Origin of the sequence: Caballeronia eucalypticola, assembly GCF_047608185.1 — a bacterium.
Taxonomy (GTDB): Bacteria; Pseudomonadota; Gammaproteobacteria; order Burkholderiales; family Burkholderiaceae; genus Caballeronia.
The window spans coordinates 113,532-167,161 of record NZ_JBLKRU010000017.1; the positions used below are offsets into that span (position 1 = coordinate 113,532).

Annotated in this window: 46 protein-coding genes; 21 read left to right on the plus strand and 25 right to left on the minus strand. The window is 60.2% G+C overall.

What is annotated here, in order from left to right:
- The first annotated feature begins 80 nt into the window (after positions 1–80).
- From ACMX25_RS20615 to ACMX25_RS20630, 4 genes are all read left to right on the plus strand, one after another.
- Entirely contained in the window at positions 81–1,139 is a 1,059-nt protein-coding gene (locus ACMX25_RS20615) for an aromatic ring-hydroxylating dioxygenase subunit alpha (protein ID WP_414951919.1), read from the plus strand.
- Positions 1,140–1,141: 2 nt separating this feature from the next.
- Complete coding sequence (locus ACMX25_RS20620; protein ID WP_414951920.1) at positions 1,142–2,245, plus strand: 2Fe-2S iron-sulfur cluster-binding protein; 1,104 nt, start codon at positions 1,142–1,144, stop codon at positions 2,243–2,245.
- 49 nt (positions 2,246–2,294) lie between these two features.
- Positions 2,295–3,398: a DUF2817 domain-containing protein gene (locus ACMX25_RS20625; RefSeq protein ID WP_414951921.1), complete on the plus strand. Its 1,104-nt coding sequence runs from the start codon at positions 2,295–2,297 to the stop codon at positions 3,396–3,398.
- Between the two features lie 124 nt (positions 3,399–3,522).
- On the plus strand, positions 3,523–4,308 hold the full coding sequence (locus tag ACMX25_RS20630; RefSeq protein ID WP_414951922.1) for an ABC transporter substrate-binding protein: 786 nt from the start codon (positions 3,523–3,525) through the stop codon (positions 4,306–4,308).
- Between the two features lie 73 nt (positions 4,309–4,381).
- Here the strand turns inward: ACMX25_RS20630 and ACMX25_RS20635 are convergent, their stop codons facing one another.
- Complete coding sequence (locus tag ACMX25_RS20635) at positions 4,382–5,527, minus strand: alpha-hydroxy acid oxidase (RefSeq protein ID WP_414951923.1); 1,146 nt, start codon at positions 5,525–5,527, stop codon at positions 4,382–4,384.
- Between the two features lie 55 nt (positions 5,528–5,582).
- Positions 5,583–6,953: a protein kinase gene (locus ACMX25_RS20640; RefSeq protein ID WP_414951924.1), complete on the minus strand. Its 1,371-nt coding sequence runs from the start codon at positions 6,951–6,953 to the stop codon at positions 5,583–5,585.
- Positions 6,954–7,175: 222 nt separating this feature from the next.
- Between ACMX25_RS20640 and ACMX25_RS20645 the strand changes: the two genes are divergently transcribed.
- The 4 genes from ACMX25_RS20645 to ACMX25_RS20660 all read left to right on the plus strand — a co-directional run bounded on the left by ACMX25_RS20645 (position 7,176) and on the right by ACMX25_RS20660 (position 11,984).
- Complete coding sequence (locus tag ACMX25_RS20645) at positions 7,176–8,597, plus strand: coniferyl aldehyde dehydrogenase (protein WP_414951925.1); 1,422 nt, start codon at positions 7,176–7,178, stop codon at positions 8,595–8,597.
- 49 nt (positions 8,598–8,646) lie between these two features.
- Entirely contained in the window at positions 8,647–10,293 is a 1,647-nt protein-coding gene (locus ACMX25_RS20650; protein WP_414951926.1) for a GMC family oxidoreductase, read from the plus strand.
- 117 nt (positions 10,294–10,410) lie between these two features.
- The gene (locus ACMX25_RS20655) at positions 10,411–11,601 is read left to right on the plus strand and encodes a pyridoxal-phosphate-dependent aminotransferase family protein (protein ID WP_414951927.1); all 1,191 of its coding nucleotides are present in this window, start codon (positions 10,411–10,413) and stop codon (positions 11,599–11,601) included.
- Between the two features lie 116 nt (positions 11,602–11,717).
- On the plus strand, positions 11,718–11,984 hold the full coding sequence (locus tag ACMX25_RS20660) for a hypothetical protein (RefSeq protein ID WP_414951928.1): 267 nt from the start codon (positions 11,718–11,720) through the stop codon (positions 11,982–11,984).
- Between the two features lie 114 nt (positions 11,985–12,098).
- On the opposite strand, the gene ACMX25_RS20665 is transcribed toward ACMX25_RS20660, so the two are convergent.
- A complete protein-coding gene (locus ACMX25_RS20665; RefSeq protein ID WP_414951929.1) occupies positions 12,099–13,040 on the minus strand; it encodes a GlxA family transcriptional regulator in 942 nt (313 codons plus the stop codon).
- Positions 13,041–13,186: 146 nt separating this feature from the next.
- Between ACMX25_RS20665 and ACMX25_RS20670 the strand changes: the two genes are divergently transcribed.
- The 3 genes from ACMX25_RS20670 to ACMX25_RS20680 all read left to right on the plus strand — a co-directional run bounded on the left by ACMX25_RS20670 (position 13,187) and on the right by ACMX25_RS20680 (position 17,194).
- Positions 13,187–14,002, plus strand: a complete 816-nt coding sequence (locus ACMX25_RS20670; RefSeq protein WP_414951930.1) for an SDR family NAD(P)-dependent oxidoreductase — start codon at positions 13,187–13,189, stop codon at positions 14,000–14,002.
- A 284-nt stretch (positions 14,003–14,286) separates the two neighbouring features.
- Positions 14,287–16,428, plus strand: coding sequence for a tetratricopeptide repeat protein (locus ACMX25_RS20675; protein WP_414951931.1), 2,142 nt, complete (start codon positions 14,287–14,289; stop codon positions 16,426–16,428).
- A gap of 103 nt (positions 16,429–16,531) precedes the next feature.
- Positions 16,532–17,194 (plus strand): glutathione S-transferase family protein, encoded by a 663-nt coding sequence (locus tag ACMX25_RS20680; protein ID WP_414951932.1) that lies wholly within the window; start codon positions 16,532–16,534, stop codon positions 17,192–17,194.
- A gap of 70 nt (positions 17,195–17,264) precedes the next feature.
- On the opposite strand, the gene ACMX25_RS20685 is transcribed toward ACMX25_RS20680, so the two are convergent.
- Both ACMX25_RS20685 and ACMX25_RS20690 read right to left on the minus strand, forming a co-directional pair.
- Positions 17,265–17,510, minus strand: coding sequence for a DUF4148 domain-containing protein (locus ACMX25_RS20685; RefSeq protein WP_414951933.1), 246 nt, complete (start codon positions 17,508–17,510; stop codon positions 17,265–17,267).
- A gap of 129 nt (positions 17,511–17,639) precedes the next feature.
- Positions 17,640–18,314 (minus strand): HAD family hydrolase, encoded by a 675-nt coding sequence (locus tag ACMX25_RS20690; protein WP_414951934.1) that lies wholly within the window; start codon positions 18,312–18,314, stop codon positions 17,640–17,642.
- A 270-nt stretch (positions 18,315–18,584) separates the two neighbouring features.
- On the opposite strand from ACMX25_RS20690, the gene prpF reads away from it, so the two are divergent.
- From prpF to ACMX25_RS20705, 3 genes are all read left to right on the plus strand, one after another.
- Positions 18,585–19,763, plus strand: coding sequence for a 2-methylaconitate cis-trans isomerase PrpF (gene prpF, locus ACMX25_RS20695; protein ID WP_414951935.1), 1,179 nt, complete (start codon positions 18,585–18,587; stop codon positions 19,761–19,763).
- Positions 19,764–19,904: 141 nt separating this feature from the next.
- Entirely contained in the window at positions 19,905–20,237 is a 333-nt protein-coding gene (locus tag ACMX25_RS20700; RefSeq protein WP_414951936.1) for a cupin domain-containing protein, read from the plus strand.
- Positions 20,238–20,382: 145 nt separating this feature from the next.
- Positions 20,383–21,018, plus strand: a complete 636-nt coding sequence (locus ACMX25_RS20705; RefSeq protein ID WP_414951937.1) for a GNAT family N-acetyltransferase — start codon at positions 20,383–20,385, stop codon at positions 21,016–21,018.
- A gap of 107 nt (positions 21,019–21,125) precedes the next feature.
- On the opposite strand, the gene ACMX25_RS20710 is transcribed toward ACMX25_RS20705, so the two are convergent.
- Together ACMX25_RS20710 and ACMX25_RS20715 are read right to left on the minus strand one after the other, a co-directional pair.
- Complete coding sequence (locus ACMX25_RS20710) at positions 21,126–22,022, minus strand: fructose bisphosphate aldolase (RefSeq protein ID WP_436227212.1); 897 nt, start codon at positions 22,020–22,022, stop codon at positions 21,126–21,128.
- Between the two features lie 222 nt (positions 22,023–22,244).
- Positions 22,245–22,853, minus strand: a complete 609-nt coding sequence (locus ACMX25_RS20715; protein ID WP_414951939.1) for a hypothetical protein — start codon at positions 22,851–22,853, stop codon at positions 22,245–22,247.
- Here ACMX25_RS20715 and fliD point away from each other — a divergent pair.
- The gene (gene fliD / locus ACMX25_RS20720) at positions 22,837–24,255 is read left to right on the plus strand and encodes a flagellar filament capping protein FliD (RefSeq protein WP_414951940.1); all 1,419 of its coding nucleotides are present in this window, start codon (positions 22,837–22,839) and stop codon (positions 24,253–24,255) included. The two genes, ACMX25_RS20715 and fliD, sit on opposite strands and share 17 nt — an antisense overlap.
- A gap of 86 nt (positions 24,256–24,341) precedes the next feature.
- On the opposite strand, the gene ACMX25_RS20725 is transcribed toward fliD, so the two are convergent.
- The gene (locus ACMX25_RS20725; protein WP_414951941.1) at positions 24,342–24,788 is read right to left on the minus strand and encodes a DMT family transporter; all 447 of its coding nucleotides are present in this window, start codon (positions 24,786–24,788) and stop codon (positions 24,342–24,344) included.
- A 9-nt stretch (positions 24,789–24,797) separates the two neighbouring features.
- Positions 24,798–25,988, minus strand: coding sequence for a Gfo/Idh/MocA family protein (locus tag ACMX25_RS20730; protein ID WP_414951942.1), 1,191 nt, complete (start codon positions 25,986–25,988; stop codon positions 24,798–24,800).
- A 383-nt stretch (positions 25,989–26,371) separates the two neighbouring features.
- Here ACMX25_RS20730 and ACMX25_RS20735 point away from each other — a divergent pair, with 383 nt between their 5' ends.
- Positions 26,372–27,895 carry a serine hydrolase domain-containing protein gene (locus ACMX25_RS20735; protein ID WP_414951943.1) on the plus strand — a complete coding sequence of 508 codons (1,524 nt, stop codon included), beginning with the start codon at positions 26,372–26,374 and terminating at the stop codon, positions 27,893–27,895.
- Positions 27,896–27,906: 11 nt separating this feature from the next.
- Here the strand turns inward: ACMX25_RS20735 and ACMX25_RS20740 are convergent, their stop codons facing one another.
- The 12 genes from ACMX25_RS20740 to ACMX25_RS20795 form a co-directional block, all read right to left on the minus strand.
- A complete protein-coding gene (locus ACMX25_RS20740) occupies positions 27,907–28,824 on the minus strand; it encodes a LysR substrate-binding domain-containing protein (protein WP_414951944.1) in 918 nt (305 codons plus the stop codon).
- 131 nt (positions 28,825–28,955) lie between these two features.
- Positions 28,956–30,023: an ornithine cyclodeaminase gene (locus ACMX25_RS20745; protein ID WP_414951945.1), complete on the minus strand. Its 1,068-nt coding sequence runs from the start codon at positions 30,021–30,023 to the stop codon at positions 28,956–28,958.
- 80 nt (positions 30,024–30,103) lie between these two features.
- The gene (locus ACMX25_RS20750; RefSeq protein WP_414951946.1) at positions 30,104–31,222 is read right to left on the minus strand and encodes a succinylglutamate desuccinylase/aspartoacylase family protein; all 1,119 of its coding nucleotides are present in this window, start codon (positions 31,220–31,222) and stop codon (positions 30,104–30,106) included.
- A 125-nt stretch (positions 31,223–31,347) separates the two neighbouring features.
- Positions 31,348–32,265, minus strand: a complete 918-nt coding sequence (locus ACMX25_RS20755; RefSeq protein WP_414951947.1) for a LysR substrate-binding domain-containing protein — start codon at positions 32,263–32,265, stop codon at positions 31,348–31,350.
- Positions 32,262–34,073 carry a dipeptide ABC transporter ATP-binding protein gene (locus ACMX25_RS20760; protein WP_414951948.1) on the minus strand — a complete coding sequence of 604 codons (1,812 nt, stop codon included), beginning with the start codon at positions 34,071–34,073 and terminating at the stop codon, positions 32,262–32,264. The genes ACMX25_RS20755 and ACMX25_RS20760 overlap by 4 nt, the downstream gene beginning before the upstream one ends.
- Positions 34,073–34,906 carry an ABC transporter permease gene (locus ACMX25_RS20765; protein WP_414951949.1) on the minus strand — a complete coding sequence of 278 codons (834 nt, stop codon included), beginning with the start codon at positions 34,904–34,906 and terminating at the stop codon, positions 34,073–34,075. Before ACMX25_RS20765 ends, ACMX25_RS20760 begins: the two co-directional genes overlap by 1 nt.
- Positions 34,907–34,913: 7 nt before the next feature.
- Positions 34,914–35,855, minus strand: a complete 942-nt coding sequence (locus tag ACMX25_RS20770) for an ABC transporter permease (protein ID WP_414951950.1) — start codon at positions 35,853–35,855, stop codon at positions 34,914–34,916.
- An 8-nt stretch (positions 35,856–35,863) separates the two neighbouring features.
- Positions 35,864–37,411, minus strand: a complete 1,548-nt coding sequence (locus ACMX25_RS20775) for an ABC transporter substrate-binding protein (protein WP_414951951.1) — start codon at positions 37,409–37,411, stop codon at positions 35,864–35,866.
- Between the two features lie 326 nt (positions 37,412–37,737).
- The gene (locus ACMX25_RS20780) at positions 37,738–38,472 is read right to left on the minus strand and encodes an ABC transporter substrate-binding protein (RefSeq protein ID WP_414951952.1); all 735 of its coding nucleotides are present in this window, start codon (positions 38,470–38,472) and stop codon (positions 37,738–37,740) included.
- 37 nt (positions 38,473–38,509) lie between these two features.
- Positions 38,510–39,403, minus strand: a complete 894-nt coding sequence (locus tag ACMX25_RS20785; RefSeq protein WP_414951953.1) for a GntR family transcriptional regulator — start codon at positions 39,401–39,403, stop codon at positions 38,510–38,512.
- 4 nt (positions 39,404–39,407) lie between these two features.
- Positions 39,408–42,038: an aconitate hydratase AcnA gene (gene acnA, locus ACMX25_RS20790; RefSeq protein ID WP_414951954.1), complete on the minus strand. Its 2,631-nt coding sequence runs from the start codon at positions 42,036–42,038 to the stop codon at positions 39,408–39,410.
- Between the two features lie 60 nt (positions 42,039–42,098).
- Entirely contained in the window at positions 42,099–43,016 is a 918-nt protein-coding gene (locus tag ACMX25_RS20795; protein ID WP_414951955.1) for a LysR substrate-binding domain-containing protein, read from the minus strand.
- Positions 43,017–43,164: 148 nt separating this feature from the next.
- Between ACMX25_RS20795 and ACMX25_RS20800 the strand changes: the two genes are divergently transcribed.
- Positions 43,165–44,016, plus strand: coding sequence for a class II aldolase/adducin family protein (locus ACMX25_RS20800; RefSeq protein ID WP_414951956.1), 852 nt, complete (start codon positions 43,165–43,167; stop codon positions 44,014–44,016).
- A gap of 102 nt (positions 44,017–44,118) precedes the next feature.
- Positions 44,119–45,480: an MFS transporter gene (locus ACMX25_RS20805; RefSeq protein ID WP_414951957.1), complete on the plus strand. Its 1,362-nt coding sequence runs from the start codon at positions 44,119–44,121 to the stop codon at positions 45,478–45,480.
- Positions 45,481–45,489: 9 nt separating this feature from the next.
- Here the strand turns inward: ACMX25_RS20805 and ACMX25_RS20810 are convergent, their stop codons facing one another.
- Entirely contained in the window at positions 45,490–46,182 is a 693-nt protein-coding gene (locus tag ACMX25_RS20810) for a GntR family transcriptional regulator (RefSeq protein ID WP_414951958.1), read from the minus strand.
- 278 nt (positions 46,183–46,460) lie between these two features.
- Here ACMX25_RS20810 and ACMX25_RS20815 point away from each other — a divergent pair, with 278 nt between their 5' ends.
- Entirely contained in the window at positions 46,461–48,002 is a 1,542-nt protein-coding gene (locus tag ACMX25_RS20815) for a Rieske 2Fe-2S domain-containing protein (protein ID WP_414951959.1), read from the plus strand.
- Positions 48,003–48,068: 66 nt separating this feature from the next.
- Entirely contained in the window at positions 48,069–49,058 is a 990-nt protein-coding gene (locus tag ACMX25_RS20820) for a PDR/VanB family oxidoreductase (protein WP_414951960.1), read from the plus strand.
- Between the two features lie 273 nt (positions 49,059–49,331).
- On the opposite strand, the gene ACMX25_RS20825 is transcribed toward ACMX25_RS20820, so the two are convergent.
- The 3 genes from ACMX25_RS20825 to ACMX25_RS20835 all read right to left on the minus strand — a co-directional run bounded on the left by ACMX25_RS20825 (position 49,332) and on the right by ACMX25_RS20835 (position 52,101).
- On the minus strand, positions 49,332–50,660 hold the full coding sequence (locus ACMX25_RS20825) for an SUMF1/EgtB/PvdO family nonheme iron enzyme (RefSeq protein WP_414951961.1): 1,329 nt from the start codon (positions 50,658–50,660) through the stop codon (positions 49,332–49,334).
- A gap of 103 nt (positions 50,661–50,763) precedes the next feature.
- Positions 50,764–51,504 carry a helix-turn-helix domain-containing protein gene (locus tag ACMX25_RS20830; protein WP_414951962.1) on the minus strand — a complete coding sequence of 247 codons (741 nt, stop codon included), beginning with the start codon at positions 51,502–51,504 and terminating at the stop codon, positions 50,764–50,766.
- A gap of 117 nt (positions 51,505–51,621) precedes the next feature.
- Positions 51,622–52,101, minus strand: a complete 480-nt coding sequence (locus tag ACMX25_RS20835) for a universal stress protein (RefSeq protein ID WP_414951963.1) — start codon at positions 52,099–52,101, stop codon at positions 51,622–51,624.
- Between the two features lie 163 nt (positions 52,102–52,264).
- Here ACMX25_RS20835 and ACMX25_RS20840 point away from each other — a divergent pair, with 163 nt between their 5' ends.
- Complete coding sequence (locus ACMX25_RS20840) at positions 52,265–53,623, plus strand: IS4 family transposase (protein WP_436231370.1); 1,359 nt, start codon at positions 52,265–52,267, stop codon at positions 53,621–53,623.
- Positions 53,624–53,630: the final 7 nt, after the last annotated feature.

A 53,630-nucleotide genomic window follows, 5' to 3' on the forward strand; every position in this document is an offset into this window, starting at 1 on the left:
TTGAGTTCCTAAGCTGAGTCCCAAGGGATGAGCGGGTGAGCAGTCGCAACGGCTGGCATCGGAATAGAACGGAGAGGGCAATGTTCTTAAGAAACGCGTGGTACGTGGCGGCATGGAGCAGCGAAATTGGCGACGGCCTGTGTCCAGTAACGCTGCTGGGCGAGCCAGTGGTCTTGTATCGCAAACCTGACGGCGGGGTGGCCGCGCTGGAAGATGCTTGCCCGCATCGGAAGCTGCCTTTGTCGATGGGACGCCTGCAGGACGGCCAGATTGAATGCGGTTACCACGGCCTTACATTCGATTGCTCGGGAACCTGCGTGCGGGCACCGGGCATGACGAAGGTTCCACCGGCCGCACGCGTTCGAAGCTACCCCGTTGAAGAGCGCTACGGCCTGGTCTGGATCTGGATGGGCGCGCCGGAGCAGGCGAATGCGGACACTATTTTCGCGGTCGAGGAATGGAACGATCCTGCGTGGGGCATGAACCAGGGCGATGCAATGACCGTCGCGTGCAACTATCTTTATGTGACGGACAACCTGCTTGATCCGTCGCATGTCGCGTGGGTTCATCCGTCTTCGTTCGGCAACGCGGCGTGCGAATCGGAGCCGCTGAAGACGTCGGTGACGGATGACGGCGTCGTCGTGTCGCGCTGGATGCGAGACGTGGATGTGGCGCCGTTCTATGCGCGCTTCGTGAAGTTCTCGGGACGCTGCGATCGCAAGCAGCATTACGAAGTCCGGTTTCCATCGCACGCGATTATCAAGGCCGTGTTCACACCCGCAGGCACGGGGTCCGACGAAGGCCCGCTGCACGAGCAAGTCTTCCTGATGAACTCGTACAACTTCATGACGCCAATCGATGAATCGAACACGCGCTATTTCTGGTTCCAGATGCGCAACTTCGATCAACGCGATGAAAACGTATCGCGTCAATTCAACGAGGACGTTCGTCATGCATTCGAAGAGGATCGCGTGATCCTGACCGCGGTTCATGCGGGTATGGCGAACAAACGAACGCCTAATCTCGACCTGCCGCTCGACGCCGGGCCGTTGCGCTTTCGACGCAGCCTGCAACGGCTGATCGAAGCGGAGACGCGGGCGCCCGAATCTGAACCTGCCGCGCTCGACACCGTCCGATAGTCATGCAAGAGGCAACTGAACCGCGAGCGTTCAAGCGGATGCGCATTGTTGACGTACAGCGCGAAAGCAGCGTCATCAAATCGTTCGTGCTGGAAGCGGAGGACGGTGGATTGCTGCCGGCTTTCCTGCCGGGCCAATTTGTCCAGGTGCGTATTACTGGCGCCGACGGGCAGCGCTTGCTGCGGCATTACAGCTTGTCCGGCGATCCTGCCGAACGCACTCGGTGGCGTATTTCGGTCAAGCATCAACTGGCGCCGGCAGACAGGGGCGAGCTGCCGGATGGCTTGGTGTCGGGTTATCTGCATGGGGTTGTCGAGGCAGGCGTTACGCTTGATGTTGCCGGTCCGGCCGGTGCGTTCGTACTCGATGAGCTGAGCGATCGTCCCGTTGTGTTGTTAAGCGGTGGCGTTGGCGTGACGCCGATGCTCAGCATGTTGCATCGCCTGTGTGCGACGTCGCGGCGTCGGGTCTATTTCATACACGCATGTGAAAACGGCGAGGTGCACGCGTTCCGGGATGAAGTCGTGCACCTGCAGGCGAGCAGGGAGGGCGTACAGACGCATGTCTGTTATCGCACGCCTGAACCATCGGACGTCGCTGATCAGCGCTTTCACAGCCACGGCTTGATTACGCGCGAGACCCTCCAACGCGTGTTGCCGCTCGACGACTACGACGTTTATCTGTGCGGACCTACGCACTTCATGCAGGCGAACTCCCGGTTACTTCGAAGTCTCGGTGTCGATAAAGCCCGTATCCAGCATGAGTTCTTTGGACCTTCCTCAGTGCTTGAGCTGGACGAGGTCGACGGGTCGTCATCGCCCGAACCTTCCGTTGCATTGGACGCCTCCGTGCCCGCAGTTCATTTCATGCCTTCCGGCAAGACTGTTGCATGGGATCCGTCATGTCATTCATTGCTGGACTTCGCCGAAGCCGCCGGCTTTTCGCCGCCGTTCAGTTGTCGCGCAGGATTGTGCGGGTGTTGTGCCAGTCAGTTGATAGACGGCACGGTCGAGTACTTTGAGCAACCGCTCGATGAGCCGCGCGAGGGCGAAGTGCTGTTGTGTTGTGCAAGACCATCAACTGCCATCACCCTGCAAATTGCTTAGCAAAGCGAATTAATCCGTCAGCGGCGGCTATATATTTTGGAAAGAGAACATGAACCGGCATTTCATCGAAACCCCAGGCTTTACCGCTCAGCGCGAACGTTTTCTTGAAGCCGCGCGGGCTGCTGGCGCTGAACTCACGGAGTTCGAGCATCCGTTGCGCGGTCCCCGCCGTGAGTTGCTTGCTACCGACGTAGCCGTGATCGGCGATCCGCTTGCGCCCAAGCGGTTTATCGTCGTCTCCGGCACGCATGGCATTGAAGGCTATTACGGTTCCGAAGCGCAGATCGCATTGCTTCACTCCTTGCAAAAACGGGCGCTACCGGCGGACGTCTGCGTGGTCATGGTGCATCTGATCAATCCTTGGGGCACGGCCTGGTTGCGTCGGGTCAATGAAGACAACGTCGACCTTAACCGGAATTACATCGCGTTTAACGAGCCGCTGCCGGACAACGCACGCTATGAGGATTTTCATACCCTCTATTTGTGCCGCGACCTTGACGGTCCCGCTCGCCGCCGTGCCGACGAACGGCTCGCCGAAGAAATCGAAAGACTAGGTCGCGGCACGGTAATGAGCATTGTGGAGGCCGGGCAGTACGCGCATGCCGACGGCATCTTCTTCGGCGGTCAGCACGCCACCTGGAGCAACCAGACCCTGCGCGCCATCGCGAAGCGTTTTATGGAGGGTGCACGGACAGCAATGTGTTTCGATTTGCATACCGGGGCAGGGGCGTTCGGTCATGCCATGTTGATGGCGGTCGCGCAGGAAACCTACCCCGCACTCGCCAGGTCGCAGTCGGTTTTCGGCCCGTGGCTCTACACGGTCATCACCGGGCCTGCTGCAACAACCGATTCAGGAATCGCGGCGACGGCGACCGGCTACACGTCACAGGCGCTGCTCGATTCACTGCCCGGCACTGACTTGATGCAATTGGTTATCGAATGCGGGACCTATGACGGCGACCGTGGCCATCGCGCGCTAAGGGACGATCACTGGCTGCATTTATACGGCGATCCTGAAGACGAAACGGGGCGCCGGATCAAGATGGCGCTGGCGGAACATTTCTATCCCGCGGATCGGGATTGGCGCGAACTCACCCAGCTACGCACGCGGCAGATCTTTGAGCGTGGGCTGCTCGCTTTGCAGACAGCCTAGCTGACCACGGCATGCATCGAATCTACGTACAGCTATATCGCACAACCCGCTTTACAGGCGGTCTTATCAACCTTAGCCGGCAACGCATTCAACGATGCGGCTATTCAGTCGAACGAGAGCATTCATGAAAAAAGCACTGGCTGGTATGGCGGCAGGGTTGGCGATGTCACTCGCCGCGTTCTGCGTGCAAGCGAAAGACGCAGGCGAGCTTCGATTTGGCGTGGACCCGACCTATGCACCGTTTGAATCGAAGGCGCCGTCGGGGCAACTGGTCGGCTTCGAGATCGACCTGGGCAACGAAATCTGCAAGCGGCTCGATGTCAAATGCGTGTGGGTTGAAACAGGTTTCGACGGCATCATCCCGGCGCTTCAAGGCCGCAAGTTCGATGCCATTTTGTCGGCTATGTCGATCACCCCGAAGCGCGAGGAACAGGTGGCGTTTTCAGTGCCGTTGTTCGATACGCCCAGCCGGTTGATCGGGAAAGAGGGAGCGGATATCAAGCCGACGGTGGCATCGTTGACGGGCAAGAAAGTCGGGGTTGCGCAAGGCTCCACGCAAGAGGCTTACGCGAAAGTGCACTGGGCGCCGTCCGGGATCGATGTGGTGTCGTATGCGAATCAGGAGCAGGTGGTCACGGACCTGCTGGCCGGGCGTATTGACGTCACCCTGACGGACATGATTGCCGGCAGCGAGGGGTTTCTCAAGACACCGCGAGGCAAGGGTTTTGCGTTTGTCGGAGACCCCGTGAATGACGCGAAGACCTTGGGTAAGGGTGCAGGCATTGGCGTACGCAAGGACGATACTGCGCTGCGCACGAAACTCGATCACGCTATCGATTCGATGATGAAAGACGGAACGTATAAAAAGATCGAGAGTCGCTACTTTGACTTCGATATTTCGGGAAGTTGAACACGGTTGATGGAAGCGTCCAGCGGCTGGTTATCCGCCGGACGCCAACACGAATTGATAATCGCACCCGGTTTCAAAAGGTCCCGGGCAGCAGGATCTGATCGTCCACACGCCGGATGTCGGTGTGCCCGCAAAAGGCCATGGTGATGTCGAGCTCCTTGTGGATGACCTGCAAGCATCGCTCGACACCGGCCTCACCCATTGCGCCCAGCCCATATAGGAAACTGCGGCCGATCAGCGTGCCCTTCGCACCAAGCGCCACGGCTTTCAGCACGTCCTGTCCGCTGCGGATGCCACCATCCACCCACACTTCAATTCGATTTCCGACTTCGCTCGCAATCGCGGGTAGTGCGGAGATGGACGATGGCGCGCCGTCGAGCTGACGGCCGCCATGGTTCGAGACGATCATTGCGTCGGCCCCGCTGTCGGCGGCAAGACGCGCGTCTTCCACATCCATGATGCCCTTCAGGATGAGCTTGCCGCCCCACAGCTTCTTGACCCACTCGACATCTGCCCAGCTCAAGCCCGGATCGAATTGTTCGGCGGTCCACGAACTCAGCGATGAGAGATCACCCACCCCCTTTGCATGACCGACGATGTTCCCAAAACTGCGCCGCTTGGTGCCGAGCATGCCGAGACACCAGCGTGGTTTTGTTGCGAGATTCATGAGGTTCGGCAAGGTTAGCTTGGGCGGCGCCGACAGCCCGTTCTTGATGTCCTTGTGGCGCTGACCGAGGATCTGCAAGTCGAGCGTGAGCATCAACGCGCTGCACTTGGCGGCGCGTGCGCGCTCGATCAGCCGCACGATGAAATCGCGGTCGCGCATCATGTAAAGCTGGAACCAGAATGGTTTTGTGGTGTGCGCCGCTACGTCCTCGATCGAGCAGATGCTCATGGTGGACAAGGTGAACGGGACACCGAATTTTTCCGCCGCACGCGCGGCCAGGATCTCGCCGTCGGCATGTTGCATGCCGGTCAATCCCGTCGGGGCAAGCGCTACCGGCATGGCGACTTCCTGACCGACCATTTCCGTGCGTGTGCTGCGGCCCGCCATGTTGACCGCTACGCGCTGACGCAGCTTGATGGGGTGGAAGTCGCTTTCATTGGCCCGGTAGGTGCTCTCGGTCCACGAGCCGCTATCGGCGTAATCGTAGAACATGCGCGGGACGCGCCGTTGCGCGAGCACGCGCAAATCCTCGATGCAGGTAATCACTGGCACGTTTCTCTCTCGCTACGGGAACGGGAGGATGAGTATACGGTTAACGCGCCTGAATTTAAGCTGAAGTTGCCTCGCTCCGATGCGAATCCCTCTGTGCAGACAGGGTATTTACCATGTCGTCGAACAGGGGCCGCTCGCTTGGTTGTTCGCTTAGGCAGCTATCTTTTAGTTTGACGAGCATCGCCATGCTGCTTTGCGTGGACCCTTGGACATTGCATCGATCGATCAATTCTTCGAGCAGGCAACCAAGGGCTCTTACTTCCAGACGCTGGAGTGCGGGGGCCAGCGTTTTATTGTCGGCAGCGTAGAAAGAGGCGGCGCCAAAATCTCCCATTAGCGCGTAGCCCTGAGCGCCGAGCAGAATGTTGTGAGCGTAAAGGTCGCCATGCATGATCCCTTGCCGATGCAAATGCGCCGCCGCCGATGCAATTCCATGCGCGATGTTTAACACCGAAGTCAGGTCGAAGCGGGTATCGGCGTCATAGATATCGCGCGTGCAGGAAGCGAGGCTTGGCGGCCCGGCAAGGTTCCTGAGTTGCGGGTCGATCAGCTCCATCACGAGGCCATCGACGCCAGTGGGATGGTCCTTGATTTTGCCGAGCACCGGAATCAAATTAGGATGTGCGCCCGCAGCAATGCACGCTGCCATCTCACAGTGAGGCAGGCCGTCGCTTGTGACTGCGCCCTTGAATAGTTTGACGGCGACGGGCCGGGTTTTGTCGCTGATTTCCGGGTACATCACACGATGTTCCGCGCGATAAATTATCCCCGATGCCCCCTCGCCGAGCCGATGCTGCAGGTCCAGCGCCTGCCATGCAATATTAGCGACGTGCGTGTTCGCCATCGCGCTGGTTTCCATTTCGTCATTGAATGGATTCCCCGCATAGGCCAACCACGACAGCCGGGGCAAAGACGCTAACCATACCGGCAGCTCGCCAAGCCGATTTGCTGCCAGCCGGATCAATTCGAGCCGAGAGCATGCTGCCAACTCGACAGGCAATTCGCGTAACCGGTTGCCGGCCAACAGCAGTTTTTGTAGCTGAGTGCAGTTGCCGATCTCAGGCGGCAGCGCTTCGATTTCGTTATCGGTCAGGGTCAGCCAGCGAAGTTTGGGCGGTAACGAAGCGCCTGATACCGTGCGGATACGGTTCGCCTTGAACCCCACCATGCTCAATTGCGCGCACTGTCCGAGGACGTCGGGCAGTTCTGTGAACGGGTTGTCCGAGCAGAAAATAGTGTGCAGATTCTTCAGGCGCGGCAGGTCGTCGGGCAGCGATGAAAGCGCATTGCCGGACAAGTCGAGAATTTCGAGCGTATCGGCGAGATCGAATATCTCGCGCGGAAATTCGGTCAAGCCGCAAGCTAGCGTCAGTCGATGGATACCGGCTAACTGTCCGGCGCGAAGTTGTTCGAGTGTGCTTGTCACAATGGCGGGAATATCCAGGATGGGCGGCAGGTCGGGATGGCCCGTTCGGGATCGATTTTACTAAGTATTTTGGCAAGCGCGTAGTGAGCCACCTTCGAGCAGCGGAGCGCCTTCTGCACAGTGAATAGCGTGTCCTTTACATTCAGCCGTCGGCACACAGGAGCTGCCTGATCGCCGGCCAAGCGCGTAAGCTAGCGCCATTCCACACACAGGAAACAGACCATGCAGGTCAGCTCGCCTTCTTTCCTGGAAGCACGCTTCGAGGCGCAACGTCAGGCATTCGCGGCGGAATCCAATCCGCCGCTGTCCGTTCGCATGGACCGGCTGGACCGGCTGCTTGCGTTGACGGAGAATCATGAAAGTGACTTCGTACGCGCGATCGATGCCGACTTCGCGGGCCGGTCCGCTCATGAAACGCGGCTCGCCGAGTTGTTCGTCGTGCGCGCCGGCATCCGCCACGCGCGCAAACACCTGAAGCACTGGATGAGTCCGCAGCGTGTCGTGACCGGCCTGCACTTTCGGCCCGGCTATAACCGCCTTTTAAGGCAGCCGCTGGGTGTGGTCGGCATCGTATCGCCATGGAACTACCCCATTCAATTATCGTTGGGACCCGCGCTCGCGGCTCTCGCCGCTGGTAACCGGGTGCTTCTCAAACCGTCCGAACTGACCCCTCGCTTCTGCGAGTTGCTGGACCACTTGGTTAGCGCTTCGTTTGCGCCGGATGAGATGAGCGTGGTGAACGGCGGCGTGGACGTGGCGCGGGCATTTGCCGGGCTGCCATTCGATCACACGTTCTTTACCGGATCGACCCAGGTCGGCCGCCAGGTCGCCCAAGCCGCGGCAGCGAATCTGACGCCGGTGACGCTGGAACTCGGCGGAAAATCGCCTGCCATACTCGACGCCTCCTGCGACTTTGCCGCTGCCGTTGCAAGCATTGCCTACGGCAAATTCCTGAACGCCGGACAGACCTGCATTGCGCCAGACTATCTCCTCGTGCCAACGGGCATGGCTGACAGCATCGCCGATCAACTCAAGGCAGCCATCACGCGTCTTTACCCTACGCTGGTCTCGAATCCGGACTACACGGCGATCATCAGCACGCGGCATCGCGAGCGGCTGATGACGATCCTGCAAGAAGCGCGTGACAGCGGTGCGCGCATTGTGGAAGTCAATGCGGCCCGTGAACGTTTCGATGAGAACACGCGCAAATTTCCACCAACACTGGTGGTCGGTGCGCCCGCAAGCACGCGTCTGATGCGCGAGGAAATCTTTGGGCCGCTGCTGCCTATTATCGAATACGACGGACTTGACGCAGCCATTGCCATGGTCAACCGGGGCGACCGGCCGCTCGCACTTTATTGGTTCGGACGGAGCGTCGCCAATCGTGACCGGGTGCTGAATGAAACGATATCCGGCGGCGTCACGATCAACGACTGTCTGTGGCATCTGGCGCAGGAAGCGCAGCCGTTCGGCGGAGTTGGCGCGAGCGGCATGGGCGCTTATCACGGCGAATGGGGCTTTCGTACCTTCAGCAATGAGAGACCCGTTTTCTACCAAGCCCGCTTGAATGGCACCCGTCTTTTTCATCCACCTTATGGCAAGACCTTCAACCTGGTTCTGTGGCTGATCAAGCGTATTGCGTGAACAACACGCCAGCGGTGCGGCGCGCGCCGACACTCTGGCAGGAGACAGAATGAGCGACCTTTTCGATTTCGTTGTGATCGGCGCGGGCTCGGCTGGTTGTGTCATCGCAGGGCGGCTGACCGAAGATCCCGCGGTCACGGTTTGCATTCTTGAGGCGGGAGGACGTGGTGACAGCGCGCTGGTAAATATTCCGGCGGCCGCCGTCGCCATGTTGCCGACGCGGATCAACAACTGGGCGTTCGAAACCGTGCCGCAGGCAGGACTCAATGGACGCAAGGGCTATCAGCCGCGTGGCAAGGCTCTGGGGGGATCGTCCGCCATCAACGCAATGGTCTATACGCGCGGACATCGTTCGGACTACGATCATTGGGCGTCGCTCGGCAATGACGGCTGGTCATATGAGGACGTGCTTCCGTACTTCCTGCGCAGCGAGCATAACGAGCGGTTCACCAACGAATGGCATGGCCGGGATGGGCCGCTTTGGGTCAGCGACTTGCGTACGGACAACCCGTTTCAAGAACGGTACCTCGAAGCCGCGCGACAGACGGGCTTGCCCGTGACCGACGACTTCAACGGTGCCGAGCAGGAGGGGGTAGGGATCTATCAGGTGACCCAAAAGAATGGCGAACGATGGAGCGCCGCGCGCGCCTATTTACTGCCGCATATGACGGCGCGCAAGAACCTTTCGGTCGAGACTCATGCTCACGCGCAGCGGATCATTTTCGAAGGCTCGCGTGCCGTTGGCGTTGAGGTAACGATGGGCGGCAAGAAGCGCGTTATTCGCGCGCGCCGCGAGGTGATCGTGGCGGCAGGCGCGTTACAGACGCCGCAACTGCTGATGCTCTCCGGCGTGGGCGATGCGCAGGCGCTCGACAAGCTCGGAATTCCGGTCGTGCATCATTCGCCCGGCGTGGGCAAGAACCTGCAGGATCATCCTGACTTTATCTTCGGCTACCGGACTCGCAGCCTCGACACGCTGGGCATATCGGTGCGCGGCAGCGTGCGTTTAGTGCAGGAAATCATGCGCTTTCGCCGTTCCCGCCGTGGGGCGCTGACGTCCAATTATGCCGAGGGCGGCGCGTTCCTCAAGACGCGACCCGACCTGGCCATGCCCGACATCCAGCTTCATTTCGTCGTGGCGCTGGCCGATAACCATGTTCGTACGCTGCACCTCGGCCATGGGTTGTCGTGCCATGTGTGTTTGCTAAGGCCGCGAAGCCGCGGGGAAGTGACGCTTGCGAGCAAGGACGCTCACGATGCTCCTCGCATCGATCCGGCGTTCTTCAGGGACCCTCGCGATCTCGACGACATGGTGGACGGATTCAAGCTCGCGCAACGGCTGATGCGCGCGCCTGCTCTTACCGAATGGATCACGAAGGACTTGTTCACCGCGAACGTGAACACCGATGATCAGATTCGCGATGCGTTGAAACAGCGCGTCGATACCGTCTATCACCCCGCTGGAACTTGCCGGATGGGACAAGATCCGCTAGCGGTAGTGGATGCGCAACTCTGCGTGCGAGGTCTGCAGGGCCTGCGTGTTGTCGATGCGTCGGTGATGCCGACGCTGATTGGCGGCAACACGAACGCGGCGATCATCATGATTGCCGAAAAGGCCGTGGACATGATCAAGGGTGTACCGCGCGCGCCTGCAGCGTTCACCCGCTTAGCACATGCGAGAGTGCATCCTCCTTGACAGCCCTGTAGAATCTTTTGGCCAACAACCAGCCGGGGTTGCAATGAAACTGACTGACCACAAAGCTCAAGCGCGCTCAAACTCCAGCGTCAATCACTCGTTTCGAAACATCATCGCATGAACGACTCCACACGTTTGCCCGGTCATCGCTTCCTGCATTCGCCGGGCCCTAGCCGCGTGCCGGATGAAGTCCTCCACGCCATGAGCCGTCAGCCGATGGACCTCGCTGACCCGCGACTGGATCGCTGTATTGCCGCGTGTGAAACGGGCTTGAAACGCGTGCTGCAGACGGAGCAAGCGGATGTTTTCTTCTATGCCGCGAACGGGCACGGCGCGTGGGAGGCGGTCATTGCCAACGTGGTTGCGCCGGGTCAGGCGGTGCTGGTGGCAGGCACAGGTCACTTCTCGGAATCGTGGGCGGTGCAGACCGAGGCAATGGGCGGCCGCGTGATTCGTACCCCATGGGTTCAGGGGCGTCCGATCGATCCCGCCGATATCGAAACCGTGCTGCGTGAAGACGCGAAGCGCGAGATCGTGGCGGTCTTCATCGTTCACACCGATACCGCCAGCGGCATCACGAATGATCTGCCGGCCATGCGGGCGGCGATCGACCGGGCCGATCACCCGGCGCTGCTCGTGGTCGACGTGGTTGCATCGCTCGCAGCCGCGCCTTTCGCGATGGATGCAACCGGCATCAACGTGGTCCTGGGCGCAAGTCAGAAGGCGTTGATGGTGCCGCCGGGACTCGCGTTCGTCGCGGCCGATGCAACCGCCATGGAAGTCTCGCGCCGCAATGCCACGCCGCGTTTCTACTGGGACTGGGAGCGGCGCAAAAGCACGCTGTCGTATCGCAAGTTTTGCGGCACGCCGCCGCAAAGCCTGATCGCAGGACTGGAGGCATCGCTTGGGCTGATCTTCCGCGAAGGCTTGCCCCAAGTGCTGGAACGTCATCGGCGAATTGCTGAGGCGGTGCAGGCGGCCGTGGAGTGCTGGAGCGAGTCGGGTGTATTGCGCTTTTTCTGCGATGTGCCGTCGGCGCGCTCGGTGTCGGTGACGACTATCGAGGTGAGCGAGGGTATCGATCCGGAAGCAATCCGCAGCGTCGCACGCGAACGCTTCGAAGTCGCGATTGCGGGCGGTCTGGGGCCGCTCGCGGGACGCGCATTTCGCATTGGCCATCTCGGCGACATCAACCCCGCGATGATCCTCGGGTGTCTCGGGGGCGTCGAAGCCGCGATGACCGTGCAGGGTGTTCCGTTCGGCCGCGGCGGCGTGGAGCGAGCGATTGCACGTCTGGCGATGGCCTGAAGCCATCGCCCGGAACAGAGCTTTCCCGAGAAAAGAATTGAGCCAAGTGTGTTCTTCCGAACCGCCAAGGGTGCGCCGCGTTGCTATAAAACGAGGGCGAACTTGGGGAGAACACCATGACAGAAGAACAAGCGCGCGGCATTCTTGCCGCAAAAGCGGCTGCACGCGAGTATGTGCTTCGACGGCTTGTTGAAGACAAGACCTGGGAACGCCGGACCAGCTCCGCCACGACCGCAACCATCGTCCGCGATAGTTTCGACGGCCTCGTCAGACTCACCAACGCTCAATTGGCGAAGGCTGCCGAGGACGCGGGAATTTCGGATGGTGACCAGCAGATCACGAGCATGACGACTGTGCTCGCGCAGTTGGCGCCGGCCGCATAACGTCGGCCCGAGCGGCGGCGATGGCGTCACCTGTTGTTGATTCAGCAAATGCTTGCATAGCTCCTTAACGCGAGCATGATCCATTCGCCGCGCAAAACAAAACCGGCTCCTCCGTCAAACCAGCTGCGATTCCGTCATCCGCTGCATGGCTTGCGGTGACTGTCCGAAGGCGCGCAGAAATGCACGCCGCATCCGTTCACGATCGCCGAAGCCACTCTCGCGTGCGACGACATCGACTGAATGCCGGCCCGCTTCCATCATCAGGCGGGCGGCCTCCACGCGCAGATTTTCGATGGCCCTGGCAGGCGATTGTCCGGTCTCGTCGGTGAACACCCGGCTGAATTGGCGCGGGCTGAGATGAGCGACTTCGGCCAGTTCTTCTATCGACAGCTTCGCCGTCAGGTTGGACTTTGCATAAGCCAGCGCGGTCTGAACGCGATCCGATTTCGCGTCGAGTTCGAGCAGCGCCGAGTACTGCGACTGGCCGCCGGCGCGCCGATGATAGACCACCATTTTTTTCGCCACGAGCCGCGCCGTGTCGGTGCCCAGGTCTTTCTCGACGAGCGCCAGCGCAAGGTCAATGCCGGCACTCGCGCCGGCGGACGTCCAGATCGGGCCATCGACAATAAAAATACGGTCCTCTTCCATCCTGACCTGCGGATACGCGCGCTGAAGCGCCCGCGCGTAAAACCAGTGCGTGGTAGCACGGCGGCCGTCCAGCAAGCCCGCCTCGGCCAGCACGAACGCGCCTGTGCAGGTCGCCGCGATGCGTTGAGACGTCTTCAGCGCGTCGCGAAGAAATGCCGACACGCCGGCCGAATGCGGCGTGCCCAGGTTGTCGCCAGTGACGATCAGGGTGTGGAATGCGCTGCCCTGGAAACTGGCTGTGTCGATGCCGAAGCCCAGCGACGAGCGCACGGAGCCGCCATGTTCCGACAGCAGCTTCACCTCGTACGCGGGTTGTGCGACGGTTGCGTTGGCAAATTCGAACACGGTCGAGACCGCCAGCCCCAGCACCTGAAAGTCAGGATAAACAATGATTCCGATCGTTTTCACGTGTCCTCCCGTGCGCCGGGAAAGGGATCCCGGTCGATGTCCTAAAAAGTTGCATCTATGTCATTGATGACATGATCGCACACTTCTACTATTCCGTTCACACACCGGCCCTACCGCCGGAACCCCTGAAAAACTGGAGAACGGAAATGAGCAATGTAGTGAACAAAGGCACGGCCTTGGTAACGGGCGCTTCGAGCGGAATTGGCGCTATCTACGCGAAGCGGCTTGCCGAACGGGGATACGACGTCATCCTGGTGGCACGCAATCGCGACCGCCTGACCGAATTGGCATCGACGCTGACAACGTCCACGGGACGCAATTTCGAGGTTGTCGTCGCGGATTTGGGAACGCCCGAAGGCGTGCGCAAAGTTGAAGACGTGCTGCGCAACGACGCCAGCATCACGATGCTCGTGAACAATGCCGGCGTGGGCGCGACCGCTCCGCTCGTGGACTCCGACATCGACAAGATGGACGCGATGATCACGCTCAACGTGGTCGCGCTCACGCATTTGACGAAGGCGGTCGTGCCGGGTTTTGTCGCGCGTGGCGGCGGAACGATCGTGAACATTTCATCGATCGTCGCCGTGTCGCCGGAGATACTGAACGGTGTGTACGGCGGCAGCAAGGCGTTCGTGCTTGCGTTCTCCCAGTCGCTGCATCATGAACTTGGCGCGAAGGGCGTGCGGGTCCAGGCAGTGTTGCCGGGCGCAACCAGCACGGAGTTCTGGGACATCGCGGGTACGCCGGTGAGCTATTTGCCGGAAAGTATCGTGATGACGTCGCAGGACATGGTGGACGCGGCGCTCGCGGGTCTTGACCAAGGCGAGCTGGTCACGATCCCCTCGCTGCCGGAAGCGGCTGACTGGAACGCGTTCGAGGCGGCTCGGCAGACGTTGATACCTAACCTTTCACATCGGGCGCCGGCAGCACGTTATGGCGTGACGAGCAGCACGCAGAAGTAAGCAGCAGTAAGCGATCGTGTAGTGAGTGGCTCAATGCCGGCGCGTTCCTTTAAGTGCGGATCACCGCGCTTGAAGGGAGAATGAAATCACGCGTCTGCGCATTGGGCTGTGTAAACGCTTCTTAGCGCCCCCATCCTCCGAATAGCGCGTAGCAATGCGCTCATTTCCCGCCGTCATGTCGATAGCAATTATCGTAACCTCAGTGATGTGATGGGCGTTTTCCCTTTGCTTTTCCCGCGGACGCCCAGACAGAATCCGCTGACCCAAGCTTCGACGACAAACCCATGACAACTGTCCCTGTCTTAACAGGCGCGTCTCCCATTGCGGACTGGCATCAGTCGGCCGCTTCGTTATGCCTGGCCGGACACTACGCGCAAGCGTTGTCGATAGTTAAGCCAATGCTTGAACCGCATCCGGCTTTGACGGGAAGCGCGTTGGCAGAGGCCTTGAACATAGCGGCGGTCTGTTCGCTAGGCCTGAGCCAACTGGCGGACGCGCAAGCGTATTGGCGACAGGCGATTGAGGCCAAGCCCGATTTCGTCGATGCCTACAACAATCTCGGCATGTTGCTCAAGGGAGTGGGCTCTCTAGCGGAAGCGGAGACTGTCTACCGGCAACTGCTGAGCATCCGCCCGGATTTAGCCGAAGTCAGTAACAATCTGGGCGCCGTGCTCTACGATCTCGGCCGCTTGCATGACGCCGAGGCGGCGTATCGGCATGCGCTTGCGATCCGTGCGAATTACGCGCAGGCGCACTACAACTTAGGCATCGTGCTGTATGACCTGCGTCGCTGGATTGAAGCGGAAAGTGCTTACAGGCAGGCATTAATTCTTTCTCCCGATGCCGGGACCTACAACAACCTGGGCAACGTGCTCAAGGAATTGGCCCGCTTGCCGGAAGCCGAGGCGGCGTACCGGCAAGCGCTGGTACTCCGGCCTCAATACCCCGAGGCGCTCAACAACCTGGCGAACGTGCTCAAGGAACTGGACCGTCTTCACGAGGCCGAGCTCGCTTGCCGGATGGCACTGACTATCCGCCCCGACTACGCTGAAGCGCACCTTAACCTCGGCGCCTTGATGGCTGCCCTCAACCGATTTCCCGAAGCGGAAGCGTCTTACCGGCTGGCGCTCGCAGTCCGGCCCGGCTATGCGGAAGCCCATTACAACCTCGGTATCGTGCTGCAGGCGCTCGAACGGCTACCCGAAGCCGAAGCGGCCTACGGCCAAGCGTTGCTGATTCGTCCGGATATTGTTGAAGCGCATAACAACCTGGGCAACGTGCAGTGGGCGTTGCGTCGCTTGCCTGAGGCCGTTGCTGCTTATCGGGGAGCGATTACTCTGCGTCCCGATCTCGCCGAGGCGCACCATAACCTCGGCAACGTGCTGAAGGAACTCGGCCACCTGTCCGACGCCGAGACATCCTTCCGGCGAGCACTCGCGATCCGTGCCGACTATCACGATGCAAAAGTCAGTCTCGCAACGCTGCTCCTCAGCCTGGGTGAATTCGAAGAGGGATGGCGGCTTTACGATTCCCGTTATGACCAGCGGGGATTCATTCATCACCAGACGCAGTCCTTGCTTGCGTGTCCGCGCTGGCGGGGCGAAGCGCTTGCGGGCAAGTCCTTGCTGGTCTGGCAGGAAGATGGTCTTGGCGACATGGTTCAGTTCGGCCGCTATCTGCCCTTGCTCAAGGCGCAAGGCGCAAGCCATATCGCCTTTGCTTGTGCGCCAGCGCTGCATCGGCTATTTGCGAATGTAGAGGGCGTCGATACGGTGCTCGACCACGAGACCGCTCAACGCCGGGCGCCCGAGTTCGATTATTGGACGAGCCCGATGAGCGTGCCGCTGCATCTGCGCACGGCCATGGACACCATCCCCGATCCTGTCCGCCTGACGTCCGACGCGTTGCGGGTCGAACACTGGCGCGCGCGGCTGGCGACGCTTCCACCCGGCCGCAAGATTGGCCTGGTCTGGAAAGGCAATCCCAAGCATCACAACGATATCAACCGTTCGCTGCCATCGCTTGCAACGCTTGCGCCTCTTTGGAGCGTGCCCGGGGTCAACTTCGTGAGCCTGCAAAAAGGACAAGGTGAAGAAGAGGGGCAGTCGCCACCCGCCGGTCTTCCGCTGCTGCATCTCGGCACAGAGCTGAGCGATTTCGCCGATACCGCTGCGATCATCGGCGAGCTCGATCTGGTGATCTGCGTGGACACCTCCGCGGCACATATTGCCGCGTCGCTGGGCACGCCGTGTTGGATGTTGCTGCCGCGAGAAGATATCGACTGGCGCTGGATGCGTGAGCGTGACGATTCGCCGTGGTATCCGCAGACGCTGCGCTTGTTCCGGCAAGCAGCCGATGAGAGTTGGTCGACGGCTGTCGAGCGGGTGCGGATGGCGTGCATCGCTGAATTTTCAAGTCCGGGATAGTTCGCGGCAGCAGGAGTTTTAAAATTCTTCAGGGTGGATGTCGAATTCCGGCAACCTCGCTCGTCGTCAGGGAAAGCCGCCTTTCTCAACCCGAGGAGTTCCAATGACATTAAAGCTCTACGCGCATCCATTTTCGTCTTACTGCCAGAAGGTCCTCGTCGCGCTCTACGAGAACGGCACGCCATTCGAATGGCGCGCGCTGTCGCAGGAGAATCCACTGGCGATGGAGGAGCTGACGGCGCTCTGGCCAATGAAGCGCTTTCCCGTGCTCGTGGATGCGGACCGCGCCGTGGTCGAGGCGAGCATTATTATCGAGCACCTTGGGCTGTACCATCCGGGCCCCGTGCAGCTGCTGCCTGAAGATGCGCGCGGTGCTCTCGAAGTCCGCAGCATGGATCGTTTCTTCGATAACTACATCTCGACTCCGCTGCAGAAGATCGCGGGCGACAGCTTGCGGCCGCAAACGGAACGAGACCCGCGAGGCGTCGCCGATGCACGCGCAATGCTCGAGACCGCTTACGGCTGGCTCGATGGCGTCATGGCCGGGCGCGAATGGGCTGCGGGAGATCGCTTCAGCATGGCCGATTGCGGTGCTGCGCCGTTCCTGTTTTATGCGGACTGGACGCATCGAATTGACACGTCGTTTCCGCACGTGATCACGTACCGGCAACGGCTGCTGGCACGTCCGTCATTCGCGCGGGCGGTGGACGAGGCGCGTCCGTATCGGCCGTTGTTTCCGTTGGGAGCGCCTGTCGACCGGGATTGAATCGGGCTGGCAGGAGCCGGCACTATTCGCGTTGCCGAACCGATGAACCGATTGCACGATTAACCAATGCTTAGCCATGCGAATAAAGCGTGGCATCCAGATACGCCAGCTGACCATCCTGCTCAGCGTGCACGAGTTCTTGATAGACCTCTGCGCGTGTCTTAGGTGTAACGGCCTGTCCATAAGGCGGCACCCACTGGCCGGCGGCCTGGATTGCAGTCTGGCCTGACTGCGCCGGCGGGGTGGTTTGTGCAGCGAATGCGGAACCGGTGGCAAGCAATCCTGCAACTGCGAGGGCGATGACTGGGGTCTTCATGGTGTGTTCCTGGAATGAGGGTTGGCGAGTTACCGGACCTGCGATGAACCGTCGTTGTTGCCCGGTTCATGCAGATTAGCGACCCAGCCCTATTCCGAAAGCGGCGCATTCATGAAGTTTTATTTAGGCCTAAGGTCTCGCCGCCACTTCATCCAGATGCAGCAGCAAGTCAGCCGGGTCTTCATACACGCGCAGCGCACCTGCCCGTTCCAGTTCATCCATGCCGTATCCGCCCGACAAGAGCCCCACGCCCAGCGCGCGGCAGCGTCTCGCGGCGAGCATGTCCCAGATGCTGTCGCCCACCACCACCGTATGTTCTATCGATACCCCCAGACGCGACGCCGCTGCAAGGAAGAGGTCGGGGTCCGGTTTGGCGTACTTCACGTCATCGCGTGTTACGACCACCGACTTGGCCGGATCGACTCCGAGCGCTTCAAGATTCACGGCCGCCGTCTCCATGCGGCCGCTGGTCGCGATGGCCCAGCGCGTGCCTGCATCGGTGAGCGCGGCGAGCAACTCACGGGCGCCGGGCAGTGGGCAAACCTGCGCACGCAGCCGCTGATAAGCATCCGCATGACTGCGGCGCAACCGCTCCACGCGTTCGGGACTGATATCGCCATGCGTTTCGCGCAGCAACTGATTTGTAAAGAGGCCGCCGCTCATGCCAATCTTTCGATGAATGCGCCAGACCGAGAGCTCGATACCTTCCGCGTCCAGTGCCTCTTTCCACGCAAGAACATGCTGGTACACGCTGTCGACCAGCGTTCCGTCGAGGTCGAAGAGGAATGAAGTTTCGATTCGCATGATGGGATCCTTTGACGGTGGGTTCAGCCGACTTCGTAGGCGAATTGACAGCGTACGCCTGAATTTTGTCGTGCGCGTCGTACATCGCCGAAAGCTGCTGTAAACGCGGATAACTGCAACGGCTGTTCCTTATTCATCGAGACGTTTGAAGCCGTAGTCCGCACGTCACGCGTGCGAAGCGAACGTGATAGTCTTTTCGACCTGAAGCGTGAAGCGCCCGCTCCGCGCGCGTCACCGTCGTCATCACGAGCTCAATTCCAGGAGACCAAGGTGCAAAGAAAGATTCCGGCAACCTATATGCGCGGAGGCACAAGCAAAGGTGTCTTTTTTCGCGTGGATTCACTCCCCTCTGATCGGGCGCACCGCGACCGCATCCTGCTGCGCGTGATCGGCAGTCCCGATCCCTATGGCCAGCAAATCGACGGCATGGGCGCAGCTACATCGAGCACCAGCAAGGTTGTACTTGTAGGCCCTTCTTCCCGGGACGATTGCGATGTCGACTATTGGTTCGGGCAGGTGGCGATCGACAAGCCGGTCGTCGACTGGTCGGGTAACTGCGGGAACCTGACCTCGGCGGTGGGTCCGTTCGCGATCGCGCAGGGCCTGGTCGATGCGCCGCGCGACGGTATGGCCATCGTGCGTATCTGGCAGGCAAACATCAACGCAAAAATCATCGCGCACGTGCCGATGCAAGATGGCGCGGTGGTGGAAGAAGGCGACTTCGAACTCGATGGCGTGACCTTTCCCGCAGCCGAAATCAGGATCGAGTTCCTGGACCCGAGCGGCGAGGGCGGCGATGGCAATAGCGCCGGCGGCGGCATGTTTCCCACGGGCAATCCCATCGATACACTCGACGTACCCGGCGTCGGCGTCATCGAGCTCACGATGATCAACGCGGGCAATCCGGCAATTTTCATCGATGCCGCGACACTCGGTCTGACGGGCAACGAGCTGCAGCGAGACATCAACGGCAATGCAGATCTGCTTGGCAAAGCCGAGGCCATTCGCGCGCATGCCGCTGTTCGAATGGGACTGTCCAGAAGTGTTGAAGAAGCCTCCACGCTTCGGCCTCACACGCCCAAACTGGCGTTCGTGGCCGCTCCCTCCGCCTACGTGGCGTCCAGCGGCAAGCCGATTGATCCGGCGACACTCGATATCAACGCGCGCGTTTTCTCCATGGGCAAGTTGCACCACGCGATGACCGGTACCGGCGCAGTCGCGATCGCGGTTGCCGGCGTGATTCCCGAAACGATCGTGCACCGGCTGCTGGCGAACAAGACGGCCGGGCGGGTCCGCTTCGGCCATCCATCGGGCGTATTGGCGGTCGGTGCGGAAGCCGAGCAGCGGGAAGGGTCATGGGTCGTCACCAAGGCGATCATGAGCCGGACGGCGCGCCGGCTCATGGAAGGGAACATCTTCGTCCCTTCATCGGTTGATGCGGCCTTGTGAATTTGCCTCACGTCGCGGTGAAAATTTCTCGCTTTGCGCGCGCGTTCCGGATGGTTAGGCTTGTGAATAGCGGGTGACGTCCGCGCTATTTCTTAGCCGTCGCTCACCCGCTTGGCCGTAACGAATCCGGAGGGGACGATCTTGGACGCTAAATTGATCAACCTAAGCGCAGTGGCAGCGCAGCCCAAAGCAGGCTATTTCAACGAGGTCCTGACTCAGGTGAACGATCACGCGGTTCATCTGAGCGTGATGGACGCGCCATTTTTCTGGCATGTCCATCCTGACTCGGACGAAGTGTTCATCGTTCTTGAGGGCATCTTGTTGGTCGAACTGGAAACAGCGCGATACGAGTTAAAGGCCGGCGAGATGCTGACCGTGCCAGCCGGGGTCAGGCATCGGACGAATCCTCTGACCCCGCGATCCGTGAACCTCACTATCGAAAAAATGACTGCGGAAACCGTACGCGTTACGTGAGCGCGGTCCGGAAATAAAAATTCCATAAAGCCTTGAGCCGTCCGTATATATATGCCGTAAATCACGAAATATTTACGGCATTTTTTCTTGTTATCAACCGGCGAGGAATCCTACACTTCTGGCAAATGATGAAGCCGGGGGTGTCATGCTCAAGCAACGTACAGCAGTGAAGAATCACACGCGTATCAGCTACGTTCATCGTGGCGTGGGCAGCGTAGTACTGAGACGCTTTGATCCGGCGTGCGATTCCTTCGATGAGTTGACCCACATGCTGCACCGGTCGTTCGCGCGGCTCGGCGGGATGGGGCTCAATTGCACGTGCGTTGACCAGTCCGCGCTCGTTACGCGCGCACGTGCCACGCGTGGCGATTGTTATGTCGCGGTATGCAACGGACGGCTGGTTGGAACCATGACGCTTTACGCACAGGATGGCGAGTCGCCATGTGCGCTATACCAGCGGGATGACATTGCGAGCGTTCGCCAGTTCGGCGTTGATCCTGCCTATCAGAGCAGGGGGATCGGAAGGTCGTTATTGGCTTACGCAGATCACTGGGCCGCTATTCGCGGTTACGCCGAGCTTGCTTTGGATACACCGCAACCCGCGGCACATTTGATTGAGTTCTATCGGGGCCAGGGCTTCCGGATTGCCGATTTCGTGAGGTTCGCCGGCAAGCAATACGACAGTGCAATCCTGTGCAAAACGCCAGTCGCTTTCCGTCACCTTGCCGCGTGGACGCGCCGTCTTGAACTGCCGCAAGCGAGCGTTGCGCGCGCTGCATGAAAAACCGGCCGCACTGAAGCTTCAAGTGCGGCCGGCATCCAACAATGTTTCAAAGCCTTCTTCGAACCGGCTTCTTAGCTGTTTCCTATCTGTTTCCTACCGATCACTCAGACCTTTTCGACCGAGGCCTTGTAGATCTCATTGACCGACGTTGCCAACGTTGCGTCGAACTCGCTGTCGCTCATCGACTTCTTGAGTTCGTTGATCAGCGCACGGGAGAAGCTGGCAATCATGCCGTGATTCTTCGCGAGGCGATTGCACGCGTCGGTCCGCGCATAGCCGCCTGAGAGCGCAACCACGCGTACGACGGCCGGGTGCTCGATCAGCGGACGATAGAAATCCGCGACATCCGGGATGGTCAGCTTGATCATGACCTTGCTGCCTTCAGGCAACGCTTCAAGACCCTTGAGCAACTCAGCGCGCAGAATGGTCTCTGCTGCTGCCTTGTCCGGGCTGTTGATCGACACTTCGGGTTCCAGGATTGGCACAAGGCCGTGCGCCTGGATTTGCGCCGCAACTTCGAACTGCTGCCTGGAAATGGCCGCGATCCCTTCCTGCGACGCATGGTCAATAACCGAGCGCATTTTCGTGCCGAATACACCCAGCTTGACCGCCCGCTCGAGCAGCGTGTCCAGTCCGGGAATTGGCTTCATCAGACGCACGCCGTTCGCTTCCGCTTCGAGTCCCTTGTCCACTTTCAGGAACGGAACCACGCCGCGGTCTTCCCACAGGAAGGCCGGAACGGACTTGCCTTCAGCCTGTCCGTCCATGGTGGCTTCGAACAGAATGGCACCGATAACCTTGTCGCCGGTGAAGGCGGGTGCGGTCATGATGCGGACCCGCATCTCGTGCATCAGCGCGAACATCTCGGCGTCGCCGTTGTAGTCGCTCTCCGGAATTCCATACGCCTTCAGGGCGCCGGGCGTTGATCCGCCACTCTGGTCAAGGGCAGCGATAAACCCCGGTTTGTTGCTCATTTGCGCCAGCATCTTGTCATTAGCCACGTACATTTCTCCCTCTTAACTATCAAACCCCGGACCAGGTTTCCCCGGTCTGGGCCATTGCCTTCGATGTAATAAGTGTACTGGATTGGCGGATCGGCCTCGAAAACAAACACGCGGCGGTTCGCTGTTTTGTCCGAATGTGCCGGACGCGCGACTGCCTGAGACGACGGACGAAACAGCGAGGTCGGCTTACTGGTCTTCAATTGGTCCTCAATTCGTCTTCTACTCGTCTTCTACTCGTATTTCGTTTGGTCCACGAAGCGCAAGAACGATGCCTCGATAAAAAGGAACCGGACGTTGTCGCCGACGAGGAAGCATCCGCGAAAAAATAATCAAATAAAAATCAAAAAAGGCCGGTGAGCCGCGCGTCGGTGATCTCAAATCGGCTGGAAAGACGCGTTGAAATCTTTTTAAAGATTTGGAAAGAACCTTCGGGAGCCGCGTGTTGCTCATCGATTCACCTTTGATCGAAGTGCGCAACCATGACGGCGCCGATACACGATGCACAGCCCGAATAACGCGCGGCTGCGGCATTGCATCGCATCGAATTGCATCACGTGAAGCTCTCCTGAAGCTTGTCTTCAGCGGGCGATGTTCATCCAGGCCCAGGCTTAATAGCAAACCCGACGTACGGAGCATTTTAATGTCGACGATTTCCAGCGCGTCCAGCGCTCCAAGCTTGCCCTCCCCGGCCAATACGAACTCGGCCAACGCCATCTCGACCGCGGCCGACACGACGGCTGCCGCCGCGTCGGCCAGGGCATCCGCCGCGCAGTCCGTCATCAGCGGCTCGACGGGCAATGCGTCGCTGGATGTGTCGGCTCTCGTCACGAGCCTCGTCAACGCGAAGGTGGCGGGCCAGACCGGCTCGCTGATCGCACAGCAGAGAAACGACACCACCAAGCTCTCGGCAATCGGCGCTTTGCAGGCTGGGTTGTCGGCGTTGCAGGCGGGTATTGCGCCGCTGTCGAACGGTACCGCGCTCGGGCAGTTCACGGCGACCACGGACGGCACGGGATTGACCGCGAGCGGCAGCAGCGGCGCGGCGACGGGCAGCTATTCTGTCGCGGTGACGCAAATTGCCAGCGCGCAGACGCTATCGTCGGCCGCATTCGGCGCGACCACCGCGTTGGGCACGGGCACGATGAACGTCTCGGTCGGAGACAAGTCGATGAGCGTCGACATCACGTCGGCGAACAACACCGTGAGCGGCATTGCCGGCGCGATCAACGCGTCGTCGAGCAATCCGGGCGTCACGGCAACCGTCGTGTCGGGCACGGACGGCGCGCACTTGATCTTGCGCTCGTCGGCCACGGGTGCATCGAACAAGATCGATGTTTCAGTGGGCCCGGTGACCGACGATGCCGGGTTGTCGAGTCTCGACGTAACGTCCACGGCCGGCGCCAGCGCCGCGGATCCTTCGACCATTGCATCGGCATCGGCCACGAGCCCGTGGACGCAGACGGAATCGGCCAAAGACGCCATGTTCACCATCGACGGCACGGCCGGCACGAGCTCAAGCAACACGGTGACCACCGCCATTCAAGGCGTCACGCTGAACCTGACCGCCGCGGCCATTGGCGCGCCTGCCGGCACACCGCAGACGCTGACCGTGGCGCAGGACACGACGTCGGCATCGACCGCGATCAACAACTTCGTCAATCTCTATAACGCCCTGGTCACCACCTACGGCCAGGTTGCCGGTTTCGACAGTTCGAAAGCCAAGGGTGCTCAAGGCGGCCCGCTGCTCGGCAATTCGATGTTCAACACGGTCAAGAGCACGCTTGCGAGCATTGTCAGCGGCGGCGTCAAGAACGGCAGTTCCAATATTTCGCTTGGCGCTATCGGCATTGCGCTGAACAAGGATGGGACGCTTACCGCCGACGCTACGAAGATGGCCAATGAGCTGACGAGCAATCCGCAAGGCGTCGCGGTCCTGTTCAATTCGACGACCGGCGTGGCCGCGAAGATGACAAAAAGCCTGAATGGGTTCCTGGGCGAGGGCGGCCTGATTGCGAATAACCAGGACCCGCTCAACGCGGACCTCAAGGGCATCAGCACGCAGCAAGATACCTTGGCGAGCTACTCGGCTCAGCTGACTCACCAGTATCAGGCGCAGTTCACCGCGCTCAACACGGTCATGGCGACGATGAACAAGAATTCGCAGTACCTGACACAACTGTTCGGCGGCGCTAACAGCGAGGGTGCGCTGGCGAAAGGCAAGGGCGGTTGATTGGCGTGTGCACTCAATGGCCGCTGCGCTGAGTGGCAGCCGGCCGAAGTATTCTAATCATCTGCATTTCTAACTAACTGGGAGCGCTAGAAGACTGCGATCAACACTACACCAACCACTGACAAGCCCGCACCAATAATCCGGAGCCATGTCGCGGATCGAACCTCGAAGCCCAGCAAGCCAAAATGGTCTAGTAGCACGGAAGTAATGACGGCCGAGATCACGACAATAGTCGTGAACGTGGCGGAGCCGAGCTTTTTGGTTACCAGCAACGAACACATCAAAAACAGCGCGTTGCAGATGCCGCCTATGTAGGCCCACCAAGGTACATCGCCAAGTTTCGCTGCCGTCGCCTTCAGCTGAAATCCGAGGAACGGGATGCAGGCGAGCAGACAGCACGCACCGATTGCATAAACGATGAACGCAGCGACAATCGGCGCCTGAGTCGTCTTGAGCAACGCGGAATTACTACCGGACTGCAGCGGATTCGAAATGCCCGCCAGAACCGCGAAAAGAGCCAGGAGCCAGTGCACGAGTAGCTCCTAATCTTCGGAGAAACGGGGATCGCGAAATGCGTCCGGCCCCGCTATGGGCTCTAACGTAATGGGGCGATTGTCCGCCGCGGACCGGTAGATCGCCTCCATGATGCGCTGGTCCTGCAAGCCTTCCTCGCCGGGCGTTCCAGGTTTGCGGCCGGTCAGCACGCATTCCGCCATGTGGTCCATCTCGGTGCCGAACTGGTTCTTGTCTTCCGAGACCCGCTCCTCCATCACCTCTACATCTTCGTGCGTGGGGGACCGGTGATTCACGTAGAGCCGGATGCCTTTATACGAAAACGCGGGGTCCAATTTGACGGTGCCCTTCTGGAAATGGAGCTGTGCGTTGCGCGACTCGTGCGCGTCATAAGCTGACGAGAAGCGTCCTACAACGCCGGAGGGAAACCGCATCTGCCACGCTACGTTTTCTTCGACCTCGGTGAAGCGCGGGTCACCCGGGGTGCTCCAGATCCAGGCCATCACTTCGACCGGTTCCTCGCCCGTGACAAAGCGTGCGAAGTTAAGACAGTAAAGACCGATATCCGGCAACGAGCCGCCGCCGGCCAGGCCACGCTGATGGCGCCACTGGCTTGCCTCGTCCTGCACCTGGCCGTTGTGCGCTTCAATGAGCTTCAGCTTCCCGAATTCTCCGGATCTGACGAGCTTGGCAATGTCGCGATTGTGGGGTTCGTATTGCAGCCGGTACGCGACCATCAACATGACGCCGGCGTCCGCGCAAGCGCCTACCATCTCAAGCGCTTCAGCCGACGTGTTACTGAGCGGCTTTTCGCATAGCACATGCTTGCCCGCACGCGCGGCCTGCTTTACCTGTTCGTGATGCAGGCCGTTGGGCGTCACGATGTAGGCCACTTGAACGTCATCGTTTTGCGCGAGCTGGTCCCATTCGTCGTAACCATAGACAGCGTCGGCCGGCGCGCCGTATTGACCAAGGATTCGACGCCCCTTGTCCTTGTCGCCGGTCATGACGGCGGCCAGCCGGCAGAGTTTGCAGGAAGCGAAGGCAGGCAGGATGGAGTCAAGACTCAGCCTGCCGAGTCCGACGACGGCGAAGCCAACACGGCGTTCAGGCGCAAGCGGAGGAAGTTCCGGCGCGGCTCGACGCTCCGTTGCAGCGACGAACGGCGGCCTTGCTTCGGGAGAATCCTGAGCGGGTAAAGGCGAGGGCGAGCGGGACATGTCGGCTCCACGGGTCTGTGACGCTTTAATAGCATCGATGAACCTGGTTCGAGCAACGCGCGTTCCTGTCATTTGCCCCTCGGTGGATTGCGTCCCAAACCGCTTCAAGACGGCTCTTGTGGCATGGGCAAAACCTCGGCACACCGAGGCGGACAAATCATGATCGAACGCCAACAACCCACTTGGTATCAGCAGCTTTTGATCGAGACGTGATCGGATTTTCTGCGTGTGATCGGTCGAAACGGCTTCCTTGTGCGCCCGGTTGCTCTTAGCATCGCGTGTACGCACTTGCTTGTCCCCGACGGATGAATGCTGCGAGTGCGAAGATGCAAAACAGGCCGACAGCCAAGTCACGTTTCATTTTTCAAATAGCAGGAGAGACGATGCCGGACAATTTCGAGGAGTGCGGTGCCGTGTCCGCCGTGGACCTGATTGCGGCTCAGCAAGCCGATGGTCTGACCCGTGCTGATCCGTCTGCAGCGGGCGTGGATGCCGATGCCGTCGTCGCCTTCCTGAATGACGTCGAAGCAGCCGGCCTCGACCTGCACGCCTTCATGCTTCATCGCAACGGCAAGGTGGTCGCCGAAGGCTGGCGCTGGCCGTATCGCGCGGACCGGCCGCGCAACCTGCATTCGGTCGTCAAGAGTTTCACTGCATGCGCGATCGGATTGGCGCTGGAAGAGGGTCTCTTCAAGCTCGACGACAAGGTGGTCTCGTTTTTCCCCGAGGTCGAGGTCGTTGCTGAATCAGACCAAGCTTGGCTGACGGCGATGACCATGGAAGACCTCCTGACCATGCGCGTCGGTCACGCAGGCGAAACATCCGGGGCGGAGTGGCGATCGCTGACCACGAGCTGGATAGCGGAGTTCTTCAAGATCCCTATCGTGCAAGAGCCGGGAACGGCCTTCATGTACACGAGTGCTGCGAGCTACATGTTGTCGGCCGTACTGAGCCGCGCGGCGGGCGTGACGTTGCATGAGTATCTCAAGCCGCGAATCTTCGAGCCGATGGGCATCGAAGGGGAAACCTGGGATATCGGCCCGGACGGCATCAATCCGGGTGGCAACGGTCTCATTGCACGAACTGCCGATCTGTTGAAGCTAGGCGTACTGCATGCGCAAAACGGCGTATGGGAGGGGCGTCGCCTGCTTCCTGCAAGGTGGGTTGAGACCGCCACGACGGCGCACGGCGAGCCGGTCAAATACGGCTATCACTGGTGGACACGGCCTGACGGTTCATATAGCGCAATTGGCAAGTTCGTCCAGATGACAACGGTGTTCCCATTGCACGGCGCAACGCTCGCGGTTACCGGCGCGATCAAGGGGAGCGCAAAGTTGTTTCCACATATCGACCGGCATTTTCCGGCGGCTTTTCGTGACCATATCGAAGACGGTATTGCAGCCGATGCGCGACTCAAATCGAGGCTCACCGCCTGGCAAAGTCCGGATGCGCCCGCAGCGTGGAAAGCGCCTTATGAACGAGCCGGTGCGGACACCAATGCAGCGTGCACATCCGGCCAGACGCAGCGCTTCCATATGTATCCCAACCCCCACGGCGTGAGCGAGTTGCAATTCGAATTCGCGGACGAGACCTGCGTGTTTCGTCTCACCGACGCGCGCGGCGAACACATCGTAGTTGCGGGGTTAGGCCGGTGGCTGGAGGGCCGAACCAACATGCCCGGCAGCGATCTTCACCATGGCTACGAGTTCGATAACAGCCCGGTCGTCGCCCGTGCATGCTGGCTAGATAACACCCGCCTGCAGATGACCTGGATCTTTCCCGAGACCGCTTTCCGCGACACCGCGATCTGCGAATTTTCGGGAGAGACGGTAACGTTCAAGCGGGAAGTGAACATCAACGGCGGTGCGTTGCATCACGACGATTTGACCGGTTCACTCGCGAGCTAAAGAGAAGCCCTTCACGAACTGGCGCCGTGCAGCATGCGCGAATAGGAAACCAGCATGCTTGCCAGCTCTTGCGCGACCATGGTCAACGGCGAGGACCGCCGGCTGATCAGACAGACGTCGCGTGGATCGAACGCCTCGTGAATCGGGATATTGACGATCGAATTTGAGAACAGCTTCAACTCGACCAGCACGCGCGGCTCGATGGTCAGGTAATCCGATTCGCAAACAATGTGCAGCGTTTCCAGCAACGATTCCGCCGTGACAACTATCCTTGGCTCCCCCAGTCCCTCTGCACGAAAAAGGCTCGTCAGGCGATTTTCCGCGCCACCAACAATTCCCGCCGGCCGGATGCTAACCCACTCGCAATCCTTGAGATCGCGAATGGAAGTGGCGTGTGCCTGGGGATGCCCCTTGCGTCCAATCACGCCCGGCACCGAGCGGTAGAGGCGTTCTATCTCGAGGTCGACATCGCTGACTTGCGGCGCGATTGGACACAGCGCGAAGTCGAGCCGACCATCGCGGATCTTCTCTATCAGCATCTTTGAATAGCCGCTGGACACATGCACGCGTACTCGCGGAAAGCGCGCGATAAAACGCGTGAGTACCGGCAGCAAGGATTCTGCCAGCGGCTCGGAAGTAACACCGAGCGCGATCTGTCCTTCGGGTTCTCCCGATGACTGCTTCATTTCCTGCATCGCGCGTTCGCAATCACGAATGATCGCGTTCGCGCGAACGAGGAAGGTCTCGCCCAGACTTGTCACGCTGATACCCTGATGCGAACGGTTCACCAGTGTCACGCCGAGTTCGGCTTCAAGACTCTGGATAGCCTGCGTGAGCGTGCTTTGCCCGATGTCGAGCGCTCTCGCGGCAGCCCGGAAGCTGCCTTGCTCCACGACCGCGCAAAACACCCGGAGCTGGATCAACGTCATGAAAAACCCTCTGGAATAGATGCAACGCTCGCCCGGCCTGTTAGCGGCCTAAGGGAGCGTTGCGTTCGGCTCGTGCAAGCATAGCCTTCCAGAAAGCCGTCGTGTGGCGCCGCAACCGGACGCCTGACGCGTCAGGCCGCTTGAACGAGGCTTCGTACGAGTTCGTCGCTTGCAACCGTGCCGGTCGATGCCACCAGCGAGTACAAGTCCTTGCAGTTCGACGGTTGCGCGATCAGGTCGATCGGCGTGCCGATCCCTTCGGTGCGTACGAGATCGTTGAGATAACGCAGAGCAGAAAAATCTTCCAGCGCGAACCCGACTGAATCGAATACGGTTACCTGTGCGTCTGATTCGCGGCCTTGCACTTCCCCGGCCAGCACGCGCCAGAACTCGATCACGGGCGAGTCGGCGGGAAGCTGCTGGATGTCGCCTTCTATGCGCGTCTGCGGTTCGAACTCCACCATCACGCGCGCTCTGTTCAGCACGTCGGCATGCAACTCGGTCTTGCCGGGACAGTCACCGCCCACGGCGTTGATATGCATTCCCGCTTCGATCATGTCGGGCGTGAGAATGGTTGCGTTGGTTTTATCGGCGGTAACCGTAGTGACAATATCGGCGCCTCGCACGGCTTCGCGTATCGATGCCGCGCGCGTGAGCGTCAGCCCCTTGATGCCGGACAGGTTGCGGATGAGTTTGTCGGTGGCTGCGGGGTCCGTGTCGAACACGCGAATATGCTCGATGCCCAGCATATTCTTGAACGCCAGCGCCTGGAATTCACTTTGCGCGCCGTTGCCGATCAACGCCATTGACTTCGATCCTGGCCGCGCAAGCACGCTTGCTGCGAGCGCGGAAGTGGCCGCAGTCCGCAGCGCCGTCATGATGGTGAACTCGCTGAGGAGCAGAGGGACGCCGGTGGCAACGTCGGCGAGTACACCGAATGCCATCACGGTGAGCATGTTGGCTCGGGTATTGTTGGGATGCCCGTTGACGTACTTGAAGCCGTAGAGCGTGTGGTCGGCGACGGGCATCAACTCGATGACCCCGTCAGGAGAATGCGCTGCGGTGCGCGGCGATTTGTCGAACTCGGGCCAGCGCAAATAGTCAGCGCGGATATAGTCGGCGAGGGTGTGGATGAATGCTTCGGGACCGATGGTGCGAAGCAGTTGCCTGATGTCGTTGACGTCGATATATCGAGTCATGGTGCGTTCCTGAACGATGAGATGAACTTGAGGGGCTACATGGGTGTGTCGATGTGCGTGGCGTTTTACCAAACGTGGAGTCAGGCGCCGAGCAGCTTGCCGGTGCGTTGAGGCGTCACGCCGGTGACGCGGCCAAGCGGATCGCCGTGCTTCACGAAACGCACGTCGCGGCGCATGTAGAACACGCCGCGGGTCTTGCTGTGAACGGTGATGATCGAGCCGCTGGTTGTATCGATCACATCGAAGAGCGGCTGGCCCACTTCGATGTGATCGCCAAGCTTCGCGCGATGCACGAGGATGCCGCTTGCGGGCGCGAGAAACTGTTCGCTGCCGGCAAGCGGGGTGGCAGGACCAGTAAGCTCGGGCAAGGGCGGCGCAATGCCGTCTATGAAACCTTGATGCGTGAGGTAATCGATGATTGCCTGTGCGTCCTGTCGCGCCATTTCATACGACACATCACGCTGTCCGCGATGCTCGACCGTGACGGATACTGCGCCTGTCGGAATGGGATAGTGGGCGCCGAATTGCTGCTTCAGTTGCCACCATGTGAGGCTCTGCGCTTCATCGAACGAGCTTGCGCCGGAGTCGTACGCCAGCAGCGAGGCCACGGCGCCGAGATACCGCGCAAGCGGCTCGGCCTCGGCCCAGATCGCCTGGCCGGTATAGATATGCATGGCGGCTTCACGCGAGCAATGCAGGTCCAGCACTACGTCCGCATCGTGCGCGAGCAGCATGAGCTGGCGTTGCAAGCCGTCGAATAATGTAGCCGGTCGCTGCGCGCTCAGCGCTGCTTTCCAGGCTTGACGAATGATGACGAGATTTTCGTCGGCATCTTGCGTGAGCTTGCCTTCGAGCGCCGTCGCAATCTTGCTGGCGAGCATGGGGAAGTCGCGATTGTAGTTGCGGCCGCTCGCGAATTCGAAGCGTCCGACGGGCGCGCCGAACAACCACTGGCTCAGCCCAAGCGGATTGGCGTTGCAGACCAGCACGATCTCGCTACGAAGCTTGCCATCGTCTTCCAGCCGGCGCAGCTGTTCGAGCAGCGTGAGTGCAACCATCACGCCCGGCGTTTCATCGGCGTGCAGGCCGGCCTGGATATACACCTTTCGTTGACCGCTATTCGTACCGAACTGATGACTCGTCAGATGGTACGCGGCGCCAGCGGTCGCATGGGGCAAGGCATGGGTGGTGCTGTTCATGAGGGAAAAAGGCTCGTAGTAGCGGCAAGGTCATCTTACGGGGAGTTCACGTAGCGCAGAAGGCGGCCTGACCGATCGGGATCAGCCCGGCTGATCGCCCGCCGCGCTTCGTTGCGCTGTCAGGATCAGGCGCTCGCGCTCCGCAAAAGGCGCGAGAAAGACAGGAGCATGCTCACAAGTTCATGCGCGACCGTGGTCAACGGTGAAGCGCGGCGGCTGATGAGGCAGACGTCACGCGGATCGAATGCTTCTCGAATCGGGATGGTCACGAGCGACGGTGAAAACAATTTGAACTGCGCGAGTACCGCCGGCTCGATGGTCAGGCAATCAGTTTCGGAAACAATGTGCAGCGTCTCCAGCAATGATTCCGCCGTGAAGACGATTCGTGGAGCCCCAAGCGCCTGCGCCTTGAAGAGACTGATCAAGCGGTTCTCTGCACCGCCGGCAATACCTGCGGGCCGGATGCTGACCCAGTCGCACTCCACCAGCTCGCGCACGGACGTGACGTGCACTTGCGGGTGACCCTTGCGCGCGATTACGCCAGCATCCGACCGGTACATGCGCTCGATGCTGAGATCGATATCGCTCACATGAGGCGCGAGCGGACACAGCGCGAAGTCGAGGGCGCCATCGCGAATTTTTTCGATCAGCATCTTCGCGTAGCCGCTGGACACATGCACGCGCACGCGCGGGAACCGTTCGATGAACCGCTTCAGTACCGGCAGCAGGAATTCCGCGAGCGGCTCGGAGGTGACGCCGAGTGCAATGTGACCCTGCGGTTCTTCCGATAACGGCCGCATGTCCTGCGTCGCGCGCTCGCAGTCGCGAATGATCGCACTGGCGCGGACCAGAAAGTTTTCACCGAGAGCAGTCAGGCTGATGCCCTGATGCGAGCGGTTCAGGAGGACCACGCCGAGTTCCGCCTCCAGGCTTTGGATCGCCTGGGTCAGGGTGCTTTGAGCAATGTCGAGCGCGCGGGCGGCAGCACGAAAACTGCCTTGCTCGACGACCGAACAGAATGCCCGAAGCTGGATCAGCGTCATGATGATTGCACTGCTTCAAGCGCGATGCGGTGGTCAGTCAGGACGTGCGCAGGCGTGAGCATCGGCGCCGCGACATCGACCAGCACCGGCATGTCGCGGCCTGCCAGCTCGGCGTTGAAATACTTGCGTGACGGATCGATGTCGTCGGGCACGGTGCGGGTGATGACCTTGAAGCCGTCGTCGCGATTTCCCCGTAGCTCGGGCACGGCTTGCAGGAGTCTGCGGGTGTAGGGATGGACCGGGTTATCGAAGACGGCATCGCGCGTGCCCTCTTCAACAATATGGCCCCGGAACATCACCAGCACGCGGTCGGCGATCTGCTCGACCACGCCAAGATCATGCGAGATCAGCAGGCATGCGAAGCGATAGCGCTGCTGCAAGGAAACGAGCATGTCGAGGATTTGCTTCTGCACGGTGACATCGAGCGCGGACACCGGCTCGTCCGCGATGATGACTGCTGGTCTGCTCGCCAGCGCGCGCGCAATCGCCACACGCTGGCGCTGGCCGCCGGAGAGCTGATGGACGAGGCGGCCAGCGAATTCCCCAAGGCCAACATCTTCGAGCGCCTCTGCGACCCGCTGAGTGCGTTGTGCGCGGCTTAACGTCTTGTCGAGGCGTAGCGCTTCGCCGATAAGCGCGTCGACCCGCATACGTGGATCGAGTGACGAGTAGGGATCCTGGAACACCATCTGGACCGAGCGGCGTGCAGCTTGCATGGCGTCATGGCCAGCGCCGAGAAACGGCAACCCGTTGAGCAGGATTTGCCCTTGTGCCACGGGTGCGAGTCCGAGGATCGCCTTCGCGATACTTGTTTTCCCGCTGCCCGATTCGCCGACGATTGCGACCGTTTCGCCTGCCTGCACGCTGAACGATGTCGGATGCACGGCCCGCGCGAGAATCTTGCGGAACCACAATCCGGGCACGCGATAGTCAATTGCCACATCCTTCACTTCGATGATCGGCGGCGCCGATGAGCTTGGCGGGCTCAACGCGCTTTCGGTATCTGCGCGCCTTGGCAACGCTTCGAGCAGCTTCAGCGTGTATTCATGCGAGGGCCTTGCCAGGACTGTAGCCACGGCGCCGGTTTCCATGACGGACCCGCGTTGCATCACCAGCACGTGTTCCGTATAAGCCGTCACTAACGCAAGGTTGTGGCTGATGAAGATCAGCGCGGTGCCTTCCTCGCGCGTGAGTTCGATCATCAGGTCGAGGACTTCTTTCTGCACCACGCAATCCAGGGCGGTGGTCGGCTCGTCCGCAATGAGAAGCCTGGGGCGCAGCAACATGACCGCGGCGAGGAGGATGCGTTGCCGCATGCCGCCCGAAAACTCGTGCGGATATCGTTTCATGCAGCCGTGGGGATCGCGTACACGAACGCGTTCGAGCATGGCGATAGCCTGCAAACGGGCCGCATCACGCGCCACGGAACGCCGCCGCATGAGCGCTTCCGTCAGCTGATCGCCAATGCGAATGGCCGGGTTGAGCGAGACCATCGGCTCCTGAAACACCATGCCTATGCCCGTGCCGCGTGTTGCCAGCCATTGCGCCGGCGTGTTGCTAAGGACGTCGTGACCCTCGAAGCTGATGGTCCCCGACACGATCTCCGCGCGCTCCGGCAGCAAGCCGAGCAACGCGCGGCCGACCATGGTCTTGCCGCTGCCGGACTCGCCCACGAGCGCAAGCGACTCGCCCGCGTTCAACGTGAAATTCACGTCGTGCGTGACTTGTTTGACCGTGCCGTTCTTGTCGGGGAAACCTATCGTCAGGTTGCTCACCGTGAGCAATGGATGTTGCACAGGAGCGTTCATCACATTCCCCCCTTCATGCGTGGGTCGAGCAAGTCGCGCACGCCATCGCCGAACAGATTAATGCCGAACAACGCCAGCGAAATTGCCGCGCCCGGGAACAGCACGACCCAGATCGCCTGATCGATTGCCGTGCGGCCGTCGGCAAGCATGCCGCCCCAGGTCGGCTCGGGTGCGGGCACGCCGAGTCCAAGAAAACTGAGCGCGCTTTCGGCAAGCAGCGCCGAGCCGAAGAGTGACGTGGAAAACACCAGCAGCGGCGCCACGCAATGCGGCAGCACATGGCGAAGAAGCGTCCACGCGCCGCTGTTGCCCATGGTTCGCGATGCCACCACGAAATCACGCTGGCGCAGCGAGAGCGCCGCGCCGCGCGCAATGCGGCTGACCGACGGCGTATAAGCCAGGCCGAGCGCGACCACCACGCCCCATTTCGATGGCCCGACCACGGTCATGATGCCAAGCGCCAGCAGCAAGCCAGGGAACGCCATCAGCGCATCGACCAGCATGGCCGCCAGCCGGTCGAACCAGCCGCCCGCATAACCGCACACTGCGCCTATCGACGTCCCGGCGAGCAACGCGAACAGCACGGAGCAGACACTGACGGTGGTGCTGACGCCCGCGCCCGACATGATCCGGGAGAGGATGTCACGGCCGAATTCGTCGGTGCCGAACCAGTGATGCAGCGAAGGCGGCGCGTAACGTGCATGGATGTTGACGTCGAGGGGACCGTAGGGTGTATAGACGAGATTGACCACTGCAATGAGCAGCAGGAGGCCGACAAGTACGGCTCCGATCACGAGGTTGGCGCGCCGGGCGCGCTTGGGAGAGGAGGGCATGGGCGAGTCAGAGCTTGAGGCGTGGATCGAAGATCGGGTACAGCAGGTCGACCACGAGATTGGTCAGCACATACAGCAGCGCGATGACGAGAAGGCATCCCTGCACCACGGGGTAATCGCGTGAATAAATGCTTTCCACGAGCAGGCGCCCCATGCCCGGCAGCGTGAACACGGTCTCGATCACGGCGCCTCCCGCGAGCAAGTGACCAAGCACGAGACCGATCACGGTGAGCGTGGGACCGAACGCATTGGGCAGCGTATGGCGCAGCAGCACGCGACGTTCCGACAGACCTTTAGCGCGCGCGTGAGCGATATATTCCAGCCGCAGGACTTCGATACTGCTCGCCCGCATCATGCGTGTGACGACCGCGATTTCTCCCAGCGTGACCGCGATGACCGGCAGCACGAGGTATTTGAGCGATGCCCAGCCTGCTTGCGAAAACGGTTGATATCCGAAGGTGGGCAGCAGGTGCAGCTTCACGCCGAACAACCAGATGAGCAGGATACCCGCCCAGAAACTGGGGATGGAGACCAGCATGATGCTGCCCATGACGACCGCCAGATCGCCGCGCCGGTTTTGCATCCAGGCAGCGAACAAGCCGGCGGGAATGGCGATCACGCACGCGAGGAAAGTCGCGGCGAGCACGATCTCCGCGGTCACGGGGAAGGTTTCGCGGATCAGTTCCAGCACCGGCTGATGCCGGACGATCGACATGCCGAAGTCGCCCGACAACAGATGCGATACCCAGATCACGAATTGCGCGGGGATCGATTGATCGAGACCAAACGAGTGGCGCATTTGCTGCAGCAGCGCCGGGTCGTTGAGGTCGCCGAGCATGAGCGAAGCCGGGTCGCCGGGAATGGCGCGGATCATGCCGAATACCAGCAGGGTCACGATAAAAACCGTCGGAACCGCCATCGATAGTCGCTTGATGATGTAGCTGAGCATCGGCTTGCCTAGTTCTTCGTCACGTTGGAAAAGCGCTTCAGGCGCAGGGGCCAGGTCGTCACGCCCTGCAACCGGTTGCTCACAAGTGTCAGGTCGGGTGAGTCGTAGAGCACGATCATGGGGACGTCATCCATCATCATCTGGTGCAACTGCTGGAAGACCTGCTTTCGGGCGGAGGGGTCGCTCACGCCGTCAATGCTGCGCAGCAGCGCGCGTGCTTTAGGGTTGTCCCATTGCACCATCGGATTTTTGGATTTGTCGCCGAGTACATCGCCGTACATGAGCGCAGGCTCGATGCGCGCCGAATAACCAAACGACATCAGCTGGAAATGCCCCGAGCGAAAGTCGTTCACCTGCGTACCCCATTCCACTACCTGCAATTTCGCGTTGATGCCCGCCTGCGAAAGCAGCGATTGCATATACACCGCAGTCGAGTACATGTGCGGATATCGGCGGTTGGTTTCGAGCGTCAAGGTCTGGCCCGCATAACCGGCTGCCGCGAGCAGACGCTTGACCTCGGGCAGGTTCTGCTTGTATCCAACCGCGTCGCCGGCGGTATAGAACGCTTCGGCATCCGGTGTCAGCGATGAGTTGTAGCGCGCCATGCCGCCGCTGACCGCGTTCACCACGCCCGGCAAATCCACCGCAAGCGCGATCGCGCGGCGGATGCGGACGTCGGCAAGCAAAGGGTCACGCGTTTGCATCAGCATCGCGGCGGGATCGGCGCCTGGTCCCACGATCACATGCCAGTGAGGATCGGCGGGCGGCAAGTTGTTTTCCGATATGTTCATCACGTCGATCTGTCCGGACATGAGCGCGGAGACTTGTGCCGCTTCGTCGGGAATGGCGACGAAGCGCACATCGGCCTGCGGATGCTTGGCGCCTGCCAGTCCGCTCGGCGCTTCAGTGCGCGACTGGTATTGGGCGAAGGGTTTGAGCAACACGTACTGCCCTTGTTTCCACTCGCTGAACACGAACGGGCCGGTTCCAACCGGCTTCAGCCACGCGCCATTCTTGTCCACGCTTGCATGGCTCAGGATGGCAAGCGGACAGCGCGGTTCCGTCATGTGCGTGAGAAAAAGTGCCGACGGCCGGTCCAGATCAAACACCACGGTATGCGGATCGGGCGTGGTGACGGCAAGCACTTTTGGACCCCGGTGTCCGTCATAGTTGCCGCGGCACACGTAGCCGGACTGCGGCTTCATGAAGAAGTCGAAGCTCCATTTCACATCGGCGGAAGTGAACGGCGTGCCGTCATGGAACAGCACGCCATGCCGCAAGTGAAATGTGTATTGCTTGCCATCCGGCGAGATGTCCCAACTGTCAGCGAGCATGGGCGCGACCGACAAGTCGCTCTTGAGCGCCACCAGAGACTCGATTACGTTCGCGAGGATTTCGTCGGTAAACGTATTGCGTAACACGTTGCCGGGCATGGACGTTGTCGTGTCCGTGTTAATGGCAAAACGGATCTCCGGAAGTGCCGGGGCAGCGGCCCATCCGGTTGCGGGCAGGGCAGTTGTGAGTGCCAACGCTCCCGCAATTGCTACGCGTTTCATAGAATGAATCCAGCGGTTTTCCACGCGGCGCAGAGCAAGCAGGCGAGGGGTGGGGGACACGAGGATTTCCATCAAACGTCCTTCCGGGGAGGATTTGCACAATGCGTGACTCATGCGATGAATCGATAGGAAGCGATCGTAGAAGCTCATATTGGCGTTGGGAAGAGCAGTCCTGCCGATCGGCGGCCGATATTCGGATCACCTGGGAAAACAGCACTAGACAGGCGCTTATTGATGTGATTTGACGTTGATGCAGGAAGGATTTTGAATAGAAATTAGGAGCGCAAACTAAAATGGTTTGCCCTTGGCGCGCCGCGCCCCAGCGGTCAGGCCGCAGGTGCCACCGATGCGCCGTTGATCTTGTGCCGCTGCAATGCGTCCGCAACGAAGCCCGACGCTTTCATCTCTTCCAGGAAACGCCGAAGATAGTCCGCCGCTGCATCACCACGGCTCTTGGGCAATCCCATTGCTTGCTGAATGACCATGAAGCGCTCGCCGAGCAAGCGGAGGCCCGGGGTTTTTGCAGCATCGCTTTCAAGTTGTTGCTTTACGCCTGCGGCCACCTCCAGCCCTTGTTCGAGAAAGGTCTGCACCACGGTCGGCGACGAAGGCGCGCGCACGATCTGTGCATGCTTCAGTTCCCGCGATAGAAACAAATCGTAAGCGCTGCCTTTACCGACCGCGACGCGTGTGTTGGCGCTATCGACTTCGCTGTTGCCCTGGATCGGGGAATCGTTGCGGACCATATAAAAGCCTTCGATCAGCACATAGGGTGCAGTGAACGCAATGCTGGCTCCACGTGCCGGATCGATTGCGAAGAAGCCGGTATCCGCGCGTTCGTCGCTGACCGCTTCGACGGACTTTCCAGCGGTATCGAAAACTACGAGTGCAACTGGCAGGCTCAGCCGCTTGCCGAGCTCCCTCGCGAGATCGATGGAAACACCGCTTGGCTCGCCGGTGAGCGCGTCCTTGTTGGCGAGGATCGGATTGCCCAGGTTGATGGACGCGCGCAGCGTGCCGGTGGGCGCGAAAGCGGAGAGTACGGATGAGCCGGTTGTCATGGCGTCTCGATCAATGAACGGTCGGCGCAAACCGAACCTAGGGTTTGAGAATGTTGCCGATGCGTGAAAGGGCGTCGAGCGTATGCTGAAGATGTTCGCGCAGCGCTTCGGAGGCTTCTTCGTTACGTTCCTTCTCAAGCAGCGCCAGGATATGCAGATGCTGCTTGCAATGTTTCTTGTATCGCTCGCGATGCTGCATCGACCTGTATGAAAGCAGTCGGCGCACGCGATTCACGCGCTTGATCGTATCGATGAAAAACGCATTGCCGGACGCCTCGACCAGAGACTCGTGAAAGCGGACGCCGCGGTCATGCAATTGATCTGCCGTATCGGTTTCGATACCACCGTCGAGCAGATGCCGTTCTGCCGCCCGGCAGCGCTCCAGCACTTTCGGGTCGAGCCAATAACCGGGTTCCAGAAGCGCAGCCGGTTCGAGCGCCAGACGCAGGCGGTACGATTTCATCAAGCTGTCGGGCGTCGTCAGCATGGCCGAGAATTGCCATCCGTACCCGGGTTTCCGCTCGGCCCAGCCTTCCTGCGCAATGCGACCCAGAACCGCTGTGAGTTGCGTCGACGTCAGGCCGTACCGGGTCTTGAGCATCTGCTCCGACACCTCGTCGGGCAACGCACTTTTCAGCCGGTCATCGGCTATACGGAAATACGCGCTCGTGACTACGTCCGGGCCGCTCAAACCAATTGAATCGCCGTCTTCCGTCACCCATTCAATCGCAGGGTTTGCCACGAAAAATCCGCGGTTGCGCTCGCGGCTCAGCACGCCTTTTTTGTGCAGCAGCGATAAAGCTTCGTTGACCGGCGAGCGTGATAGCCGAAGATGGTCGGCAATTTTTTGCGCGGGCAGATGACTGCCCACTTCCATCGCTTCGGTCCTGATCCACTCGACTATTTGAGCGGCTATCGATCTGTCGTTCATGCTTTTATTTGTTGCCTTGAGCGGCCAGGGTCTTTTGCAAGATCAGTGGAATGACACCGCCACAGCGCAGTAATGCGACTTCCAATTGCGTTTCGACAGCAGCCGTAACGACGAATGATTCGACGCTCGCGTCTGCCCGCACGATCTTTACATTGACCCTGCAACGCGGCGCGAGCGTATCGGGCGGCGCGTCAACTTCCACCTTATCACCCGGCTGAATGTTCAGCGTGACGGGGCTGACGCCCGCTGGCCATCGTAGCGGCAAGATGCCCATGCCGATCAGGTTCGAGCGGTGGATTCGTTCAAAACTGACCGCCAGCACGGCGCGAATTCCAAGCAGCCGCTGACCTTTCGCCGCCCAGTCGCGGGAGGAACCCGTGCCGTACCGTTCGCCTGCAATGAGCACGACGGCGTCCCCATCCGCTCGATATTGCGCTGCGACTTCATAAATCGGCTTGATGTCGCCGGTCGGAACGTGCAGCGTATGAGCGACCGGCGCGCCGGGTTGCAGGAGGTTGACCAGCGACTTGTTATAGAACGCCGCGCGGATCATGACTTCCCAGTTGCCGCGACGCGATGCAAAAACGTTGAGGTCATCGCGGTCATCGCCTCGGGAGACGAGAAAGTCTGCGACGAAGCTGTCCTTTGGTATGGCGCTGGCGGGCGAGATATGGTCGGTCGTGATGTCGTCGCCAAGGACGAGCAATGGGTAGGCGCTATACATTCCCAACTGTGTGCCTTCGGTTACGGCGGCGAATGGCGGACGCCTTAAGGCGTTCGAGTGTGGGTTCCATGGGAATTGCGCGGTAGCGGGTGCATTGATTTCATGCCACGCAGGATTCTCGCTGGCGATAGCAAACGCACGCGGATAGTCGGCCGGATCCGCTGCTTGTTCGAGCAGCTTGGCGACCTCTTCTCGGGTGGGCCATAGATCGCTCAGGAAGACCGGTGTGCCGTCCGAGGTAGTCTGCACAGCGTCATGGCTTAGGTCGGCTTGCGCATCGCCTGACAGCGCAAATGCGACTACCAGCGGCGGCGACATGATGAAGCCAAGATCCAGGTCGGGATGAATGCGGCCAGGAAAATTTCGATTTCCCGACAACATGGCGACCGGATAAATTGCCTCGGCGGCAAGCGCAGATTTCACTTCGTCGGTGAGCTGGCCCGAATTGCCAATGCACGTAGTGCAGCCGTAACCGACGATATCGAAACCCAGTGCCGAGAGATCATCGATAAGTCCGGCACGTTCCAGATACAGCGCCGCTGCAGGCGAACCAGGCCCGAGCGAGGTCTTGATCCAGCTCGGCACCGTCAGGCCCAGCTTGCGCGCTTTCCTAGCCACGAGCCCGGCGGCGATCAGCAAGGCGGGGTCCGATGTATTCGTGCAACTGGTGATGGCGGCAATCACAACAGGATGCTTCGGCATGCCGAACGCGTTGGCCTTGGGCACGAACGCAAGCGTATCGAGTGCTTTCGACGTAGCCGAATAATCGAGCAGATCCTGAGGGCGCCGCGGCCCCGCCACATGCATGCCGATCGCGCTCAGGTCGATCTCGATAGTGCGCGTAAAAACCGGCTCGGCAGAAGGATCGAACCACAGGCCGGTCCGCTTGGTGAACGCTTCAACGAGTGTGATTGCCGCCGCGTTGCGATGAGTCGAGCGCAAGTAATCGAGCGTGCTTTGATCGACGGGGAAGAAGCCCGTGGAGGCTCCGTATTCCGGCGCCATGTTTGCAATGACAGAGCGTTCGCCGGCAGTGAGCGTGGCGACACCCGGACCAAAGAACTCGACGAATTCACCGGCAACGCCAATCTCCCGCAGTCTTTGCGTGACGGTCAACGCGAGATCCGTGGCAAGTGCTCCGGGCTTGAGTGCTCCTGTCAGGCGCACCCCCACCACGTCCGGGATACGCTGCATCACCGGCATGCCGAACATCACGGTTTGCGCCTCAAGGCCTCCTACGCCCCAGCCAAGCACACCAATGCCGTTAATCATGGGCGTGTGACTGTCCGTGCCGATCAAACTGTCCGCTACAGCCCATCGTTCACCATCGCGTTCCTGGACCGATACGACGGTCGCCAGTTGCTCCAGGTTGATCGTGTGCATGATCCCGGTGCCAGGCGGGTGAATGCGCACGCCGGTCAATGCGCGCGACGCCCAACGCAGGAAGCGGTAACGCTCGGCGTTACGGCGAAGTTCCTGCTGCAGGTTCATTGGCGCCGCGTCAGGCCGCGCGAAATAGTCGACCGCCAGCGAGTGATCGACCGACGCGTCGACGGGAAGAACGGGGTTGAGCGCGCCCGGGTCTGCCCCGGCTTCGGCGAGCGCGTCGCGCATGGCTGCAATATCGACTAGCGCCGGCGTACTGGTCGTGTCATGCATCAGCACGCGTTCCGGCTGGAAAGCGATCTCGACTTCGCTCGTGCCATGTTCCAGCCATTCGACGATGCCTTCGACCGCCAACCGGCGTTCATCGCCGTTCGTATTGCGAATTACGTTCTCGAGCAACAGGCGCAGGACGACGGGCAACCGGTAAAGCGTGTCTCCGAATATGCCCGGCAAGTCGACAAAGCGAAGTGACGTGGCCCCCACCGTCAGCCGCGCTTCTGAATTGAAACCGCGATTATTTTCCATGCATTGCATTTTGCATTTTTATATCTAGAAATGCAATTATGGATTGCTTCCAAGAGTCGCTTATAGCGCCGCGTCGGCTTGCCACTGCGCGGTCATTCCCCCTATGTCAGCGAGCCAGAGCCTGAACAGCTTCACCTTGTCGAGGTTGCGTTCGTTCGTCCGGTACGTCAGGAAGTGCGTCTCGCGCATGAAGGGTTTGAAGTGCCCTTCGCCAAACTCGATCAATTCGCCGCGCGCGAATTCGCGTTCGGCGAGACGCGTGGTTTCGAGCGCGATACCCATGCCGTCGACCGCGGCCGATATCGCCAGCGCGCCGCGATCAAACGAAGGGCGTGGCTTGTTCGGGAACGCCAGTCCATTCAGCGTGAACCAGTCGCGCCATGTCACGCGACTGAGTTGTGAATCGATAAGCGTGAAGTCGACAATCTGCTGCTCCAGCGTTATGCCGTCGCGCAACATGCCGGGCGAGCACATTGGCACAATCCGCTCCGCGCCGAGCGGATGCACGCGCAGGCCAGGACGTTCCACCGCCATGCCGTAACTGATTGCGATATCGACTTCATGCATGCGAGTCAGGTCAATCGGCTCCGCGCCCGATGAAAGCCGGATAGTGATGTCGGGATGAGCTTGCATGAATTTAGGCAAGCGCGGCCCGAGCCATTTCACCGCAAGACTGGGAGCGCAATGAACTGCCAGCACTTGCGCTTGCGGCGATAAAGCCACCTCGCTGCACGCGGCCTCGATCACATCGAATACGCGCCCGAGGCTGTCGAAAAGCCTTCTGCCTTCGGCCGTGGTTTCGACGCGGCGGTTGCGTCGATGAAATAAGGGCAAGCCGAAATACGTCTCCAGTTCCTTGACCTGATGACTGATCGCGGATTGTGACAAGTGCAATTCTTCCGCTGCGAGCGTGAAGCTTTCAAGTCGCGCGGCCGCTTCAAACGCGCGCAACAACACGAAATTCGGTATTCGTCGCATGCGTGATCCGCCTCCGATGGAATGTTTTTCGCTAATACATGAATGCTGTTCATCTTTCTATGAACAGTCATCGTTTGTCAATGAGCGTCGCGCGGACGACCATTAAGCCCTGAAAACAATCCCCCTTGTTCTACAGGAGATAAACGAAATGGCGGCTGTTATGGAAGCGCGTTCCGACGCAGCGGAAAAGCTGGTGAAGGATGGAAAGGTATCGATTTATCAGCCGGACCAGGAAGGGCTGATCTTTCCGGAATTGCCGACGTTCGCGAATGCCGCGGCGCAGCGGCAGCACTTGAAGGAACGTCTGGTCGGCGCGTGCAGGGCGTTTGCACTGCAGGGGTTTGATTACGGTTTCGCCGGCCACCTGACTGTGCGCGATCCGGAAAACCCCGGCTTGTACTGGACCAATCCGATGGCCATTCACTTCTCGCAAGTGAAGGTGTCGAACCTGATTTGCTCGGATCACGAAGGCCGTGTGGTCGAAGGCAATCATGCGATCAATCGAGCGGGTTTCGTGCTGCATGCTGCCGTTCACGAAATGCATCAGGACATTGTGGCGATGTGCCATGCGCACACGGTGTACGGCACGGCGTTCGCCGCGCTCGGCAAGAAGCTCGAGCCGATCACGCAGGATGCCGCTGCATTTTTCGAAGACCACGTAGTGATCGGCGATGAAGCCGGCCAGGTCGCGGTCGAAGTGAAGGCGGGCCACAAGGTTGCGAACGCGTTCAAAGGTGTGAAGGCTGCCATCCACCAGAATCACGGTCTGCTCACGGCAAGCCGTCACAGCATAGAGTCAGCGGCGTTCTGGTTTATCGCGCTGGAACGGTGCTGCCAGCAGCAATTGATGATTGATGCAACCGGCATCACGCCGAAGCTCGTCACACCGGACCGGGCCCGCTATAGCCGCGAGCATGTGGGCAGCGAATACATTGGCTGGCTGCATTTCCAGACCATCTGGAATGACCTCGTCGCCACGCAGCCCGACATGTTCGACTGATCACGCCATGCGTTGAACGAACCGCATCAAGCTGGGACGAAACAGCCACCATCAAGAGAAGGCCGGCGTCCCGCTTTTATCCGATCCCCCAGGAGACAAGACATGAATCCCGCTAGTCCGGCCGCATTCAGCAAACGCGACGAAGCGTCCACGTTCTCCAAGATTACGTGGCGACTATTGCCGTTCCTGTTCCTATGTTATTTGTGCGCGTATCTGGACCGCATCAACGTGGCATTTGCGAAGCTGCAAATGCTCAAGGACCTTAATTTCAGCGATGCCGTCTATGGTGCGGGTGCAGGCGTGTTCTTCGTCGGCTACCTGCTGTTCGAAGTACCCAGCAACCTGCTGTTGTTGAAGGTCGGCGCGCGGCGCTGGATCGCGCGGATCATGATCACGTGGGGCATCATCTCCGCCGGCATGATGTTCGTCACCTCGCCGACCAGTTTCTACATCATGCGTTTCCTGCTTGGTGTAGCAGAGGCGGGTTTCATCCCCGCAATCCTGTTCTATCTCACCTACTGGTTCCCGTCGTCGCGGCGCAGCAAGGTCACGGCGCTGTTCATGACCGGTATCCCCATGTCGGGAGTGGTGGGCGGTCCGCTGTCCGGCTGGATCATGAACCACATGGGCGGCACGCATGGGCTCGCCGGATGGCAATGGCTCTTCGTGCTCGAAGGCATTCCGACCGCAATCCTGGGGTTGATCGCGCTGGTTTATCTCGACGACAAAGTCAGCGACGCCAAATGGCTTTCCTCATCACAGCGTTCCTTCCTTGAAGGCGCATTGGTCGAGGAACGGTCGGCGCATGTGCTGCATTCCGTGAAGGACGGTCTCCTGCATCCGAAGGTCTTGCTGCTCAGCCTGATCTACTTCTTTTTCACGATGGGCCTCTACGGCGTGAGCTTCTGGCTGCCTACCTTGATCAAGGCGAGCGGCGTGTCCGATCCGTTGAACATCGGTTTGCTGAGCGCGATTCCGTATGCCGCGGCAGCCATCACCATGGTGCTCGTCAGCCACAGTTCGGATGCTCGCGGCGAGCGCCGCTGGCACCTTGCGCTGCCGGGGATTGTTGGTGCAGTAGGTTTGTACTTCAGCGTTTCGTATGCGCATTCCACGCCGATCGCAATGCTTGCACTGACCGTTGGCACGATGGGTGTAATGACGACCATCTCGCAGTTCTGGGTCCTTCCGCCGGCCATTCTCGGCGGTGCTGCAGCAGCGGCCGGGCTCGCCGTTGCCAACTCGGTAGGCAGCATCTCGGGCGTGGTCAGCCCTTATGTCATCGGGCTGATCCAGACCGCAACGGGATCAACCGGAAACGGCGTGCTCGGGCTTGCAGCGAGCCTGATCATCGGCAGTGTGCTCGTGTTCACGGTGCCCGCGAAACTCGTGAACAGCCGCAAACGCGAAGCGATGAAAGACACCGAGCGCGTGATGGAAAGCGGCCTGCAGACGCGTGCTTAAGACGCTTGTTCAAGACTGATGCGCCGCGTCTTCCACTTCTTCACTCAGCACCTCCCCCAGCCGTCGCACCAGGTTCTTACGGGCGCGGCTGGTGTGGAGGTCCGTGAGTTCCGCGGCGCGGCGAGCGTCGCCTGCGGCGATAGCCTCGGCAATCGCCGCGTGTTCATCCCAGATGGATTTGCGTTGAGCCGACGATTGCAGCACGGCGCCCATTACCCGGCGCAGATGAACCCAGTGAAGATGCGCGGTCTCAGCGATCAACGGATTGCCCGATGCAAGGTAGATGGCGGAATGGAAGGCCCAGTCCGTGTCGATCATGGCTTTCACGTCGTCGCCTTTCGACGCGCGGCGGCCTCGCGTGATCAGTGCTTTATCGAGCTTCGCGCCGCGTTGTGCCGCAAGACTCGCGGCAAGCGAATCGAGCGCGCCGCGGATCTCGTAGAGATGGGCGATCCAGGTGGGATTGAGGGGGGTGACAAGAAGACCGCGCCCCGGCGCGTCCTGCACGAGTCCGTCTTTCTTGAGCAGACGCAGCGCCTGCAAGACGGGTGACCGTGAGACCGCAAGCTGGTCGGCAATTTCTTCCTGCGTAATGCGGGTTCCCGGTGCAAGCGATCCTTCGCTAATCGCGTCGAGCAGCACTTTGTAGACTTCATCGACATAGTCGGTACGTGCCTGAAGCTTCAGAAGTTTGGCGACCATGATGGCTCTCGATAAAAGTTTGGATACAGAGTTCAACAGGTTACAGGCTGGCACGGGACAGCGTCAAACGGCTTGACCGGATAGCGCAAAAGAAAGGACCAAGCGGAAAGGACCAAGCGTTTACCTGTAGAGACAGCGCGGCACTCCGAATCGTATCTTTGTATACAGAGTTCGGAGTTCAGAATCTAGAGCACAAAGCGAACGTATAAAAATCAAGACAATCGAGACGGACGGACAAGCCGGCTCGACAAGATGGATAAACCCAGCAGAGGATCCCCATGAATATCAAGTCAGACAAAGCAGAAGGTCAGAAAAGCGCCGGTGGTGGCGTGGTGCAGAAGAAGCTCGTGCCGTTTGGCGGGTACTACACCAGCAAGGTTCCGGGTCACGATCCGGAGCTGACCGAGACAGGACCCGGCACGCCAATGGGCGAATACATGCGGGCTTTCTGGCATCCCGTCTGCATGTCGACCGAACTCACCGATACCCCGCGTTTCCTGAAGATCCTGTGCGAAGAGCTGGTTGCATTTCGCGACGGCAGCGGCCGGGTGGGCGTGCTGCACGCGCACTGCGTGCATCGTGGGGCATCGCTTGAATATGGCGCGATCCAGGAGCACGGCATCAAGTGCTGCTATCACGGCATGGTTTTCGACGTAGACGGCACCTGTCTCCATGTCCCATTTCCCAACGGTGAAGAAAAAGAGGCCGAGAAATACGCGTGCTCGATCCAGCAGGGCGCGTACAAGGCTGTAGAGTGCAATGGTCTGGTGTTTGCATACATGGGGCCACCCGACAAGGAGCCGCCGTTCCCGGAATGGGAAGGTGACTTCACCGTCGCGCCCGGCGATGAACTCGTGGCCTACAGCAACTTCCAGCATTGCAACTGGCTGCAGGTGCAGGACAACGCTGCGGACAACTATCATCCGACCGCGCTTCACGCGGGCAAGAACGTGGTGAACGGCAAGTACCAGGGCACGACGTTCGACGAAGTCGGCGCGAAGTCCATGGAAGTCGCGCCCGACATGCATTTCGTGCCGGTGCAGCAAGGCCGGAGCCTTGCGTGCGCGGGCGCTCGCCGCGTCGATAAAGACAGGCTGTTCGTGCGCGTCCAGCATCAGGTCCTGCCCAACCTGAGCCTGCACGCCTATACGTCGGAAGATGGTTCAAAGAAGAAGCTGTTCAGCCGTTTCCACATCATCCGCTGGACCGTTCCTGTCGACGATGAAAACAGCAAGATGATCGGCTGGCGCGTGATGGGCCCGGGCATCGATACGCGCGGCATCTGTGATAAATCGCTGGTCGGCTACGAGTCGATCGATTTCCTTGAAGGGCAGGTAGCCATGCGTCGTCCTGAGCGCTTCGGCAAATACAAGCTGGAGGACTTGCCGCCGATTCCGCCGAACCATCGTGAGCGCGAGAACTACAAGGACGCTCAATATGCCCCTGGCGATTACGAAGCCATCATCAGCCAGCGGCCGATCGCGGTTCATGCGCTGGAGAATCCGACGAAGTTCGACGCCGGCTTGTTCCTGTTTCGCAAGATGCTGCGCGACGCGGTACGCGGCGCGAACCCGGCAGCGTCGGCGGAGAACTTTGCCGAATGGTTCCGCGCCAACGCGGGTGCGCCGAATAGTTATTGCTCGGGCAACGTGTTCGATATTCCGGAAGGCGAGACCGTCGAACAGGAGGTCGCGAATCGCCGCAATGTGACGAAGCGGATTGTCGCGATCCTGACCGAAAGCGAGACACTGAAGGGCGACGAGCGAGCGGCATTTGTGCGTGAAAAGTTCGATGCGCTCGAGGCGTCGGTGAAGGGTTGAACGGTTCAGCGAAGGACCGGCCAACACAAGTTGCCCGGTCCTTATGAAGACCTGCAAGGAAAAGCAATGGCAAGTTCAGACAAACCGGCGGACGGTGACACACTCAATTTAATGGTGCGCCAGATCCGCTTCGAAGGCAGAGGCATTAACTCGTACGAGTTCGTCGATCCATCGGGCGAAGCGTTACCCGCTTTCACGGCGGGCGCGCACATCGATATCCATCTGAACGATGGTTTCGTCCGTCAGTACTCGCTAAGCAATTCGCCTGACGAACGGCATCGCTATGTGATTGCGGTCTTGCGCGACGACGCGGGCCGGGGCGGCTCGAAAACGCTGCACGATACCTTGCATGTGCAGGACAAGGTGCGCATCAGTTATCCGCGCAATAACTTCGAACTTGCCGCCGATGCCAGCAAGGTCATCCTGCTGGCTGGCGGTATTGGCGTGACGCCGTTGAAAGCGATGGCGCATCGGCTGGAAGAAGTGGGTATCGACTATGACATGCACTATTGCGCAAAGGACGAAAGCTGCACGGCATTCGCGGCCGAACTTGCGCCATTGCATGCCAGTGGCAAGCTGCAATTTCACTTCGATAACGGCGATCCTTCCAAGGGACTGGATTTAAGGGGCTTGTTGAGGGAGACCGCGCCCGGTGTGCATGTGTATTACTGCGGCCCGGGCGGCTTCATGAAGGCGTGCGCTGCAGCAACTGAACACTGGACGCGCGGAACCGTTCACTTCGAACATTTCAAGGCGCCGGAACGGGACGTGAGTGAGACCGTCGCGGCGGCCGTGGGCGAGTTCATCGTGAAGATTGCGAGCACCGGGCAGCAGATCCCGGTGTCAGCAGACCAGAGCATTGCCGACGCGCTGGAGGAGGCGGGTGTGGCGATTGAAACCTCGTGCCGGGCCGGATTATGCGGTACGTGCAAGGTGCGGTATTTGTCGGGTGAGGTGGAACACAACGACTGCATCCTTGGTGACGATGAGAAACAGGAGTATCTGACTTGCTGTGTATCGCGGGCGTTGAGCCAGGAGCTGGTCCTGGATCTTTAGACCGGAGGCAGCCATGCTGCAACCTGGGTTTAACGCGAAGGGACTGTTCAAGCCGCTTTACAGCGTCGCTATCAGGGCGCCCGAACTTCATCTGCTCGGCGATTCGGGCTGGTCGCTTCGGGAGACAGTGCCTCGCCGGTGCCCGGCGTCCGAGGGAGAGAACGGGGCGCCGTTGAACCGTGGGCAGCCCTTACAAATCATGAATCGCGAATCACCTATCAGACATTGAACGTCAGATCGAGCACGCAGACTGCTGCAGCCAAAGCATATTCGTCACGCCCGCACGCAACGGAACCCCGCATACACGTACTGGTAATGCGCTTGAAACCAGTTGCGAAAACTCGGTCTCAGCATGCAGGCCGCCGTGCGTGGCGAGCCGCCTTTGAGCACGAAATGCTGGCCGTCGTAGAAGTTCGCGGAGTAACCCAGGTAGAACGGAAAGGGCTCGAAGCCGGGTAACGGCCCGAAGGTCGTCGATGTCCATTCCCAACCGTTGCCGAATTGCCCCACCACGCCCGCCGCGCTGCGATTCTCCGGGTGAGCCTGCACCGGCGACGGTTCCCATCGGCGGAAATCGAAATTGCCCTGCTGGGCATGCGGGGCCGCCTCCGACGCACGTTGCCATTGCGCTTCAGTCGGCAGCGACTTGCCTGCCCATTTCGCATACGCGCTGGCTTCTGCGTGACTCACGTACACCGGCCAGTCCGCGGGCAACGGGATCTCGGCGAACATGGTCCGCAGCTTCCAATCTCCCGAAGAATCCGCCGGCGATTCATCGCGTACCCAGAACGCCGGCTTGTCGATGCCTTCACGCTCCTTCCACGCCCAGTCGCTGTCCCGCCAGTAATCGCGATGCCCGTAGCCGCCGGCATCGATGAAATCCAGCCAGTCCGAATTCGTCACCATGTAGCGGTCCATCTCGAACGCGGGCACCTCCACACTATGCTCGCCAAACTCGTTGTCCCAGCCGAACGTGCCGCTGTCACGCGCCAGGCCGAGCGTCGTCCTGCCCGCGGGCACGTGAACCATTTCCCGCGCCGCCGTATTGTCGAGCGGATGTTTTGCAGTGTCTTCGGTGACGTCAGGTCCGGTCTTTTGATGCAGCGGCAACTGATGCAACATGTACGCGAGCGTTTCCGCGTGCATCAGCCGGTGCTCGATCGCGACCTCCAGCAGCGTCTCGGGCGTGGTCTCCGGCGCGCTGGAATTGTCGTGCTTATCTTCACGTTTTGTAATTTCGACGGAATCGAAACGCGTATCGATGTCGTCACGAATTCGCTGCACATACGCGCGAATCGTGTCGAGCGACGGCCAGTCTTGAGGCTGGTCGCTCGGCAGGCCGCCGTCGACGGGATCGATGCCGAACGCAAACAACTGGTCGAACTCCGGATTCGGGCTGGGCAGGTCGAAGAGGCGCTGATCGAACAGATTGCGGTCGAAAGCCTCCAGATGCCCGATGTAGAACACGATCCGATGCCGCTCGGAAATCGGGCGCTCATACAGGAATTCGCGTTTGACGATGGCGAACAACGCGTCGGTGATCTGGCGCGCTTCGCGCAGGCGGGCGAGCAGCGGATGCAGCGGGGTAGGTTCGCGATTCATTTCGCTTTGTCTCCGGGCACGGGCCGATGCAAAACGATAAATCGTAGCAGAGGACATGCCAAGCCTGCTTGGGTCACAAACGGGCCGGAAACTGGCGGATGTGCTAGATCGCGCGCAGGCCGTCGAAGTCAAGGATCTGGATGAGCTTGCCCTTTGCATCGATCAGGCCTTTTGCCTGAAAACGCGAGAGCGTCCGGCTGACGGTTTCCAGCGTGATGCCGAGAAAACTGCCCATGTCGTCGCGTGTCAGGCGCAGGTTGAATTCGTGGCCCGCATAACCGCGATGGCTCAGCCGGGCAGAGAGATCGAGCAGCAGGGCGGCGACCCGTTCGTCGGCGCGCAACGTGCCGAGAATGAGGGTTTGCGCGGTTTTCCGGACGACTTCACGGCTCAGCAACTGCAGCAGCCGGCGCTGAAGGGCGCTGGTTTCGCGGCAGGCGCGCTCAAAATGCACGTAGGGAACGAGACAGACCGAGCTGTCTTCGAGGGCGATGGCGTGGCAGGCGTGCCGGCCATTATCGAATCCTTCGAGGCCGAGTGGATCGCCACCAAGATGAAGGCCCATGACCTGTTCGCGGCCGTTGCCATTCGCGGTTGATACCACCGTTTTGATCGAGCCGGAGCGGACGGCGTAGAGCGTGTCGAAGGTGTCTCCGACGCGAAACAGGGTTTCGCCCCGCTTGATCGTCCGAGCGTTGACGACCACCTTTTGCAGCCTGTTGACGTCGTCGGAAGAGAGCCCTTGCGGCAGGCAGTAGTGCCTTAACGCGCAGCTCGAGCAATGAGTGGCGTGGCGCGAGGGGGCGCTGGGCAGAGGAACGGGGGTCTCGTGGACGGTTTGCATGGCTCGCTCGCTTTTAGTTCGTTTTGATCTGGAACAAGGAAATTGTCCCATCGATGCGATCGCCCTCCGGGTGGCAAAACGTCGCGTGAGAACCCGTTCTGCGGCCGCCCGGGAGCTTCATTCTTCCTTTGATGCAGGCGCGGCATCGGTCCCGGAAGCGGCGGGAATCAGCAGCACCGGCAGCGTTGCCTGGCGCAGGCATCTTTCCGCGACACTGCCGAGTATCAGCCGCTGGAAACCCTTGCGGCCGTGCGTGCCCATCACAAGCAGGTCCGCGTTGAACGCGGCGGCGCCGGCGAGCACCATCTCCGCGACGTCGTCCACCGACGTACCCTCGGCAATCACCACGGCGCCTTGCACGCCGCGCTGCTTCATCTCGGCGTTCGCTTCGTCGGCGAGTTTGGCACCTTCGTCGGCGAGCTCGTCGCGCAGGATGGATGGGTCGTAGCCCGGGACGTCGTAATAGACCGGGGCGTTTTCAACCACGTAATAAGGCTGCAGTATCGCGCCATGCGTGGCGGCGAGTTCGAGCGCGGATTCGAATGCCCGGCGCGAGGTACGGCTGCCGTCAATGGCCACGACGATTCGTTTGAACATACGGTTCTCCTTCGGTTGAAATGCCTGATTGCACGGCTTAAGCCATCCGGTTATACACATCTGGTAGCCCAAGGCGTCGTGCGCGGAAGAACGCGTTTACTTTCAATGACGTAGCGCTGCGCTTGTAAACTTTCAGCGGATCGCGTTTACTCTTGCTTTTTGAGTGGACGCATTGGTCACCGAATCGACGCCCTGGACCCAGACGGAATTCAAACAGCTCGAGCTCGGCGATGCGCGCCTGAACAAGCGAGCGAGGCTTTTGATGGAAAGAATGGCGGCCGACCCGATGGCCAGCGTGCCCAAGGCATGCCAGGGCTGGGGCGAGACGATGGCGGCGTACCGCTTCTTCGACAACGACAAGGTCGAATGGCATGCAATTTTGGAGCCGCATTGGCAGCAGACGCAGGAGCGCATGCAGGCCCATCGTGTCGTGCTCTGCGTGCAGGACACATCAGAGCTGGATTTCAATGGACAAGGCGCGATCGGACTCGGGCCGCTGAGCTATGAAGCCCAGCGGGGCATGTATCTGCACCCGACCTACGCGGTTACGCCGCAGCGCGAGCCGTTGGGCATTCTGGATGCGTGGATGTGGGCGCGGGAGAAGAAGGACGAATCCGGCAAGCGTGGCGGACTCAAGGAGAGTGTGCGCTGGATCGAGGGCTATGAGCGCATTGCCGAAATGGCGCCGAGCCTGCCCTCCACGCGTTTGGTGTATGTGGCCGACCGCGAAGCGGATCTGATGTCGCTGATGTTGCGAGCGCAGGAGCTGGGCACGCCGGCCGACTGGCTGGTACGAGCCGCTCATAATCGCTGCCTGCCGGAGGGAGACAAGCTGTGGGAGCGCACGAGCCGTGGGGAAGCTGTCGGGCAAATCGCCTTCACGATGGCTTCGCGCCATGGCGTCAAAGCACGCACGGTGCGCCAGCATCTGTGGGTGCAACGCGTGGAGTTGCCCGCGGGCAAAGGCAAGTGCATCGCTGCGACGTGCCTGGTCGCGCGCGAGTTCGAGGCTCCTGCGGGCGTTAAGCCGATCGAATGGCGTCTGTTGACCAATCGCACGGCCAGCACGGTGGAGGAGGCAGTCGAACTGATCGATTGGTATCGAGCGCGCTGGGAAGTGGAAATCTTGTTCAACATCCTGAAGAACGCGTGCCGTGTCGAGGCGCTTCAGTTGGGCACGATCGAACGGCTCGAGCGCGCGTTAGCGCTGTTTCTGGTGGTGGCTTGGCGTGTGGCTTATTTGATGCGGCTCGGACGAACCTGCCCGGATCTGGACGCGCACCTGTTCTTCGATCCCGATGAAATTCGCTCCGCCTACCTGCTCACGAAAACCCGAGCGCCGGCCCAACCGAAGCTCAACGAAGTATTGCGACTGATCGCGCGCCTGGGAGGTTTCCTTGGCCGCAAGGGCGATGGCGAACCCGGAGCAAAGACCATCTGGCTCGGCCTCCGAGAAGTTCATGTCGCTGCAAAAACATTGCGCCTCTTACGCGACGACGATGGTGACGACACTTCTGTATAAGGGAATG

What these genes read in the sequence shown, in the direction of transcription:
- ACMX25_RS20615 (WP_414951919.1), top strand. Translation starts at nt 81, where the DNA reads ATGTTCTTAAGAAACGCGTGGTACGTGGCGGCATGGAGCAGCGAAATT.
- ACMX25_RS20620 (WP_414951920.1), top strand. Translation starts at nt 1,142, where the DNA reads ATGCAAGAGGCAACTGAACCGCGAGCGTTCAAGCGGATGCGCATTGTT.
- ACMX25_RS20625 (WP_414951921.1), top strand. Translation starts at nt 2,295, where the DNA reads ATGAACCGGCATTTCATCGAAACCCCAGGCTTTACCGCTCAGCGCGAA.
- ACMX25_RS20630 (WP_414951922.1), top strand. Translation starts at nt 3,523, where the DNA reads ATGAAAAAAGCACTGGCTGGTATGGCGGCAGGGTTGGCGATGTCACTC.
- ACMX25_RS20645 (WP_414951925.1), top strand. Translation starts at nt 7,176, where the DNA reads ATGCAGGTCAGCTCGCCTTCTTTCCTGGAAGCACGCTTCGAGGCGCAA.
- ACMX25_RS20650 (WP_414951926.1), top strand. Translation starts at nt 8,647, where the DNA reads ATGAGCGACCTTTTCGATTTCGTTGTGATCGGCGCGGGCTCGGCTGGT.
- ACMX25_RS20655 (WP_414951927.1), top strand. Translation starts at nt 10,411, where the DNA reads ATGAACGACTCCACACGTTTGCCCGGTCATCGCTTCCTGCATTCGCCG.
- ACMX25_RS20660 (WP_414951928.1), top strand. Translation starts at nt 11,718, where the DNA reads ATGACAGAAGAACAAGCGCGCGGCATTCTTGCCGCAAAAGCGGCTGCA.
- ACMX25_RS20670 (WP_414951930.1), top strand. Translation starts at nt 13,187, where the DNA reads ATGAGCAATGTAGTGAACAAAGGCACGGCCTTGGTAACGGGCGCTTCG.
- ACMX25_RS20675 (WP_414951931.1), top strand. Translation starts at nt 14,287, where the DNA reads ATGACAACTGTCCCTGTCTTAACAGGCGCGTCTCCCATTGCGGACTGG.
- ACMX25_RS20680 (WP_414951932.1), top strand. Translation starts at nt 16,532, where the DNA reads ATGACATTAAAGCTCTACGCGCATCCATTTTCGTCTTACTGCCAGAAG.
- ACMX25_RS20685 (WP_414951933.1), bottom strand. Translation starts at nt 17,510, where the DNA reads ATGAAGACCCCAGTCATCGCCCTCGCAGTTGCAGGATTGCTTGCCACC.
- ACMX25_RS20690 (WP_414951934.1), bottom strand. Translation starts at nt 18,314, where the DNA reads ATGCGAATCGAAACTTCATTCCTCTTCGACCTCGACGGAACGCTGGTC.
- ACMX25_RS20705 (WP_414951937.1), top strand. Translation starts at nt 20,383, where the DNA reads ATGCTCAAGCAACGTACAGCAGTGAAGAATCACACGCGTATCAGCTAC.
- ACMX25_RS20730 (WP_414951942.1), bottom strand. Translation starts at nt 25,988, where the DNA reads ATGTCCCGCTCGCCCTCGCCTTTACCCGCTCAGGATTCTCCCGAAGCA.
- ACMX25_RS20735 (WP_414951943.1), top strand. Translation starts at nt 26,372, where the DNA reads ATGCCGGACAATTTCGAGGAGTGCGGTGCCGTGTCCGCCGTGGACCTG.
- ACMX25_RS20740 (WP_414951944.1), bottom strand. Translation starts at nt 28,824, where the DNA reads ATGACGTTGATCCAGCTCCGGGTGTTTTGCGCGGTCGTGGAGCAAGGC.
- ACMX25_RS20745 (WP_414951945.1), bottom strand. Translation starts at nt 30,023, where the DNA reads ATGACTCGATATATCGACGTCAACGACATCAGGCAACTGCTTCGCACC.
- ACMX25_RS20750 (WP_414951946.1), bottom strand. Translation starts at nt 31,222, where the DNA reads ATGAACAGCACCACCCATGCCTTGCCCCATGCGACCGCTGGCGCCGCG.
- ACMX25_RS20755 (WP_414951947.1), bottom strand. Translation starts at nt 32,265, where the DNA reads ATGACGCTGATCCAGCTTCGGGCATTCTGTTCGGTCGTCGAGCAAGGC.
- ACMX25_RS20760 (WP_414951948.1), bottom strand. Translation starts at nt 34,073, where the DNA reads ATGAACGCTCCTGTGCAACATCCATTGCTCACGGTGAGCAACCTGACG.
- ACMX25_RS20765 (WP_414951949.1), bottom strand. Translation starts at nt 34,906, where the DNA reads ATGCCCTCCTCTCCCAAGCGCGCCCGGCGCGCCAACCTCGTGATCGGA.
- ACMX25_RS20770 (WP_414951950.1), bottom strand. Translation starts at nt 35,855, where the DNA reads ATGCTCAGCTACATCATCAAGCGACTATCGATGGCGGTTCCGACGGTT.
- ACMX25_RS20775 (WP_414951951.1), bottom strand. Translation starts at nt 37,411, where the DNA reads ATGAAACGCGTAGCAATTGCGGGAGCGTTGGCACTCACAACTGCCCTG.
- ACMX25_RS20780 (WP_414951952.1), bottom strand. Translation starts at nt 38,472, where the DNA reads ATGACAACCGGCTCATCCGTACTCTCCGCTTTCGCGCCCACCGGCACG.
- ACMX25_RS20785 (WP_414951953.1), bottom strand. Translation starts at nt 39,403, where the DNA reads ATGAACGACAGATCGATAGCCGCTCAAATAGTCGAGTGGATCAGGACC.
- acnA (WP_414951954.1), bottom strand. Translation starts at nt 42,038, where the DNA reads ATGGAAAATAATCGCGGTTTCAATTCAGAAGCGCGGCTGACGGTGGGG.
- ACMX25_RS20795 (WP_414951955.1), bottom strand. Translation starts at nt 43,016, where the DNA reads ATGCGACGAATACCGAATTTCGTGTTGTTGCGCGCGTTTGAAGCGGCC.
- ACMX25_RS20800 (WP_414951956.1), top strand. Translation starts at nt 43,165, where the DNA reads ATGGCGGCTGTTATGGAAGCGCGTTCCGACGCAGCGGAAAAGCTGGTG.
- ACMX25_RS20805 (WP_414951957.1), top strand. Translation starts at nt 44,119, where the DNA reads ATGAATCCCGCTAGTCCGGCCGCATTCAGCAAACGCGACGAAGCGTCC.
- ACMX25_RS20810 (WP_414951958.1), bottom strand. Translation starts at nt 46,182, where the DNA reads ATGGTCGCCAAACTTCTGAAGCTTCAGGCACGTACCGACTATGTCGAT.
- ACMX25_RS20815 (WP_414951959.1), top strand. Translation starts at nt 46,461, where the DNA reads ATGAATATCAAGTCAGACAAAGCAGAAGGTCAGAAAAGCGCCGGTGGT.
- ACMX25_RS20820 (WP_414951960.1), top strand. Translation starts at nt 48,069, where the DNA reads ATGGCAAGTTCAGACAAACCGGCGGACGGTGACACACTCAATTTAATG.
- ACMX25_RS20825 (WP_414951961.1), bottom strand. Translation starts at nt 50,660, where the DNA reads ATGAATCGCGAACCTACCCCGCTGCATCCGCTGCTCGCCCGCCTGCGC.
- ACMX25_RS20830 (WP_414951962.1), bottom strand. Translation starts at nt 51,504, where the DNA reads ATGCAAACCGTCCACGAGACCCCCGTTCCTCTGCCCAGCGCCCCCTCG.
- ACMX25_RS20835 (WP_414951963.1), bottom strand. Translation starts at nt 52,101, where the DNA reads ATGTTCAAACGAATCGTCGTGGCCATTGACGGCAGCCGTACCTCGCGC.